This window comes from Mesorhizobium sp. WSM3879, assembly GCF_002294915.1.
Taxonomy (GTDB): Bacteria; Pseudomonadota; Alphaproteobacteria; order Rhizobiales; family Rhizobiaceae; genus Mesorhizobium.
The window spans coordinates 110,422-166,334 of sequence record NZ_NSFZ01000004.1 but is presented as its reverse complement, the minus strand read 5'-3'; the positions used below and the strand labels follow the sequence as shown (position 1 = coordinate 166,334).

The window sequence follows — 55,913 nt, the reverse complement described above, 5'->3', positions numbered from 1 at the left end:
ATCACGGAGATGGCGAACTGCAGCGCGGTCGAGCCGAGGAACAGGTTGACGAGGCTCGCGATCACCACGCCGATCAGGCCCATGATCAGGAAGGACGAGAACTGCGTCAGGTCGCGCCTGGTCGTGTAGCCGTAGAGGCTGGTGGCGCCGAACATGGTGGCGGCGATGAAGAAGGTGCGCGCGATGCTGGTGCCGGTGAACACCAGGAACACGGAAGCCAGCGACAGGCCCATGACCGCGCAGAAGGCCCAGAACATCGCCTGCGCGCTCGCCGCCGACATCGTCTGCATCTTGAAGGAGAAGAACATGACGAAGGCGAGCGGCGCCAGCATCACCACCCATTTCAGCGGCGTGGAGAAGATCGGGACGTAGAGCGCCGGCGTCGAGGCCACAACAAGGGCGACGAGGCCGGTGACGACGAGCCCGAGGCCCATATAGTTGTAGACGCGCAGCATGTGCCGGCGCAGGCCCTCGTCATAGACGGCACCGGCCCGAACGCCGGTGCCCATTCGGTATCCAAGATTAGGGCTGTTCATTTCGTTTCTCCTTGGTTTGGTCGGTTCGATTGGCTGTTTCAATAGAGAGTGCGGGCGAGCTTTTCGGCGGCCCGGTCGAGATCGCCGGCATCGCCTTGTCCGACGACGGCGTAAGCGACCTCGCCGATCTGGAAATAGGCGGACGAAATATCGCCCAAGGGCGCGACGGTGGGCTTCACGACGTCGAACGTGCCTGGCCTGATCGCAAACAGCGACACCAGCCCGAGGTCCTTCGTTTCGAGTGCCATCTCGACGCTCGGCCCGAACCGCGACGGATAGATCTGAACATCGCGGATCCGCCAGTCGTCGGGCAATGACGGCATGACGATCGCGGTCGCGGCGCGGATCTCGTCGGCATTGTAATTTGGCGCTTCGGCCTGGGACGGCATCGTCTCACGCACCAGCGTCGTCCGGTGCGCGCTCACCGCTTCCTCGACATAGGCGGGCGGCTGCGTCGACGCGACCACCTTGCTGACAGCGATCGGCCCGAAGACGCCGTTCGCAAGCCACCCCGCCGCCACCAGCACGGCGGCGGCCGCGGCGCGCCGCAGCACGGAAAAGGCACGGTCCCTGACAAGCACCCTCTCCAGCCGACGCGCCGCGTCGGTCGTCGCCGGGCGCGCCATTGCGCCTGGCCCGGCCAGCGCCACGCGCAACTCGTCGCGCGTTCTGAGATCCGACATCACACGCGCAGCCACTTCGGGACGAGCGGACAGGAACGCCTCGACCTCGATGCGGCGGGCGACGTCGAGCTGATCGTCGACATAGGCGTCGAGATCGGCATCGGTCACCGGATCGACGATGGCGGTCATGATTCACCTCCCACGATCCTCAGGTGATTTTTGCCGCGCGCCGGAGCGCCCTCCTCCATCTCGCGCAGCGCCGCACGAGCGCGGCCGATGCGCGACACCAGGGTTCCGAGCGGGACGCCACTGACGTCGGCGGCCTCCGCGTAGCTCAACCCTTCGATGGCGACGAGATGCAGCGCGGCGCGCTGCTCTTCCGGCAGCGACAGGAAGGCTTCGCGCACCTGCGAAAGGCGCACCGAATGGTCCTGGGACGCCGGCATGTTTTGCTCGGCGAGACGGCCTGCCTGCTCGATGCGCGCTGCCTCGGACCGCCGCGAGCGCATGCGGTCGATGAAGATGTTGTGCAGGATCGCCAGCAGCCAGGCGCGCGGGTTGCCGCCCGAACGAAAGGTGCCGCGCCGCTCATAGGCGCGCACCAGCGCGTCGTGGACCAGATCCTCGGCATCGGCGCTGTCGCGCGTCAGCGAGCGTGCGTAGCGCCGCAGCGAGCCCAACTGCCCGACGATATCGAAGCGTGCCATCGACCGTTTCATGCCCTGTTTACGGAGCATGTGGGGATTTTAATCCCTGGCTGCCGTTTCTTTCTGCGATTCCCGCGAGGAGTTGCGCCGGCTTCGGGTGAGCGAACACCCAAGCGGCATATGGAGGAAACCGCTGGCGAAGCGCGGCCGATTTGCGTATCACTCCGCCGCCACTGGAGCCCGATCGATGTTCGAGACCCTGCAGCCCGCGCCCGCCGACAAGATCCTTGCGTTGATCGGCCTTTACCGCGCCGACACGCGCCCCGGCAAAGTCGACTTGGGTGTCGGCGTCTACAAGGATCGCGACGGCAGGACGCCGGTGATGCGGGCCGTGCGCGAGGCCGAAAAGCGGCTGCTTGCGGGCCAGGACACCAAGACCTATCTCGGCCTCGCCGGCGACACCGGCTTCAACGCCGCCATGATCAAGCTTGCCTTCGGCGAGAGGGCCGATCATTCGCGCATCCGCGCAGCGCAGGCGCCGGGCGGATCGGGCGCCCTCAGGCTGGTGGCCGAGCTTCTGCAGCGCACGCGCCCAGGCGCGACGGTGTGGCTCACCGATCCGACCTGGCCGAACCACCTGCCGGTGATGCGCGCCGCCGGCCTACAGGTGCGCGACTATCCTTATTTCGACGCTGTTTCCGGCGCTGTTCGTTTCGACGACATGCTGGCGGTGCTCAAGACCGCCAATAGCGGGGATATCGTGCTGCTGCATGGCTGCTGCCATAACCCGACCGGTGCCAACCTGGATGCTGCGCAATGGGCGAACGTTGCCGACGTTCTGCTTGAGCGCGGCCTGCTGCCTTTCGTCGACATCGCCTATCAGGGCTTTGGCGAAGGGCTCGACGCCGATGCCGCCGGCCTGCGGCTGCTCGCCGGCAAGGTGCCCGAGATGGTCGTCGCCTCGAGCTGCTCGAAAAATTTCGCCGTCTATCGCGACCGCGTCGGTGCCGCCATGATCATGGCCAAGGACGGCGCACAGGCCGACGTGGCGATGAGCCAGATGCTGGCAGCGGCGCGAGCGCTCTATTCGATGCCGCCGGACCATGGCGCTGCGGCCGTACGCATGGTGCTGGAAGACGCCGATCTGAAGAAGGTCTGGGAGACGGAACTCGAGGAGATGCGGCTGCGCATGCTCAGGCTGCGTGTCGCCTTCGCCGAGGCGTTGCGTCGGCAATCCAACTCCGATCGCTTCGATTTCGTCGCCAGCCATCGCGGCATGTTCTCCCGCCTGGGGCTCACCGAAGCGCAGGTTGAGCGGCTGCGCACCGAGCACGCCGTCTATATGGTGGGTGACAGCCGCATCAATGTGGCAGGTCTGCCTGAGGACGGCATGGACGAGCTCGCCAAGGCGATCGTTTCGGTACTCGACTGAGCGCCGGCGCAACTGTGGACAATCGGCTTTTGCCAGCCGGCGGGATTGGTCGCCCGCCGCGGCGCGAGCTAGGGTTTGTTGCATGAAACCCTCCAAAGACATCTCCCGTCTGATCGAGATCATGGCGGCACTGAGAGCGCCGAAGACCGGCTGCCCCTGGGACATCGAGCAGAACTTTTCCACCATCGCCCCCTACACGATCGAGGAAGCCTATGAAGTGGCGGATGCGATCGCGCGCGCCGACTTCGACGATCTGCGCGAGGAACTGGGCGACCTTCTGCTGCAGGTCGTCTACCACGCGCAGATGGCGCAGGAGATTGGCGAGTTCGCGTTCGGCGACGTTGTGGAGGCGATCACCACCAAGATGATCCGCCGTCACCCGCATGTCTTCGGCGACGAGAAGGCGCGCAGCGCCGGCATGGCCAAGGGCATGTGGGAGAAGATCAAGGCGGTGGAGAAGGCCGACAAGCGCAACGCCCGCATCGCGCGCGGCCTCGACCCGGAAGATCACGGCAAGGGCTATCTCGACAGCGTGCCGGTTGCGCTCCCTGCGCTGACCCGCGCGTTGAAGCTGCAGGAGAAGGCTGCGCGCGTCGGCTTCGACTGGAGCGAGGCAGCACCCATCCTCGACAAGATAGAGGAAGAGATCGGCGAGCTGCGCGAGGCGCTGGCCACGGGTGACGCGGCCCCCATCAAGGATGAGTTCGGCGACATGCTGTTTGCCGTCGTCAATCTCGGCCGCCATCTGAAACTTGATGCCGAAGCTGCGCTGAGCGGCACCAACGAGAAGTTCCGCTCGCGCTTCCATTATGTCGAGCGGGAGTTGGAGGCTTCCGGGAGGTCGTTGGAACAGGCGACTTTGGACGAGATGGAAACCCTCTGGCAGCAGGCCAAAAACGCAAGATAAGCCGCAGTCTAGCCGTGGTTCCTGCGGTTCAGCCGGGTCTCGATCTCCTGGCGGGCGCTGTGCGTGGCCGTCAGTGAGATGGTGACGCTGCCGTCCTCATTGTCGCTCCGCGAGACGACATCGCCATTGCGATAGAGCCAGTCGACCTGGCCGAGCTCAGCGGGGCTCAACGTCACCGTCATCGTTTCCAACTCGCCCGACACTCTGGCCTCGATGAGCGCCTTGAGCGCATCGATCCCCTCGCCGGTCGCTGCCGATATCGCGATCGGCGGCGCCTTGCCGCCGGCGCTCTCGGCAAGCAGGCGCTCGCGATTGCCTTCGTCGAGCAGGTCGATCTTGTTCCACACCTCGATCACGCGGCTGGTGTCCGCGGCATCGACGCCGAGATCGCCAAGGATGCGCTCGACATCCTCGGCCTGCGCTGCCGTGTCCGGATCGGAGATATCGCGCAGATGCAGCACGAGATCGGCCTCGACGACCTCTTCCAGCGTCGCCCGGAAGGCCGCGACCAGATGAGTCGGCAAGTCCGAGATGAAGCCGACCGTGTCCGACAGAATGATCGGCGTGCCGTGCGGCAGGCGCACGCGGCGCAGCGTCGGATCGAGCGTGGCGAACAGCATGTCCTCCGCCAGCACCCCTGCCCCGGTCAGCCGGTTGAACAGCGTCGACTTTCCGGCATTGGTGTAGCCGACGATCGCAATTACCGGAAATGGCACCTTCTTGCGTTTTGCGCGGTGCAGGTCGCGGGTGCGGCGAACCGTTTCCAGCTCATGCTTGAGCTTGGTGATCTTGTCCTGCAGGATCCGCCGGTCGGATTCGATCTGCGTTTCGCCGGGACCGCCCAGGAAACCCGCGCCGCCGCGCTGCCGTTCGAGGTGGGTCCAACTGCGCACCAGCCGACCCTTCTGATAGTTGAGATGCGCCAGCTCGACCTGCAGGGTGCCTTCCTTGGTCCTGGCGCGCTCGCCGAAGATCTCGAGGATAAGCCCGGTGCGGTCGAGCACCTTGGCGTTCAGTTCCTTCTCGAGATTGCGCTGCTGCACCGGCGTGAGCGGATGGTCGACGATGACCAATTCCGCCTTGCGTTCCTTCACGATGTCGGCGAATTCCGCCACCTTGCCGCTGCCGAGCAGCGTTGCCGGGCGGGGATCGGTGACCGTCACCACCGCGGTGTGGACCGGGTCCAGGTCGATGGCGCTGGCAAGCCCGACCGCCTCGTCGTGGCGGGCATCCGCCGAGCGGCTCAGGCGCGGGCGGCTCGAATCCTCATCGCCGCGCGGCTGGCGCGCAAGCACCGGCACAATGACAACGGCCCGGGTCGGATCCTTGGCTTCCGGCCCGAGTTGATGTCCTTGTTTCCCGCGAACTCTGCCGTCCGCGTCCTGCTCACGTGCCAATCAGGCGCCCTGGCCTTCCTCGCCATCAAACATCTGAACCGGCTGGCTCGGCATGATCGTGGAAATGGCGTGCTTGTAGACGAGCTGGGAATGCCCGTCGCGCCGCAACAACACACAGAAATTGTCGAACGAAGTGACCACGCCGGTCAGCTTCACACCGTTGATGAGAAAGATGGTAAGTGGATTTTTGCTCTTGCGAACTGAATTCAGGAACAGGTCCTGAAGGTTTTGCGATCGTTCCGCCATTGTTTTTGTCTTTCGCCGATCCCCTTCGGTCTGCAGGCCAATGCGCCAAATTACGCGGCGCCTGTCAAGCGCGCAAACCCCCTCTTGCCGCCTAAACGACAAGCAGAACGAGATAGTTGAGGTTCATTCCACCTTTGCGGTTATCAGGCTGGACTTTTTTCCGCAATGTCAAAAAATGCCTGCCGCAACGAAAGTGTCATGGAACCGGGGTGGCCGTTTGCGATCGGCGCGCCGTCGATTTGGACTACCGGCATGGCGATCGTGGTCGCGGAACTGATGAAAGCCTCGCGCGCTGCCTTGGCTTCGGCGATCGAAAACCCACGCTCCTCGATCTTCAGACCGAGCTTTTCGGCGACGTCGAACAGTGTCGTGCGGGTGATGCCGCGCAGGATGCCGTGTTCGGCCGGCCGCGTCACCAGAACGCCGTCGCGGGTGACGATCCAGGCATTGGACGAGCCGCCCTCCTTGACCGTGCCGTCGGAGTCGACGAACCAGGCCTCCTGGGCGCCGGCTTCCTTGGCCTTCTGCTTGGCGAGCACATTGGCAAGCAGGCCGGTGCTCTTGATGTCGACGCGGTCCCAGCGATTCTCCGGGACGGTGATGACCTTGATGCCGGTCTCAACCCGCTTGGCGGCAGCAGAGGGGTCGGCCTTCCGGGCGGTTATAACCAAGGACGGGCGGGTGCCGACTGCGGGAAAGACGAATTCACGGCTGGCGACGCCGCGCGTCACCTGGAGATAGACGAGACCGTTGACGACGTTGTTGCGGCGCACCACCTCGCGCAGCAGCATCGGCAGGACGCCTTCCGAGACGGGCCATGCGATCGACAATTCCTTGAGCGAGCGCTTGAGCCGGGCCAGATGGCGCGGCATGTCGACGATAAAGCCGCGCGCCACCTCGCAGACCTCATAGACGCCGTCAGCAAACTGGTAGCCGCGATCCTCGATATGGACGCGGGCTTCGGCATGGGCGACGTAGCGCCCGTTGACATAGGCAATGCGCGGCATGGGCTACCTCAGGGAAATGTCCGGCTCTCTTAAGCGATTCCGCCGCTGCCGTAATGAACAATCGCGTGGGCCAGCCGGCTTTAGGAATTCCAGACGGAAGGCCACGGCGAAGCCGCCGAGCCAAACCGCCGCTGCGCACTTTTCCTGGAATTGCTTTTACACGCCCAGCGACTTCAGCTTGCGGTGCAAGGCTGATCGCTCCATGCCGATGAACTCGGCCGTCTTCGAGATGTTGCCGCCGAAGCGATTGATCTGGGCGATCAGATAGTCCTTCTCGAATTGCTCGCGCGCCTCGCGCAGCGGCAGCGCCATGATGTGCTGGTCCGACTGGTTGGGGGTGCGCGGCATGACGTCGCCGATCTCGGAGGGAAGAAGGTCAGCGGTGATCGGCGCGTCGACGTCGCCGCCTCGCGCCAGGATCATCAGCCGCTCGACATTGTTGCGCAGCTGGCGCACGTTCCCCGGCCAGTTGTGCGCCTGCAGCACGGCCAGCGCGTCGTCACCGATGCGGCGCGGCTTGATACCGGCCTGACGCGCGATCTGCTTCATGAAATTGTCGACGAGATACGGAATATCCTCTCGCCGTTCGGCGAGACCCGGCACCGTGACGGGGACCACCGCCAAGCGATGATAGAGGTCCTCGCGGAAGCGGCCATCGGCAATCATGGCCTCCAGGTTTTGCGCTGTGGAGGAGATGATGCGGACGTCGACCTTGACCCGCTTTGTGCCCCCTACCCGCTCGAACTGCTGCTCGACCAGCACGCGCAGAATCTTGTTCTGCGTCTCGCGCGGCATGTCGGCGACCTCGTCGATGTAGAGGATGCCGCGATGCGCCTCCTCCAGCGCGCCGACCTTGCGTTCGGTGCCGTTCGATTCGGTGCCGAACAGCTCGATCTCCATGCGTTCCGGCGTGATGGTGGCGGCGCTCAGCGTCACGAACGGCCCGTTCTTGCGCGCCGACAGCGCGTGGATGGCGCGGGCCGTCAGTTCCTTGCCGGAACCGGAAGGACCGATGATCATGATGCGGCTGTTGGTGGGCGCGACACGCTCGATGGTCTGCCGCAGTTGGCTCATCGCTGACGACATGCCGATCAGGTCGAAGGTCTCGCCGCTGCGCAGCTTGAGGTCGGAGACCTCGCGCCGCAGTTTCGAAGTTTCCAGCGCGCGCTCGGCGATCAGGATGAGACGGTCGGCCTTGAACGGCTTCTCGATGAAATCATAGGCGCCACGCCGGATGGCCGACACCGCCGTTTCGATGTTGCCGTGGCCGGAGATCATCACCACCGGCATGTTCGGATGCATCGTCTTGATCTCGTCGAGCAGCGCCAGACCGTCGAGGCGCGAGCCCTGCAGCCAGATATCGAGGAAAATCAGCCGTGGCGCGCGATCGGCAATCGCCGCCAGCGCGCTGTCGGCATCGTGTGCCGTGCGGGTTTCGTGACCTTCGTCGCTCAGGATGCCAGCGACCAGTTCGCGGATGTCTTCCTCGTCATCGACGATGAGAATGTCAGACGCCATTACCGACCTTTTCAGTTTCTCGTTCGTGTTCGTCGCGGCCTTCGCCGCGTGGCGGCGCGGGGACGACCGCCGCCGGTGGCAAGATGATCGAGATCATCGCGCCCCGGCCGCCGTGGAAATCGGGCGGCGCGTCGTGCAATTCGAGCCGGCCGCCATGGTCCTCCACGATCTTCTTGACGATAGCGAGGCCAAGGCCGGTGCCTTTTTCGCGCGTCGTCATGTAGGGCTCGAGCAGTCTCTGCCGATTCTCGCGCGGCAGCCCTTTGCCGTTGTCGATAACATCGATTCTTATGGCGCCATCTTGGCGCCCGGCTTGAATCCGGATTGTGCCGTCGGAACGGTCTTGCGCATCAAGTCCGTCGATGGCCTCGGCGGCGTTTTTGATGACGTTGCCGAAGGCCTGCGCCATCAGGCGGCTGTCGAACGTTCCCTTGAGCGGCTCGTTGCCGAAATCACGCTGGAAAGCAATGTCGGAGCGGCTGACTTCCACCAGGAACGAAGCTTCGCGCAGCGACTCGCGCAGGTCTATCACCTTCATCTCCGGCTTCGGCATGCGGGCGAAGGCCGAGAATTCGTCGACCATGCGGCCGATGTCCTCAACCTGACGGATGATGGTGTCGGTGCACTGATCGAAGACTTCGCGGTCCTCGGTAATGACCTTGCCGTAACGGCGCCTGATGCGCTCGGCCGAGAGCTGGATGGGCGTCAGGGGATTCTTGATCTCATGGGCAATGCGCCGCGCCACATCGGCCCAGGCCGAAGACCGCTGCGCCTGCACGAGATCGGTAATGTCGTCGATGGTGACGACATAGGATTTTTCTTCCGAGCCGTCGTCTCCGGCCTCGACGGTGACCTGGACATTGAAAGTCCGTTCCATGCCGGCGCGGAAGAAGGTCACCTGCTCGCGATAGACCGGCTTGCCGGATTGGCGCCCGATCTCGAAGACGCGACCGACATGCGGCAGGATGGCGGACAGGTTCTGTCCGAGCGCGGCACTCGCCGAGATCGCCAGCATCGTTTCGGCCGAGCGATTGGCGATGGTGATGACGCCGTAGGGATCGACGCCGATGACGCCTGCGGTCACGCCGGCCAGCACCGCCTCCGAGAACCGCCGCCGCTCGTCGATCAGGTCTTTGGCCGACAGCAGCTCGTTGCGCTGCGATTTGAGCTCGAGGATCATGTTGTTGAAGGTCTCGCCGAGCGAAGCGACGTCGCCGTCCGATTGACGCACGGGGACGGCGACGTCGAGATTGCCGGTCGCCACCTCGTCGGCCGCGCCGATCAGCTGGCGGATCGGCCGGACAATGCGATCGGCCACGGCGATGCCGGTCCAGATCGCCGACAGGATGACGATCAGGGTCAGCGACAGATAGGGCAGCGCGAACGCGACTTGCGAAGTGCGACGGTTCTCTTCCAGTCCGCGATACTCGTCGGTGTTCGACCGAACGATCTGCCGCGCCTTGATAACGTCCGGGTCGACGAGCCGGATCGTGTAGAGATAAAGACCTTCGATCTCGCGCAACTTGACGATGGCGCCCATGATGTTGCGGGTGCGCGGCTCGATCAGCACCGGCTTGCCGTCGGCGGCCGTGTTGACCGCGCCAGGGGGCGGCTCCGGCATGGCGAAGTCGGCGTCGGTCTTGGCGCTCATGACGAAGGAGCCATCGGGCTTGATCAGCGCCGCATGCGCCAGTCCGCGGCCAACGGCCTCCTTGTTCATGAGATCGAGGAAGCCGGTGCGGTCGAGCCCGTAGAGCGTGCGCGAGGCGTCGAGGTCGTAGGCCATCGACAGGGTCGTGCCCTGCAGGTTGCGCGCATTTTCCTGGACATAGGCATCGGCGATCGACAGCGACGAATTGACGATCGTTTTGGTGCGGATCTCGAACCAGCGGTCGAGGCCGATATCGAGCGTGATCGAGGCGATGATCGCGACCATGATCGCCGGGATGGCGGCGACCAGCGCGAACATGGCGACGATGCGCACATGCAGCCGCGATGCTGCACGGCCGTGCCTGCGCGCCATGACGATGCGGTGGATCTCGCGGCTGATCAGGGCGATCAGGAACAGGACGAAGACGGCGTTGAGCGCGATCAGCGCCCAGGTGGCGTTTGCATTCGGCGCAATTGGGGTCGCACCGACAAGGATCGCAAACGAGATCGCTGCGGTGATCATGGCGCCGACGATCGCGACCACGCCGGGCAGCGCCAGCAGCCGGCGACCGTCGCGAACGCCGGCCCGGCTGAAAAGCGGTTGGTTCAGTGTCGGAGCCTCAGCAGCCATATCGCCGTCTAGAGTCGGTCATTGCGTCGGATGTATGCAACGCATTGTGGCGATTATGCAACAAGTGTGGCCGGGACGGAAATCTTTCCCCGACTTAATTCCCAAAAGTGAAGGGCAACTCAGGGCTGCCTGGCGGCCTTGTAGACGTTGACGCCAAGCTCGCGGATCTTCTTGCGCAGCGTGTTGCGGTTCAGGCCCAGAAGCTCGGCCGCCTTGATCTGGTTGCCGCGCGTCGCGGTCATCGAAGCCAGCACCAGCGGATATTCGACCTCGGCGAGGATGCGCTGGTAGAGCCCGGACGGCGGCAGATCGCCGGCGAACGAGGCGAAATAGCGCTGCAGGAAATGCTCGACCGCCTGGCCGATCGACAGATCGTCGGGGATCAGCGCGCCGCCGTCCGGCACGACAGATCGCTCGCCGGTCTTCAGTTCGGCCTCGATGATCTCGGCCGAAATCTCGTCCTGCGAATAGAGCGCGGCGAGCCTGCGCACCAGATTTTCCAGCTCGCGCACATTACCGGGCCAGGGATAGCGCTTCATCAGCTCGATGCCACCGGCGGAAATGCGCTTGGTCTGCAGGCCTTCGCTGGCGCCCTGCTTGAAGAAATGCCGGACAAGGTCAGGCACGTCTTCAGAACGCTCTCGCAACGCCGGGAGTCGCAGCGGCACGACATTCAGGCGGTAGAACAGGTCCTCGCGGAACAGACCCTGGTTGATCAGGGTCCGCAAATCCTTGTTGGTGGCGGCGACGATGCGCACGTCGGTCTTGATCGGCGTGCGGCCGCCGACGGTGGTGTATTCGCCCTGCTGGAGCACGCGCAGCAGGCGCGTCTGCGCCTCCATCGGCATGTCGCCGATCTCGTCGAGGAACAGCGTGCCGCTTTCGGCCTGCTCGAAGCGGCCGGTGGAGCGGTTCTGCGCGCCGGTGAAGGCGCCCTTCTCATGGCCGAACAGTTCCGATTCGATCAGGTCGCGCGGGATCGCGGCCATGTTGATGGCCACGAAAGGCCCGCCGCGGCGGCGGCCGTATTCGTGCAGCGCGCGCGCTACCAGCTCCTTGCCGGTGCCGGATTCGCCGCTGATCATCACCGTCAGGTCGGTCTGCATCATGCGGGCCAGCATGCGGTAGATGTCCTGCATGGCCGCCGAGCGGCCGACCAGCGGCATCGTCTCCGGCTGGTCGTCGGCGCGGGAATCCAGCTTCGGCCGCTTCGGCTCGGCAAGCGCGCGATTGACGATGTTGAGCAGCTCGGTCAAATCGAACGGCTTCGGCAGATACTCGTAGGCGCCGGTCTCGGAGGCGCGGATGGCGGTCATAAAAGTGTTCTGCGCGCTCATGACGATAACCGGCAGCTCGGGCCGCGCCTTCTTGATGCGGGGCAGCATGTCGAAGGCGTTCTCGTCCGGCATCACCACATCGGTGATGACGAGGTCGCCCTCGCCGGCAGCCACCCAGCGCCACAGCGTCGAGGCGTTCGAGGTCACGCGCACCTCATGGCCGACGCGCGACAGCGCCTGGTTGAGCACGGTGCGGATCGCCGCATCGTCGTCGGCGACGAGGATATTGCCGCGAACGGTCATTTGCGGTCTCCTTCAGCTTCGTCGCCGGCGTTGGGCAAAGTGTCCTTCCAGGCCGGCATCAAGACGCGGAAAGTGGTTCCACGCTGCGTCGAATCGCATTCGATGATGCCGCCATGCTCGCCGACAATCTTGGCGACCAGGGCCAGCCCGAGGCCCGAGCCGTTCGGTTTGGTGGTGATGAACGGATCGAAGAGGATCGGCAGGATGTCCTCTGAAACACCGGGGCCGTTGTCGTGCACGCAGAATTCCAGCGGCAGCGAGACGCGGTCTTGCGTTCCCGGCACGGAAACGCGGATGCCGGGCCGGAAAGCCGTCGACAGCACGATCTCGCCCTGCGGGTCGGCGCCGATCGCCTCCGCGGCGTTCTTGACCAAGTTGAGGAACACCTGGATCAGCTGGTCACGGTTGGCATAGACTGGAGGAAGCGATGGATCATATTCCTCCAAGATCTTGATTTTTTTTGCGAAGCCGTTCTTGGCGATCGCTTTCACATGATCCAGAACGACATGGATGTTGACGGGAAAGCGCTCGATCGGCCGCTCGTCGGAAAACACCTCCATGCGGTCGACCAGCGACACGATGCGGTCGGTCTCGTCGGTGATCAAGCGGGTGAGCGCACGGTCCTCGTCGGAGGCTGAGAGCTCGAGCAGTTGCGCCGCGCCGCGGATGCCGGAGAGCGGGTTCTTGATCTCATGCGCCAGCATGGCCGCCAGGCCGGTGACAGAACGGGCGGCGCCCCGATGTGTCATCTGCCGGTCGATCTTGTCGGCCATCGACCGCTCCTGGAACATCACCACGACCGAGCCGGGAAACTCCGGCACCGGGGCGACATAGAGGTCGACCATCTTCTCGATGCCGAGGCGCGGCGAAGAGACGTCGACGCGGTATTCGTTGACCGGCGCGCGGCGCTCGCGCACCTGGTCGACTAAGGTCAGCAGCGGACTGCCGAACGGGACCAGCTTGGACAACGTGTTGCGCGCCAGCATGGTCGCGCTGGAGCGGAAGAAATCCTCTGCATCCGCGTTGGCGAAGGTGATGAAGCCGTCGGCATCGACCATGATCACCGGGCGGCGAATGGTGTTCAGCACGATATCGGCGGCATCCGCGGTGTCGGCCGGCTGTGGGAGGTTCGTATTCATGCCGCGCTCCGCAATTCTGGCGATGCCGCGCTTTCGGTAAAAGCTTGACGCAGCCCGGCGATCACTTCAGCCGGCTCGAAGGAAGTGAGGATATGCTTGCGCCGTTCCGCCGAAACACCAGTCGCGTGGCTGTCCAGATACCAGCCGAGATGCTTGCGCGCCTGGCGAAGCCCGCTTTCGACGCCGTAGAGCGAGAGCATGTCCTCGTAATGCGCAACCACGTAGTCGGCGAGCGTCTGGGGCGTTTGGGGAATATCGGTTGCAGACATGCCAGCGGCGGCTGCCGCGATGCTACCGGCGGTCCACGGCGCGCCGTAATGGGCACGGCCGATCATCACCGCGTCGGCGCCTGATTGATCCAGGATCGTCGCAGCCTCTTCCGGCGAGCCGACATCGCCATTGGCCACCACCGGGATCGAGACCGCTTCCTTGACGCGCGCAATGGCGCGCCAATCGGCCTTACCCTGATAGAACTGGCAGCGCGTGCGGCCGTGGACGGTCACCATGCGCACGCCGGCCAGCTCGGCGCGGCGCGCCAACATGGGCGCGTTGAGCGCGCTTTCCTCCCAGCCGAGCCGCATCTTGACCGTCACCGGCACCGAGACCGCACCGACCACCGCCTCGATCAGCGAGAGCGCGTGATCGAGATCGCGCATCAGCGCCGAGCCGGCATAGCCGCCCGTCACCTTCTTTGCCGGGCAGCCCATGTTGATGTCGAGGATGTCGGCGCCCTCGCCCGCCGCGATTCGCGCGCCCTCGGCCATGTGCGCTGCCTCGCGGCCAGCAAGCTGCACCATATGGACGGGCAGCCCGGAATGGCGGATGCGCAGATCGCAGCCGGCCCTGCCCTTGGCCAGTTCGCCGCTCGCCACCATTTCCGACACGACCAGCCCGGCACCATGCGCATGCGCACGCTGACGGAACGGCTCGTCGGTTATGCCGGACATCGGCGCCAGGAACACGCGGTTGCGTATCCTTACGCCGCCGACGTCGAGCGGCGAAGCCAATGTGGTCAATTCAGGCATGCACAAAAACCAAGCATATTCGATTGCTGCACATTGTGTAGCCAGATGCAAGCCATTGTGCAACGCGCAATGACGTCACATTAAGGCGCATTTTGGAAAATGCTGGCCTTCCCTGCGAGCCGCGACTAAGCCTCTCGCCATGACTGACACAAGTGAAAAACCGGACGGCAAGGTCGGCGTGGTCATTGTCGCCGCCGGCCGCGGCGCCCGTGCCGGACAGGCCGAGGGGCCGAAGCAGTATCAGCGCATCGGCGGACGCGCCGTCATTGCGCATACGCTGGAAAGATTCCTGTCACATCCAGCCGTCGGGCCAGTGGTGGTGGCGATCCACGCCGACGACCGCGAGCTGTTCGAGCGCGCGGCGGGAGCTAATGCTACGCGCACGCTCATCGTCATGGGCGGTCCGTCCCGCCAGGCTTCCGTCCGGCTGGGACTTTTGGCGCTGAGGGAGCAGGCGCCGGCAAAGGTGCTGGTGCATGATGCGGTGCGCCCGTTTGTCGATCATGGGCTCATCGACCGAACCATCGAGGCCATCGGCAAGCGCCAGGGCGCCCTGCCGGCGCTGCCCGTCGCCGACACGCTCAAGCGGGAATCGGCCGAGGGCATGATCGAGGAGACGGTGTCGAGGGCCGGCCTGCACGCGGCGCAGACACCGCAAGGCTTCCCGTTCTGGCCGTTGCTGGCGGCGCACGAGAAGGCGCATCATCTCGGCAAAAGCGAGTTCACCGACGACGCGGCGATCGCCGAATGGGCGCATATTCCGGTCAAGATCGTCCAGGGCTCGCCGGACAACATCAAGCTCACCTGGGCAAGGGATATCGCGATGGCCGACCAGCGGCTCTCAAATGCGCTGCCGCGCTTTCCGGACATCCGCACCGGCAATGGCTACGATGTGCACGCGTTCGAAGCGGGCGACCACGTCACTCTGTGCGGGGTCACTATCCCCTATGACCGGAAACTCTCCGGTCATTCGGACGCCGATGTCGGGCTTCATGCGCTCACCGATGCGTTGCTCGCCACCTGCGGCGCCGGCGACATCGGCACGCATTTTCCGCCATCGGACCGGCAATGGAAGGGCGCTGCCTCGAAGATCTTCGTCGAGCATGCCGCGAAGCTGGTGCGCGAGCACGGCGGGCGCATCGCCAATGCCGATATCACGCTGATTTGCGAGGCGCCGCGGGTGGGGCCGCATCGCGAGGCGATGACGGCGGCGCTGGCGGCGATGCTCGGCATTGCGCCGGAACGCATTTCGATCAAAGCGACGACCAACGAGAAGCTCGGCTTTGTCGGGCGCGGCGAAGGCATTGCGGCGATCGCGACGGCCAGCGTCGTCTATCCGGGAGACGTGCCGGCATGAGCAACGCGGAATTAGCCAACGCCCTGCTCCAGGCTTGTCAGCAGCGCGGCATCATGCTGGCTACGGCCGAGAGCTGCACCGGCGGTCTGATCATTGCAGCATTGACCGACATTGCCGGCTCTTCCGCCGTGGTCGATCGCGGCTTCATCACCTATTCCAACGAAGCCAAGATGGAGATGCTCGGCGTCTCCGCGGCAACGCTTGAGGCGCATGGCGCGGTCTCGGGTGAGACGGTCAGGGAGATGGCGGCGGGCGCGCTGACGCATTCGCGCGCGAGCCTCTCCCTTGCGGTCACCGGAATTGCCGGCCCGAGCGGCGGCTCGTCGGAAAAGCCGGTGGGTCTCGTCTGGTTCGGGATAGCATTTGCCGGCCAGCCGGTCGTCGTCGAGTGCCAGCTGTTTGGTCATAAGGGGCGGGAATTCATCCGCCACGAGACGGTCCGGCACGCGCTGCAGCTCGGCCTGCGAGCGCTGGCCTAGGCTATCCGCGGATCAGGCGTGCCTTGCGCTGCGCCGTAGATCACGTTCGCTCGCTTCTCGAATGCTTCGGAAAACATGCGGAAGGCGCGATCGAACATCGTGCCCATCAGCGCGCCGAGAATGCGGCTCTTGAATTCGTAGTCGATGAAGAAATGCACTTCGCAGCCGCCATCGGCCGGATCGAAGCGCCAGATGTTGCTGAGATATTTGAACGGGCCGTCGATGTATTTGACGTCGATGGCGTTCTCGTCGGGCTTGAGCAGCACCTGGGTCGTAAAGGTTTCGCGGATCGCCTTGTAGCCGATGCTCATGTCGGCGACGAGGATGGTGCGGCCGTCGCGCTCCTTGCGCGAGCGCACCGTCAGCGCCTCGCAGAGCGGCAGAAATTGCGGATAGGTCTCGATATCCGCCACCAGCGCAAACATCTGTTCCGGCGTGTAGGCGACGCGGCGGGTGGCTTCGAATTTCGGCATGAAAGCGTCAGCTGGCTTTCTTGAGCTGCGCCTCGCGCGCCGCGCGCAGCCTGGCGAAATCCTCGCCGGCATGATGCGAGGAGCGCGTCAGCGGGCTCGAAGCGACCAGCAGGAAGCCCTTCGTCTTGCCGATCGTCTCAAAGGACTTGAACTCGTCCGGCGTGATGAAGCGGATCACCGGATGGTGCTTCTTCGAAGGCTGCAGGTATTGGCCGATGGTCATGAAGTCGACATTTGCCGAACGCAGGTCATCCATGAGCTGCAGCACTTCGTTCCGCTCCTCGCCGAGGCCGACCATGATGCCGGACTTGGTGAAGATCGACGGATCGAGTTCTTTCACGCGCTGCAGCAGCCGGATCGAGTGGAAGTAGCGGGCGCCCGGCCGCACCGTCAGGTAATTCGACGGCACGGTTTCCAGATTGTGGTTGAAGACGTCGGGCTTGGCCGCAACGACGATCTCAAGTGCGCCGTCCTTGCGCAGGAAGTCGGGCGTCAGGATCTCGATCGTCGTTGAAGGCGCGGCGGCGCGGATGGCGTGGATGACGTCGGCGAAATGCTGCGCGCCGCCGTCGACGAGGTCGTCGCGGTCGACAGAGGTGATGACGACGTGGCTGAGGCCCATCTGCTTGACCGCATGGGCGACACGCGCCGGCTCATCCGCGTCGAGGGCGGTCGGGATGCCGGTGGCGACATTGCAGAAGGCGCAGGCGCGCGTGCAAATCTCGCCCATGATCATGAAGGTGGCGTGCTTCTTGTCCCAGCATTCACCGATGTTCGGGCATCCGGCCTCCTCGCACACCGTCACCAGCTTGTGCGACTTCACGATCTCGCGCGTCTCGGCGTAACCCTTCGAAACCGGCGCCTTGACGCGGATCCAGTCCGGCTTGCGCAGCACTTCCTGGTCCGGCCTGTGCGCCTTTTCGGGATGCCGCGGGCGCGGCGCATTGGCGATCGTGTCGAGAACAGTGACCATTTCGAACCCTTCGCGGCCGCCCGCATCGCGGCCGCCTGTCTGCGTCATCTAGGACTTTTCGGAATAAAGAAAAAGGCCACGCCGGCGCATGCCGCCACGGCCATTTTCGCATAACGGACTTCGCTGGGGCTCAGCGCCGTACCAGCCGGCCGACAAAGATCAGCAGGCAGGCGCCGATGAAACCGGTGATCAAATACGCGAACCAGCCGGCGCCGAAGGACTGGATGTTGAGAGCCTGTAAGATCGCATTGAGAACGATCGCGCCGACGATACCCAAAATGATGTTCATGAGGATGCCGGTGTTGCTCTTCATGACCATTTCGGCGAGCCATCCGGCCAAGCCTCCAATGATGATGGCTGCTATCCAGCCCACGCCATTCACGTCCATATGCCAATTCCTCCTTGATCAGGTGAAAATGCATCCGGATACGAACTGCTTTGCCCTCAGAATCCTCCGGCTGCCGCGTCTGAGTCTCGCGCAAGCAGTCTATCATGCGTTCAAAGCGCGGCCATAGGCGTCGAGCACGCTTTCCTTCATCATCTCCGACAGGGTCGGGTGCGGGAAGATCGTGTGCATCAGCTCTTCCTCTGTGGTCTCCAAGTTCATCGCCACGACGAAACCCTGGATGAGTTCAGTCACCTCGGCGCCGATCATATGCGCGCCCAGCAGCTGCCCGGTCTTCTTGTCGAAGATGGTCTTGATGAAGCCCTGGTCCTCGCCGAGCGCGATGGCTTTGCCGTTGGCGCCGAACTGGAAGCGACCGACGCGGATGTCCTTGCCCTCGGCCTTGGCCTTGGCTTCGGTCAGGCCGACCGAGGCGACCTGCGGGCTGCAATAGGTGCAGCCCGGGATCTTCAGCTTGTCGATGGCGTGCACGCCCGGGATATTGGCGATCTTCTCGACGCAGATCACGCCCTCGTGCTCGGCCTTGTGGGCGAGCATCGGCGGCCCGGCCACATCGCCGATGGCATAGATGCCGGGCACGTTCGTCCTGCCGTAGCCGTCGACCGCGACACAGCCGCGATCCGTCTTGACGCCAAGCGCCTCGAGGCCGAGGCCCTCGATATTGCCTTGCACGCCGACGGCCGAGATCATGCGGTCGGCGGTGATCTTCTCGACTTTGCCGTCCTTCATCTCGACATGCGCGGTGACCGAGTTGGCAGATTTCTCGACCTTGGTCACCTTGGCCTCGAGCAGGATCTTCATGCCTTGCTTCTCGAACTGTTTCTGCGCGAATTTCGAGACCTCGGCATCCTCGACCGGCATCACCGCCGGCAGCAGCTCTACAACCGTCACCTCGGCGCCCATGGTGCGGTAGAAGGAAGCGAACTCGATGCCGATGGCGCCCGAGCCCATCACCAGCAGCGACTTCGGCATCTCCTTCGGCACCATTGCCTCGAAATAGGTCCAGATCAGCTTGCCGTCCGGCTCGATGCCCGGCAGCGCACGCGGCCTGGCGCCGGTCGCCAGGATAATGTGTTTGGCGGTATAGGTTCCCTCGACCTTGACGCCTTTCGGCACCGGCGGCTGCGGCTCCATCGGCTTCTTGGCGGTCTTGGAGACGACGATCTCACCCGGCTTTGAGAGTTTCGCCTCACCCCAAATGACGTCGACCTTGTTCTTCTTCATCAGGAAGGCGACGCCGCCATTCAGCCTGAGCGAAACCTTTCGCGAGCGGTCGACGACGGCAGCGGTGTCGGGGCTGACCTTGCCGTCGAGCTTCAGGCCGTAATCCTTGAGATGGTCCGAATAATGCATGATCTCCGCCGAGCGCAGAAGCGCCTTGGTCGGGATGCAACCCCAGTTGAGGCAGATACCGCCGAGATGCTCGCGCTCGACGATCGCCGTCTTGAAGCCGAGCTGGGCGGAACGCACCGCGGTGACATAGCCGCCGGGGCCTGAGCCGATGATGATGACGTCGTAGTTCTCAGCCACGGGTTTCTCCCTGATTTTTCTTGGGGTTAGAATGAAAGCATCACACGCACGAGGGGGGCCAGTGCCTGACCGATCCGCCGCGTGTTTTCCTCATCGAGATGGACACCGTCGAGCGGCGTGGTCGTCGCCACGGTGCCGGCGTCGAAGAAGCCGCAGCCGGCCTCGTCGGCAAGCGAAGAATACTGCGGCGCCAGCCGCTTCGAGGCGTCATCGCCGCCGGCGAACATTTCCTTGAATTCGGCATTCTCGGTGCGCGTCACCGCGGGCGGCGCGACAATGAGAATCTGCGGAGCCGGCCAGTCGAACGGATAGTCGTGGCCGCGCACGATATCGATCAGGCGCTGCATGCCCTGCTTTGCGGCTACGGGATTGCCGTGGATCCACGGCTTCATGTCGTTGGCGCCCAGCATGATGATGATCAGGTCGAGCGGCGCGTGCGTCGTAAGGATCGTCGGCAGCGTTCTCGCGCCGTTGCGGTCGGCACCGGCGAGGTGATCGTCAAAGGCGGTGGTGCGGCCGTTCAGCCCTTCGGCGATGACCTCGATGCCGTCGCCCAGCGCCGTCTTGAGCACGCTGGGCCAGCGGTCCCCCAGCGCATGGCGCCCGAGGTTGGCAGCGTCGTAGCCCCAGGTCAGCGAGTCGCCGTAACAGAGAATAGTCTTCATGCGCTTGCCCCACCCCTGCCGAACCCCGCCGCCGAGCGCTTGAGCCGCCAGCGCACGAACAGCCATTGCACGATGATCGCCGCTACGCCCGGCAGGATCACCCCGGCAACGATCGAAAGGTCATCTGCGGTCGCCCGGCTCTCGGCCGGCACCGAAAACGTCCAGCCCACCAGCGCCAGCAGCCCGAGACAGAAAAGCGCAAGCAGCAGCCACAGCATCCCATCGAGCGCCCGCACCGGCTTGCCTCGGAATTGAACGAGGACGAAGGCGACCGTGACCACAACGACGATCATCACCGTGGCCGCGAAGACCAGAATGCATTCCTCTGTCGCGCCGGTGATGACCGCCAGCTCTTGAACGACAAGTACGCCGGCCAGACCGGAAAGAATGAAGGCGAAAAGGCTGGTGAAGAAATTCCGCACCGCCTTTTTCCCTTCCTTACACCAGCATGCCCATCGGGTTTTCGATCATGCGCTTGAAGGCGCCGAGCAGCTCCGCACCGAGCGCGCCGTCGACGGCGCGGTGATCGGTCGACAGCGTCACCGACATCATGGTGGCGATCTTGATCTCGCCTTTCTTCACGATGGCGCGCTCCTCGCCGGCGCCGACCGCAAGGATCGTGGCGTGCGGCGGGTTGATAACGGCGGCAAAATCCTTGACGCCGAACATGCCGAGATTGGACACGGCCGTGGTGCCGCCCTGGTACTCCTCGGGCTTCAGTTTGCGGCCGCGTGCGCGGCTTGCCAGATCCTTCATCTCGTTGGAGATGACGGACAGCGTCTTTTCGTCGGCATGGCGGATGATCGGCGTGATCAGGCCGCCGGGTATCGACACGGCGACGCCGACATCGGCGTGCTTGTGCTTGACCATGGCGTTTTCGGTCCAGGAGGCGTTGGCGTCCGGCACCGCCATCAGCGCCATCGCCATCGCCTTGATCACCATGTCGTTGACCGAGAGCTTGTAGGCCGGGACCTCGCCCTTCTCGGTTTTCCGCATTGGGGCCGCGGCGTTGAGTTGCGTGCGCAGCGCGAGCAGCGCATCGAGCTCGCAGTCGAGCGTCAGATAGAAATGCGGAATGGTGCTCTTGGCCTCGACCAGGCGGCGCGCAATGGTCTTGCGCATATTGTCGTGCGGAACGAGTTCGTAAGAGCCTTCCGCGAACAGCTTCAGCACCTGATCGTCCGACATCGGCTTCGGCGCGGGGGCAGGAGCGCCTGCGGGCGCACCGGCAGGAGCCTTGGCGGCAGGCGCAGCCTTGGCGCCGCCGGAAGCGATCGCCGCCTCGACATCGGCCTTCACCACGCGGCCATGCGGACCGGAGCCACTAAGCCCCTTCACGTCGACACCGGCATCCTTGGCGATGCGGCGGGCGAGCGGCGAGGCGAACACGCGCTCGCCGCCGGCGTGGCCGTTGGCGACCGGTGCAGGCTCGGCCTTCGCCGGCGCGGGTGCCGGCTTCGGCGCTTCCTTGGGCGCCTCGGCCTTCGCAGGGTCCGCTTTCGGAGCCTCCGCCTTGGGCGCCGCCCCGCCATCGCTCTTTGCGGCAGCACCGGCGTCCTCGCCTTCGCCGGCCAGGATGGCGATCACCGCATTGACCTTGACGCCTTCGGTGCCTGCCGGAACGACGAGCTTGGCGACTGTGCCCTCATCGACGGCTTCGACCTCCATCGTCGCCTTGTCGGTCTCGATTTCGGCGATCACGTCGCCGGGCGCAACATGATCGCCTTCCTTGACCAGCCACTTGGCGAGATTGCCCTCTTCCATGGTGGGCGAGAGAGCCGGCATGGTGATGTTGATTGGCATGTTGTCCTCCCGACCGGCTCAGCGATAGGTGACGGCTTTGACCGCCTCGACGACCTCGCCGACATTGGGCAGCGCCAGCTTCTCGAGATTCGCCGCGTAAGGCATCGGCACGTCCTTGCCGGCGATGGTGATGACCGGCGCATCGAGGAAGTCGAAGGCGCGCTGCGACACCTGGCTGGCGATGTGATCACCGACCGAGCTCTGCGGGAAGCCTTCCTCCACCACGACCAGCCGGTTGGTCTTCTTGACCGAGGCGATGATGGTATCGAAGTCGAGCGGACGGACGGTTCTCAAATCGATGATTTCGGCATCAATGCCCATGCCGCGCAGTTCGGCCTCGGCCTTCACCGCATAGGTCATGCCGATGCCGAAGGAGACGATGGTGACGTCCTTGCCCTGCTTGTGGATGCGCGCCTTGCCGATCGGCAGCACGAAATCGTCGAGCTTCGGCACGTCGAAGGACTGGCCGTAGAGGATTTCGTTCTCGAGGAAGATGACCGGGTTCGGATCGCGGATCGCGGCTTTGAGCAAGCCCTTGGCGTCGGCTGCCGTGTAGGGCATCACCACCTTCAGCCCGGGGATGTGGCTGTACCAGGCGGCGTAGCACTGCGAGTGCTGGGCGGCGACGCGGGCGGCCGCACCGTTCGGGCCGCGGAAGACGATCGGTGCGCCCATCTGGCCGCCGGACATATAGAGCGTCTTGGCGGCCGAATTGATGATCTGGTCGATCGCCTGCATGGCGAAGTTGAAGGTCATGAACTCGACGATCGGCTTCAGGCCTGCCATGGCTGCGCCGACGCCGACGCCGGCAAAGCCGTGCTCGGTGATCGGGGTGTCGACGACGCGGCGCGGGCCGAATTCCTGCAGCAGGCCTTGTGTGATCTTGTAGGCGCCTTGGTATTCGGCAACTTCCTCGCCAATGACGAAGACGTCGCCGTCGCGGCGCATTTCCTCGGCCATCGCGTCACGCAGCGCCTCGCGCACCGTGGTCGAGACCATTTCGGTGCCGGCAGGGATGTCCGGATCGGCCGCGACTTCCGCCTTCGGCGCGGCGGCGACAGGCGCAGCCGCCTCGCTTTTGGCCGCGGCGGGCGCCCGTGCCGGCGCGGCCGCTTCAGCCTTGGGCTCTTCTTCGCCGATGCCTTCGCCGGCCTTGTCGACGTCTTCACCGTCGACCGCAAGCACGGCGATCAACGCGTTGACCTTGACGCCTTCGGTGCCGGCCGGAACAACGATCTTGGCGAGCGTGCCTTCATCGACGGCTTCGACTTCCATCGTCGCCTTGTCGGTCTCGATCTCGGCGATGACGTCGCCGGCGACGACCTTGTCGCCTTCGTTCTTCAACCACTTGGAAAGATTGCCCTCTTCCATCGTCGGCGAGAGAGCGGGCATGAGAATTTCGATCGGCATGTCCGTGCCCTCCTTAGAGTACGATGTCGGTCCAGAGCTCGGACGGATCCGGCTCGGCGTCGTGCTGGGCAAATTCGGCGGCGTCGGCGACGATGTCGCGGACCTCCTTGTCGACGGCCTTGAGATCGTCTTCGCTCGCCCACCTCTTATCTATCAGGCGCGCCTTGACCTGTTCGATCGGGTCGTGCTCCGAGCGCATCTTCTGCACTTCTTCCTTGGAGCGATACTTCGCCGGGTCGGACATCGAATGCCCGCGATAGCGATAGGTCTGCATCTCGAGGATCAGCGGGCCGTTGCCGCCGCGGCACCATTCGGCGGCGACGTCGCCGGCTGCCTTGACCGCGCGAACGTCCATGCCGTCGACCTGGATGCCGGGAATCTTGAAGGAAGCGCCGCGGTTGGAGAAGTCGGTCTCGGCGGATGAGCGCGACACCGATGTGCCCATGGCGTAGCGATTGTTCTCGATGATGTAGATTACCGGCAGCTTCCACAGCGAGGCCATGTTGAAGCTTTCATAGACCTGGCCCTGGTTGGCGGCGCCGTCCCCGAAATAGGTCAGCGAGACATTCTTGTTGTCGCGGTAGCGGTTGGCGAAGGCCAGGCCTGTGCCCAGCGACACCTGCGCGCCCACGATGCCGTGGCCGCCATAGAAATGCTTCTCCTTGGAGAACATGTGCATGGAGCCGCCCTTGCCTTTCGACAGGCCGCCACGGCGCCCGGTGAGCTCGGCCATCACGCCGCGCGGCGACAGATCCATCGCCAGCATGTGGCCATGGTCGCGATAGGCGGTGATCATCTGGTCGCCCTCGATCAGCGCCATCTTCATGCCGGTAACGACGGCCTCCTGGCCGATATAGAGGTGGCAGAAGCCGCCGATAAAGCCCATGCCGTAAAGCTGGCCCGCCTTCTCCTCGAAGCGGCGAATGAGCAGCATGTGCCGGTAGGCGGAGAGCTCTTCTTCTTTGGTGAAGTCGGCTGGCTTGGGGGTGGAAAGGGCCGACGATTTGCCGTCGGATCTGGATTTGGACTTGGCAGGCGCTTTTCTGGCGGCGGTGGCCATACATCACTCCCTGTTGGCGTCTCTTCGCGGACATTCAAGGGAGAGCGACCCGTCTCCCCACCGATTTGAGCGAGGCTAACACGCAAGAATGCAATGCGCCATGCTGAAAAATGCATGGCTGACATGCATCCTAAGCGATTAGAATCATTGCAAATAAGTTTGATTAACCGAAATTCGGTTATTTTGCCGAAGCCGGAAGCATGATGGTGATTTCGTCCGGATGGGACAGATTGAGCGCCTTTCGGGCCTGCTCGTCAAGCATGTCCTTTTCCAGCGTGCCTTCATGCATGAGCTGGACACGACGTTCGAAGTCGATCCGGCGCGCCTTGACCGCGTCGAGCTGAGTCTGGAGTTCGGCCGCCTGGGCCTGCAGCCGATATTTGGAGTAGATGCCGAACTCACCGTGATAGGCATGGAAGCCGAAATAGGCGAGAAACAGCACGCACAGCGACGGAACGATCAGCTTGCCGGTGTTTCTCTGCTTGTGCTGACGTGTCCACATGACCCGAACCCTTTCGGCCGCGAGCGCAAGCGGCTGTTCGAGTCTTTTTTCGCCCGATTGTGCTTAATGGACGGTTACGGTTGGCTGGACTGAGACTTGCCGAAACAAAAAGAGGCGGGGAAACCCGCCTCTCCGCCTCTTTCAACAACCAAGACAGTTTGTCCGGATCAGCCCTTGACCACCGACTTGCCGGCGTAGCGCGCCTGCCGGCCGAGCTCTTCCTCGATCCGGATGAGCTGGTTGTACTTGGCCATGCGGTCTGAGCGCGACAGCGAGCCGGTCTTGATCTGCCCGCAGTTGGTGGCGACTGCGAGGTCGGCAATGGTCGAATCCTCGGTCTCGCCCGAGCGGTGCGACATGACGGCGGTGTAGCCGGCCTTGTGCGCGGTCTCGACCGCGTCGAGCGTTTCGGTGAGCGAGCCGATCTGGTTGACCTTGACCAGGATCGAGTTGGCGACGCCCATGCGGATACCGTCGCGCAGTCGCGCCGTGTTGGTGACAAACAGATCGTCGCCGACCAATTGGGTCTTCTTGCCGATCAGATCGGTCAGGTATTTCCAGCCCTCCCAATCGTCCTCGGCAAGGCCGTCCTCGATGGTGACGATCGGATAATCGGAAGCGAGCTTGGCGAGGTATTTGGCCTGCGCCTTCGGATCGCGGGTCTTCTTCTCGCCCTCATAGACGTAGTTGCCGTCCTTGAAGAACTCGGTCGCCGCGCAGTCGAGGCCGAGCGCCACGTCCTCGCCCGGCTTGAAGCCGGCCTTCTCGATCGATTCCATGATGAAATCGAGGGCCGACGGCGCGCTCTTCAGGTTGGGGGCGAAACCGCCCTCGTCGCCGACATTGGTGTTGTGGCCGGCATCCTTCAGCTTCTTCCTCAGCGTATGGAAGATTTCAGAGCCCCAACGCACGCCGTCGCGCAGCGTCGGCGCGCCGACCGGCAGGATCATGAATTCCTGAAAGTCGATCGGGTTGTCGGCATGAGCGCCGCCATTGATGATGTTCATCATCGGCACCGGCAGGATGTGCGCCTTGGCGCCGCCGACATAGCGGTAGAGCGGCAGCCCGGCGGCCTCGGCGGCGGCCTTGGCCACCGCCAGCGACACGCCGAGGATGGCGTTGGCGCCGAGCCGGCTCTTGTTCGGAGTGCCGTCGAGCTCGATCATCGTCTGGTCGATATGGATCTGGTTCTCGGCTTCCATGCCGCCGATCGCCTCGAATAACTCGCCGTTCACGGCCTCGACGGCGCCCTGGACTCCCTTGCCGAGATAGCGCGGCCCGCCGTCGCGCAGCTCGACCGCCTCATGCGCGCCGGTCGAGGCGCCCGACGGAACGGCGGCGCGGCCCATCGAGCCGTCTTCCAGCACCACGTCGACCTCGACGGTCGGATTTCCACGGCTGTCCAGGATTTCACGCCCGACAATGTCGATGATGGCGGTCATTGCGATGTCCCCGATTGATCGATTGAAGCGTCGCGCCCCTCTTAGCCAAAGCCCGGCAAAAGGCAATTGGGCGGTCCGCAATAATTGCCGGCGACAAGATTCACGAAGCGCAAATCTTTGTCATCATTAGTCATGCGCACGACTCACCCTTCTGATTTATGGTCGTGTTTGCGCGGGGCGAAACACGAGGAGTTTCGCCATGTCCCAGTTGAGCGGTATCGTGAGTTTGTTCCTGATCGCGGCGGCATTCCTAACGTCCTGCGACACCCAGAAGCCTCAGCAGAACTCCACGGAGCTATCCACCCTTCGGACCGCTGAATAGGTTCCTCAACGCTCGAAGGCCCCCGGACCCGGGGGCCTTCTCGATTCTGGAAGCAGCCGCTCAGGCCGATCAGTGCCAGTAAGGCTTCACGTGGTAGTATTCGAAGGATGCATCGCGGGCCGCTTCACCATCGGCGCCGGTCAATTCCTCGATCGAGTAGGCCGGTGCCGCCTTGAGCTGTTCCTTCGTGAAAGGCACGACGTAGCCGCCCATGTTTTCATCATAGTCGAGGCTTGCCCACGGAATGGCGTGATACTTCTCGCCCATGCCGAGGAAGCCGCCGAAGCCGATGACCGCGAACATGATCCCGTTCGACATCTTGTCGAGCATCACGTCCTCGATGCTGCCGATGCTGTCGCCGGCGGTGTTGTAGACCGAGGTGCCGATGACGCGCGAGGCGGCAATGGCTTCGGTGTGGCCAGACGGAGTGGTCATTGTTGTGCTCCTCTCATTTGCTTGTCCGTTGTGGACAATGAGGGGAGCGGGCGAAGGTTCCAGATTTTCGGCTGCCCTGCTACGGCCTCTTGGCGATCCGATCGAACGCCATCAGCCTTTCCAGCAATGTGGGAAGATTCTTCAAGGGCACCATGTTGGGGCCGTCGGAGGGGGCGTTGTCCGGATCCTGGTGGGTTTCGATGAACACGCCGGCAACGCCGATCGCCACGGCGGCGCGCGCGAGGGTCTCGACGAAGCGTCGTTCGCCACCGGTCGAGCCGCCCTGCCCGCCCGGCTGCTGCACGGAATGGGTGGCGTCGAAGATCACCGGCGCGCCGATCTCGGCCATGATCGGCAGCGCTCGCATGTCCGACACCAGTGTGTTGTAGCCGAAGGAGGCGCCGCGCTCGGTGACCAGCACATTGGCGTTGCCGGAACCGGTGACCTTGGCGACGACATTCCTCATGTCCCATGGCGCCAGGAACTGACCCTTCTTGACGTTCACCACCTTGCCGGTGCGCGCCGCCGCAATCAGCAGATCCGTCTGCCGGCTGAGAAAGGCCGGTATCTGCAGCACATCCACATGCGGCGCGACCGATGCGCATTGCTCCTCGGTGTGGACGTCGGTCAGCACCGGCAGTCCGAACTCCTTGCGCAGATCTTCGAAGATCGGCATCGCCGCCTCGAGCCCAGCGCCGCGCGCGCCGCCGAGCGAGGTTCGGTTGGCCTTGTCGTAGCTCGTCTTGTACACAAGCCCGATACCAAGCCTTGTGGTCAGTTCCTTCAGCGCGCCGGCCATGTCGAAGGCATGCTGGCGCGACTCGAGTTGACAGGGGCCTGCGATCAGCGACAAGGGCGCATTGTTGGCGAAAACGACCTTGCCGACGCTTACCGCGGCACTGGGCGCAAGGGGCTCGCTCATGGGATCTCCCGAAAGATGAAGGCCGCGCCCTGACCGGGTGCCGGCGGGACGACGACATCGTCGCCGCTCATGTTGTGCTCTATGGCGTTTGCCGCAAGTAGCTGAGTGGCTGCGGCGACGCTGCGAACCGCAAAGATGACAGCCGCAAATCGCATGTCCGAAGGCTGCCCTGCCGAAGCACCGCACCGTGCGGCAAAAGCGTCGGGCGTCAGAACGGTCAGGGTCGCGTTTGGCAGGTCAGTCCTGTCGCCGTCGCTCGCGTCCTGGCCGGCAGCGATCGATATCAGTCCCCTGTGGCTCGAAGGCGCGTCACTCACCGCCACGATCTCAACGATGCCGGTCACGCCATTGGCATGTGCCTGCAGTGCGGTGCGGTCGATCTGCGGCGCGTTGATCCGCTGGCAGGCGAACAGGAATGCGTCCGGTGCTTTTCTATCGGCCGCGAATGCCAGTTTGAACGATGCCGTGTCGCTTTTGCCCGTGGTGTCGGTGAAGGCGCGCGAAAAGCTCAACATGCTGCCTGCCGACAGCCCCGCTTCGACATAGCGCGCGTGGTCGGCATCTGCATCGGCGGTCCCGAAGACGACCGCGGAGAAGCCCTCGTCGCCAAGCCTGCTGCGGTAAAGGCGGTCGCGCGCGACGAAGACGTTGCCTTCGCCCATCGCCCGATCGGCCGTTCTGTCATCGCCGACGGCCAGCGGTTCCAGATAGGTGCCGTCGGCGAAGAAGACACAAGCGTTCACGGTCCCGAAAGGATGGACGCCGGTCGGTGCGACGACGAAGCCGAGCGACGAGAGGCGCTGCCCTGCAATGTCGAGGCTCTGCGTGGGCAGAACGAGATGGTCGAGCGGATGGGGCGAAGTTTTCGTCATGCCGGCGCGGTGTGCCCCATTGCGGAAATCGGTTCAAGGCCTGGCGTCCAAGGCGAGCGGACGGCGCGGCTCAGGCGGCGGCCACGACGTCGGCCGAATAACGCAGCTCGCGCAACGGTTTAACCCTGCCGGTCGTCTCCGCATAGATCGGATGCGCCCGGTAGGCCGCGAGCGCTGCCTCGTCCTCGAATTCGGCATAGACGACCACGTCGATCGCGTTTGAGAACAGATCGACCTTGGTATTGAGCGTCACCTCGAAGTGTTTCGAATGTGGAATCTTGCCCAGTTCCTGAAGACCTGACCGGACGGCCTCCACATCCTCCTTGCGCCGCACGCTGAAGAAAACGATGTGCCGGATCAACCCAGCCTCCTTGATCGACGGATGAACGCGTTTTGTGGGAGCAAGGCCGTCGCGTCAACCGGCAACGATGTCGCGCCCGCTGTTCGAGCGGCAGCGTCGGGGCCTCAGGCAGCGCCGGTGACGTAACGCACGATGCGCGACATCTCCCTGACGGTCGCGTCGAGATATTGGCCCTGGTTGTAGAGGCCGTCCCAGATCAGGAAGAACGTGATGGCGACGATAACGATCACATAACGCATGGCTAAAGCTAGCGTATGTCCTCAAACCGAACCAGAGCGCCTTCACGGCAATCGTTCCAATTCACCGCTTTGTAATCGACGCACCTTTCCGGCGTCATGGGACCCATCCAGGCCTACCTGGAGAGCTGCGGTGCGAGCACAAATGTCTCATGCGAACGTGATGCAACCGCGATCGGACATCCGGCATTTTTCCGGCTGTCCGGCGCCGTCACTGCATCCTCGGGCGAGCGCCGAGCGTCGTTCGCAACAGGAGGCTTCCTTGAACCGCACCGTAACCGTCGCCGTGCTGCTGCTTGCCGTGATCTCGGCAAGTGCGGCTGACGCAAAAGTATCCTTGCCCACGGTCACCAATGACCCGCTGGGCGCGCTGACTGCCCCGACGCTGACACCGGGGGCCAGCGACCTTGTCAACAACACGCCGACATCGACCATCCAGGAGATTCGCCACCCGAGAGGAATGGCGCCGCTGACCGTGCCCAGCGATCCGCTCGGCACGTCGATCCAGCCGGCCTTCCCCGGGCCGCTCACCACGCCCGCGACCACCCCTTCGCCTTAGCCAAATCAGGCCGGCCCGGCCGCGCAACATCAAAGGGCAATGCGGTATTTGGCAAACCCCGCCTCACCCTCGCCCGCCGGCTCGATCTTCAGCGACTTCACCTGACCGATGAAATCCTTGGCCCTGGGTCCGGTCTCGAAGACAACGCTGGTTCCAGGCAGCGGCGCGAACGACCAGTTGTCGTCCGCCGACGGATTGATCGTGCCCTCGCTGATGACGTAGCGCACGATCACGTCGCGGTTGGTGTCCGGCGCCTCGTAGATGATCTTTGAAGCATTGATATCGGGGAAATTGCCGCCGCCGCCAGCGCGGTAGTTGTTGGTGGCAACCACGAATTTCGCTGCCGGATCGAGCGGCTTGCCGGCGAATTTAAGATCGACGATGCGGCTGGAGCCGGCATTGGCGACGGCGCCCTTGGTATCGTATTTCGGCGGCTGCGACAGGTCGATCTTGTAGGTGATGCCATCGATGACGTCGAAATTGTAGGAGGGGAAATCGGTGTTGATCAGCGGCTGATCCGCCTTCCCGGGCTCGATCCTGTTGAAGATGCCGGCCGACATCTCCAGCCATTCCTTGACTTGCGAGCCGGTGATTTCGACCGCGCGCACGGTGTTCGGATAAAGATAGAGATCGGCGACGTTCTTGATGGCGATATCGCCGACAGGGACGTCGGTATAGTAGTCGGCGCCGTTGCGGCCGCCTGCCTTGAACGGTGCCGCCGCAGAGAGGAGCGGCACGTCCTTCCACTCTGTGCTCTTCAAAATATCCTTGAGATACCAGCTCTGCGCCTGATTGACGATCTGCACCGATGGATCGTCGGCGACCAAAGCGAAATAGGAATAGAGCGGCGCGGACGTCTTGCCGACGGGGCGGCGGACATAGGCGAGCGTCGCCTCGTGATCCTGCTCGAGCGCCGCGATGATGCGCTTGTCGTCGCCGACCGTAGCCTTGTCCTTGCTGTCGACCCGCTCATAGATCGGCCGCGCCTCGGAGGTGGCCGAGACGACGCGCCATTTCGAGCCGTCGCGCTCAAGAAGCAGGTCGATCAGGCCCATATGCGAGCCCCAGAAGCCGCCCATCACCGCCGGCTTGCCCTGCAGAGTGCCTTTTTCGGTGTCGACGCCTTCCAGCGCCTGGAAATCCTTCTTGCCGGGGAAGACGAGATGCTGGTGCCCGGTGAAGACCGCGTCGATGCCTTCGACGCCGGCGACGAAGAAGGAGGCGTTCTCCATCATTTCGCCCTGCTTGATATCGATGCCGGAATGCGAAAGCGCAATGACGATGTCGGCGCCCTCCTCGCGGATTTGCGGTACCCAGGCCTTGGCCGCCTGGACAATGTCGCGGGTCTGGACGTTGCCTTCCAGGTTTTTCAGGTCCCAGACCATGATCTGCGGCGGCACGAAACCGATGACCCCGATCTTGATCGGTTGCTCAGCGCCGGAACCGTCCTTGATCTTCTTGTCGAGGATGACATAGGGCTTGAGGTAGAGCTTGTCGTCGCGCGGGTTCGTGGCGAGCGTCGTGCCCCGGATCAGGTTGGCGCACACGAAGGGGAAATTGGCGCCGGCCAACACCTTGTCCATGAAGGACAGGCCGTAGTTGAATTCGTGGTTGCCGAGCGTCGAGCATTCATAGCCGAGCAGGTTCATGCCCTTCATGATCGGATGCAGGTCGCCGTCCTTCATGCCCTTTTCATAGGCGATGTAGTCGCCCATCGGATTGCCCTGCAACAGGTCGCCATTGTCGATCAGCATCGCATTGGTGGCTTGCTTGCGCACCCCGTCGATCAGCGAGGCCGTGCGCGACAGGCCCATCGTGTCGTTCGCTTTGTCGGCGTAATAATCATAAGGCAGCAAATTCACATGGATGTCGGTCGTCTCCATGATCCTCAGATGCGCCTGATTGGCTGCGGCACGGGCGGAGAACGGATGCAGCATGATCAGCGCTCCGCTGGCGGCGGCTCCGGCCAGGAATTCGCGGCGGGAGACGGGCAAAAGTGACATTGTTTCCTCCTCTTAGACAACGCGACATGCCCTGCCCCCCAATCGGAACATGCCGTCGAAGGCATTTCGAGTCCATGTCTGTTGGATGCCTGTTGATCACGACACGGTGACGCGTCGATGAAAAGCAATCAGCTCTTGTCGTCGTCACCCTGAGTGATCAGGCGCGCGCTGCGCTGCCCGGTAAAATATATCCACAGCCAACTGAGCGACACCGCGAGCCGATTGCGAAAATCGATCAGGAAATAAATGTGCGCTATCCCCCAGAGCCACCATGCGAGCCAGCCGGTGAGCTTGATCCAGCCGAAATCGATGGCGGCCGCGCGTTTGCCGATCGTCGCCAGGTCGCCGGCATGCTTGTAGCGGAAAGGGCGTGGCGTTGCGTCGCCATCGAGTCTCGCTTTGATCGTCGCCGCAACATGCCTGCCCTCCTGCTTGGCGGACGGCGCCACGCCCGGTACCGGCTTGCCGTCCGGTCGCAGCAGATGCGCCGTATCGCCGATAACGAATATGTCGGGGCTGCCCGGCACGGTGAGATCGGGCTCGACCAGCACCCTGCCCGCCCGGTCGGCGGGCGCTCCCAGCCATTCCGCCGCAGGCGAAGCGGCGACGCCGGCTGCCCATAAAATCGTCTTTGCCGGCAGGTAGGTATCGCCAAAGACGACGCCCTCGGCATCCAACTGCGTGACGGCACGACCAAGCTCGACCGTCACGCCAAGCCGCTCCAGCGCTTTTTGAGCATAGGCCGAGAGCTCCGGTGCGAAATTGGCGAGCACAAGGTCACCGGCTTCGATCAGCACAACGCGCGCCTGCCGCGTGTCGATATTGCGGAATTCGCCGCGCAGCGTGTCCTGCGCAAGCTCTGCAATGGTGCCGGCAAGCTCCACGCCGGTCGGTCCGCCGCCAACGATGACCAGCGTCAGCAATGCCTGGCGCCTGGCGGGATCGGTCTCGCGCTCGGCCTGCTCGAAGGCGAGCAGGATGCGGCGCCGGATGGTGGTGGCATCTTCCAGCGTCTTCAGCCCGGGCGCGAATGGCTCCCATTCGTCATGGCCGAAATAGGCGTGGCGCGCGCCGGTGGCGAGCACCAGCGTGTCGTAGCTGACTGCGCTCCCGTCATCGAGCAGCACGCGTTTGCCTGCGCGGTCAACACCGATGACCGTACCCAGAAGCGTCGTGACATCCTTGCGCTTGCGTAAAAGATGACGGATCGGCCAGGCGATCTCGGAAGTCGCCAGCGCGGTGGTCGCCACCTGGTAGAGCAGCGGCTGGAACAAGTGGTGATTGCGCTTATCGATCATGGTGATGCGCACCGGTGCGCCAGCCAGCGCGCGGGTAAGTTCGAGACCGCCGAACCCGGCGCCGACGATCACGACATGATGCTTGGCTTCGTCCATTTTCAGCCACCTCGCCCAAAGCAACCCGATTGCTTAGATGTAAGCATTTTTGTGCACCGCAACAACGCCACCGCTGGCCATGTCACTGCCCGGGAGTCGTCGCCCGGTGTCGTGTACGCGCATGTCAGCCTCGGAACGCCGGGTATAGCGTGGAGCAGAACGATAGGAGTGGAGCATGTCTGACAAGCGCGATGACGACGGCCCGGCCCAATACGCCTCGCCGCCTTGTTTCATGCATGAGCTCGACCCGGGCTATCAGATGCCGCTGTCCGACTGGACTGATGTCCGGCGCTGGCGCAAGGCGGAGCGTGAGCGGCTGATCGGGGCGCGGCTTGCGGTTTCCGCCGATGCACGCGCGGCAATGTCACAGCGGATTGGCGAGGGCCTCGATACGCTGGTCGGCAACGTTGCCGGCCTTATGGTCAGCCTCTACTGGCCGTTCCGCGGCGAGCCGGACCTGCGCGGCTTTATGGCGTCGATCAATGCGCGCGGCGGCCGCACCGCGCTGCCCGTCGTCATCGAGAAGGGCCAGCCTTTGGTGTTCCGCGCCTACGCGCCGGGCGACCGGCTGGAGAAAGGCGTCTGGAACATCCCGATCCCGGCCGAGGGTGATCCTGTCCTGCCCGATATCGTGATCTCGCCTGTGGTCGGCATCGATCCCAGCAACTACCGGCTGGGCTATGGCGGCGGTTTCTACGATCGTACGCTCGCCGCCATGCCGTTCAGGCCGCTGGTGATCGGCGTCGGCTACGAATTGCAGCGCATTCCCACCATCTATCCGCAGCGGCACGACATCCCGATGACCAAGGTGGTAACCGAGGCGACCGGAGCCTAAGGCAGTTCCACGAAAAGTGTGTAGCGGTTTCCGTCCGCAATTGCGCAAAGCAAAGAGATTGAGCGGTTCGGGTTCCGGTGGAACGCTGAAACGCTCTGACCTCAGCTAAGCCATTTCCGGCCTCAACCCCACCGCTGTCCTGTCGACGATCTCGCGCAGGGCGAAGGATGAGTTGATCTTCGTCACATGCGGCATCGCCGACAGCCATTCCTTGTGGATGCGCTCATAGTCGGCAAGGTCCTTGGCCGCTATACGCAGGATATAGTCGTATTCGCCCGACATCAGATGGCAGGAAAGCACGTTCGGGCAGCGTTTGATCGCCGCTTCGAAATCGGACAGCGTCTTCTCGAACTGCCCCGACAGCGATATATGCACGATCGCCGTCATCTGATGGCCGAGCGCGGCATTCGACAGCCGCGCGTGATAGCCGCGGATGGTTCCGGATTTCTCCAGATTGTCCAGGCGCCTGGAGCAGGCCGACTGTGACAGCCCAACCTTTTCGGCAAGCGCTGCATTGGGGATCCGGCCATCCTTCTGCAAGGTCTCCAGAATGGCGATATCAATCCTATCGAGCGGCATTTTTCGGGATTCCTGCGAATAATCCGGCATTTTGCGCAACGATTATCGAAGACCGGACGCTGCCGCAAGTGCATTCGCAAACACATACGGAACGATTCATGCTTCACTGCGTCTCATGCATGTCGCCCAACTGCGCGGCGGTTTTGGGATTGGCGGCATGCCCGGAAATGTCAGGGAGAGCGCCCTTTCAAGGGCCGGACAGGAGAAGAAGATGCGCGTCGGCTGCCCCAAGGAAATCAAGAACCATGAATACCGTGTCGGTCTGACGCCCGGCTCGGTTCGCGAATATGTCGCGCACGGCCACGAAGTGCTTGTCGAGGCCGGCGCCGGCGCCGGCATAGGCGCCGACGACAACGCCTATCGCGCCGCCGGCGCCACGATCGCCAAGACGGCCGCCGACGTGTTCGCCAAGTCGGACATGATCGTCAAGGTCAAGGAACCGCAGCCCAACGAATGGGTGCAGCTGCGCGACGGCCAGATCCTCTACACCTACCTCCACCTCGCCCCGGATCCGGAGCAGACCAAGGGCCTGCTCGCTTCGGGCGTCACGGCGATCGCCTATGAGACGGTCACCGACGACCGTGGCGGTCTTCCCCTGCTCGCACCGATGTCGGAAGTCGCCGGCCGCCTGTCGATCCAGGCCGGCGCGACCGCGCTGCAGAAGGCCAATGGCGGCCGCGGCGTGCTGCTCGGCGGCGTTCCCGGCGTTTTGCCAGGCAAGGTCACCGTGCTCGGCGGCGGCGTCGTCGGCCTGCACGCTGCCAAGATGGCTGCCGGCCTCGGCGCCGACGTCACCATCATCGACCGCTCGATCCCGCGCCTGCGCCAGCTCGACGACATTTTTGGCGGCCGTGTCCATACCCGCTACTCGACCGTCGAGGCGCTCGAAGACGAGTGCTTCTCGGCTGACATCGTCGTCGGCGCCGTGCTGATCCCGGGCGCTGCCGCACCCAAGCTGGTCACCCGCGAAATGCTCTCCGGCATGAAGAAGGGCTCGGTGCTCGTCGACGTCGCCATCGACCAGGGCGGCTGCTTCGAGACCTCGCACGCCACGACCCATGCCGACCCGACCTATGAGGTCGACGGCGTGATCCACTACTGCGTCGCCAACATGCCGGGCGCGGTTCCGGTCACCTCGGCACACGCGCTGAACAACGCCACCCTGCATCACGGCCTGCAGCTCGCCGACAAGGGCCTGAAGGCGCTGGTCGACGACCATCACCTGCGCAACGGCCTCAATGTCCACAAGGGCAAGATCACCAATCGTGCCGTCGCCGAAGCGCTGGGTTACGAGATGGTCGAACCGAAGGCGGTGCTGGCCGCCTGAAATTATTTGTCACGTAATTCCGGACGGTACCGCTGCTACAGACCTTTCCTGGAATTGCCCTCGATAAAAGCTTCCTTCTGTCGCCCGCCGGTTCTTCCGGCGGGCGTTTTTTATCGTGTTTCCAACCGGTCCTTTGCGCGAAGAGTCCGGGCAACAAAAAAGCGGAGCCAGAGCCCCGCTTCCTCGATGTTGCGATGTGCCGCCGGTCCATCCGCGGTCGGCCATCGATCAACGACTGCCCTTCTAGAGCGGCGGATTTTCATGTGAGTCCATAGCCTGCGGCAGTGAAGTAGTTTCTGCATTCTGTTAGGGAGAACAGATTGCAGATATCGCCGATGGCCTGCCACAGAGCGTCGATGGTTCTGATGGCCTTTGCGCGCAGATGCGCCTTGAGCTTGGCGAAGGCCATTTCGATCGGGTTGAGATCCGGACTGTAGGGCGGCAGGAAGAGCAGCCATGCGCCTCTTGCCCTGATGGCTGCCTCGGCGGCTGGACTCTTGTGGGCGGCGAGGTTGTCAAGGATGACGACATCGCCCCTTGCCAACGTCGGAGCGAGCTGCGTTTCGACGTAGGTCTCGAAGATGCGCCGGTTCATCGGCGCGTCGACGACGAAAGGGGCGGTAAGCCCATGGCAGCGCAGCCCGGCGATGAAGGTCTGCGTCTTCCAATGTCCAAACGGTGCCTTTGAGCGCAACCGCCGACCCTTCAGGCAGCGACCGCGCAAGCGCGTCATCTTCGTCGTGGTTCCGGTCTCGTCGATAAACACCAGCCGATGTGGCTCAAGCCGCATCCGCGGCTGGCGTTTGGCCCGCCACTCCTGGCGCGCCTTGCTGATGTCGGGTCGATCTTGCTCGCTGGCCCGCAGCGTTTTTTTTGAAGCGGTAGCCGTTCCTGATGAGCCAACGTGAGATCGAGGCGGGAGCGACTTGGACGCCTGCAGCAATAACCAGTTGGGCGGCAAGCTCCGGCATGGTGATGTCGTCCTTCTCGGCCACACAACCAAGCAGGAACGCACGATGCGGATCGAGCTTGGAATGGCGGCGGCCACCACTGGCTTTGGGCGCCAGGCTCTCGGTCTCTCGATAGTTCCTCATCAGGATAACGACGAACGAAACCGACACCTCAAAATGTGCCGCCGCCGCACGCCGAGAATGGCCCGCCTCGACAAACCGCACAACACGTTCACGCAAATCGAGCGAATAGGGCTTGGGCATGGCAAATCACCTCCACAAGGAAGTGAATCACAAACCTTACATCAGCGGAATCCTTCGCGATTCAATCTGATGGTCCGACGCTCTAGACCGCCGGCTCGGACCTGGAGGGCACGCGCCTCTGACCTCCTGGGAATCGGCCAAGATGCGCATTGCGCTCGTCCGTTTAACTCGTCGCATCCCCACGAAGGAGTTGGAGAACATAGCGCTTGGCGTGCTGTACCGCCGCCTCCAACGGCAGACCTTGAGCTAACGATGCGGCGATGGCGCTGGACAGCACGCAGCCGGTGCCACGCATCCCCCGATGGACGCGAGGCGCTTCGACCCGAACGGCGCGACGGTCCGGCTGCATGAGAACGTCATTCGCTTGATGTCCGTGCGCGTGCCCGCCCTTGACGAGCACGGCGGTCCGCACCGTCGCCAACAGGTCCTCGCCTTGAACGCACGCGCCTTCTTCGTCCTTCGCAGGTTCTGATCCCACAAACCTTGCGAGCTCAATCAGGTTGGGGGTCACGAGCCGGCAGAGCGGCATCAGATCACGGCGCAACACGTCGACGGCATCGTCCTGCAGCAACACGCGTCCCGAGGTCGAGCCAAGCACAGGGTCGAGGACCACCGGCACCTTCGGATGGGCCGCCAGGACAGAGCCGACCGCCTCAATGGCTGCCGCCGTCCCCAGCATGCCGATCTTGACGGCTGCGACCGGATTGGCAGCAAAGGCAGCGCGCATTTGGGCGGCGATAAGCTGCGGCGGCATCTGCTCGATGTGTTCGACGGCCGAGTGCGTCTGGACGGTCACGGCCGTGACGGCGAGGCAACTGCGCAGCCCAAAGGCGGATACGGTCTCGACGTCTCGGGCTGTTCCGGCGCCGCCACTTGAATCGCAGCCGGCGACGATCAGCACATGCGGCGTCAACGCCATTGGGCTGTCGCCGCCAGCCATTCAGCCGTCCGCGCCTCGGGGTGCGTGTTGCGGGTGATGTCGGTGACGACCGCCGCACTTTGGGCGCCGTGCGCGAAGACAGCGGCAACGCGCTCGACGGTGAGCCCGCCGATGGCCACAAGCGGAATATCGCCGACGCGCTGCTTCCAGGCGGCGATGCGGTCCAGCCCCTGCGGATCCCATTTCATCGCCTTGAGAATGGTCGGGTAGATCGGTCCGAGCGCGACATAGTCCGGCTCGGCTTGGAGCGCGGTTTCGAGTTCGGCGCCGTCGTGAGTGCTGAGGCCCAGCCTCACGCCCGCCCTGCGGATCGCCTTCACATCAGCCTCCGCCAGATCTTCCTGGCCGAGGTGAACGAAATCGCAATCTTCCTCGATCGCAAGACGCCAGTAGTCGTTGACGATCAACCGGCAGCCGTGGCGGTCACAGACTGCCTTCGAGGCGCGAATTTCTCGGCGCAGCGAAGCTTCGCCCTGGTCCTTGATGCGCAGCTGCACCAGCCTCACGCCGAGCGGCACCAGACGTTCGATCCAAGCGGCGGAATCGACGATCAGGTAAAACGGATCGAGCTTCATGAGAATGCTGCCATGCCGATGACGGGGGTGGAGGGAACGGCCATGTCGCGCGGCTCGAGCAGGCCGGCGCAATAGGCCTCGCGGCCGGCCTCGACCGCCTTGCCGAAGGCCGCGGCCATGGCAACGGGATCGCCGGCCCTGGCGACCGCGGTGTTGAGCAGCACTGCGTCGTAGCCGAGCTCCATCACGGCCGCGGCATGCGAGGGCCGGCCGATGCCGGCATCGACAATCAGCGGAATGCCGGGGAAATGGCCGCGCAGGCTTCGCAGCGCATCGGGGTTCTGCGGCCCGCGGGCGGAGCCGATCGGCGCGCACCAGGGCATCAGGAGCCTGCAGCCGGCGTCGAGCAGGCGCTCGGCAACGACGAGGTCGTCGGTGGTGTAGGGAAACACCTCGAAGCCTTCGGAGGCAAGGATCCTTGCGGCTTCGACCAATCCGAAGACGTCGGGCTGCAGCGTGTCGTGGTTGCCGATCACTTCCAGCTTGATCCAGTCAGTGCCGAACACCTCGCGCGCCATCCGCGCCGTCGTGACCGCTTCGCTCACCGAGTGGCAGCCGGCGGTGTTGGGCAGCACGCGAACGCCGAGCGACTGGACCAGCGACCAGAACTGGCCGCCGGCTTTGCCGCCCGATGTTTCGCGGCGGAGCGACACCGTGACGATCTCCGTGCCGGACGCTTTCACCGCCTCCGCCATGACGGCAGGCGAGGGGTAAAGCGCGGTGCCCAGCAGAAGGCGGGACGCGAGTTTCTGTCCATAGAACTCGAGCATGGGATCAGCCTCCCTTCATCGGCGAGAGGATTTCGATGCGGTCGCCATCGCTGAGCCGGCAGCGGTCGCGCTCCCCGGCCGGTACGACGTCACCGTTCAGCGCGGTGGCGAGCCAGCCGCCTTGGAAATCGAGTTCGCGGAGCAGCGCGGCAAGCGTTTCTGCTGCGACTTCATGAGCTTGGCCGTTAACGGTGAGCTTCAAGGGCAAACTCCTTTGCTCCAGGATCCCAGGATGAGGTCGGCTGCTCGCCGCGCCATGGCCGGCGCGAGCAGGAAGCCGTGGCGGTAGAGGCCGTTGATGCGAATATTCCCCCCGTCGCGCTCGACGCGAGGCAAGTTGTCGGTGAATGCGGGACGCACGCCAACACCGGTTTCGACCAGCTCGGCTTCGCCGAAGGCCGGATGCAACGCATAGGCAGCGCCGAGCAGTTCCATGGTCGAGCGCGCGGTGATCGGGCCTTCGGCATCGCACTCGATCATCGTCGCGCCGACCATGAACAGGTTGTCCGCGCGGGGCACGACATAGACGGAGACGCGCGGATGCAGCAGCCGCACCGGGCGGGCCAGCGAGATCTCGTGCGTTCGCAGGATCAGCATCTCGCCGCGTACGCCGCGCAGTTCCGGTCGCTTGTCACCGCTGCCGGTGCAGTCCACCTCAATATCCTGAGATGCGGGCGCCGAGCTGCGGCCGAACTCGACGCGCGCGCTCATCCCGCGCAGCTTGTCGCGCAGGGAAAGCAGCGCCTTGCGTGGGTCGAGATGCGCTTCCTCAGCGAAATACAACCCACGTCGAAACCGGCCGTCGAGGGCCGGCTCGAGTGCCGCGATTTGGCTGGCGTCCAACTGCCTGAAGCCGGACGTTCGGCGGCCGAACCGGTCGAGTTCGCCGGCATCGCGCGCAGACGCCAGCACCAGCGTGCCGCGGCGCGAGACATGGCCGGGCAAGGCCGCGTCCCACCAATCAACTGCGTCGCGTCCGAGCGTCAGCACGGTCTCTTCGGCGCTCTCGCGCTCGCACCAGGGCGCGAGCATGCCGCCGGCCTGCCAGGAGGCATTGCCGGCGATATCGAGGCGTTTCTCGACAAGGGTCACCTCGGCGCCGCGCGTTGCCAGCTCGTGCGCGAGCGTCAATCCGGCAACGCCAGCGCCGCGAACGAGCACCTTCATGGCGTGTCCGTGCGCTCGGAGGTGCTGTCGACCGGCATATAGAGATCGCCGCCGTCGCGGTACTTCGCTGCCATGGCCGCGAGCCCTTCCTTCTGCGCTTCCGCGCGGATGTCATGCGAGATCCGCATCGAGCAGAATTTGGGACCGCACATGGAGCAGAAATGCGCCACCTTGTGCGCCTCCTTCGGTAGGGTTTCGTCGTGGAAGGCGCGCGCCGTCTCCGGATCGAGCGACAGGTTGAACTGGTCCTCCCACCGGAACTCGAAGCGCGCCCTCGACAGCGCGTCGTCCCTGACCTGGGCGGCCGGATGGCCCTTGGCGAGGTCGGCGGCATGCGCGGCGATCTTGTAGGTGATGACGCCAGTCTTGACGTCGTCGCGGTCGGGCAGGCCGAGATGCTCCTTCGGCGTGACGTAGCAGAGCATCGACGTTCCGAACCAGCCGATCATCGCCGCGCCGATGCCCGATGTGATGTGGTCATAGCCCGGCGCGATGTCGGTGGTGAGCGGCCCGAGCGTGTAGAACGGCGCTTCGCCACAGACCGCGAGCTGCTTGTCCATGTTCTGCTTGATCTTGTGCATCGGCACGTGGCCGGGGCCCTCGATCATCACCTGGCAGTCCTTGGACCAGGCGATCTTGGTGAGCTCTCCGAGCGTTTCCAGCTCGGCGAACTGGGCCGCGTCATTGGCATCGGCGATCGAGCCGGGGCGAAGGCCGTCGCCGAGCGAGAACGCCACGTCAAAGGCCCGGGCGATGTCGCAGATCTCCTCGAAATGCTCGTAGAGAAAACTCTCCTTGTGGTGATGTAGGCACCACTTGGCCATGATCGAGCCGCCGCGCGACACGATGCCGGTGACGCGATCGACGGTGAGCGGGATATAGGGCAGGCGCACGCCGGCATGGATCGTGAAATAGTCCACGCCCTGCTCGGCCTGCTCGATGAGGGTGTCGCGGAACACCTCCCAGGTCAGTTCCTCGGCGACGCCGCCGACCTTCTCCAGCGCCTGGTAGATCGGCACCGTGCCGATCGGCACCGGCGAATTGCGCACGATCCATTCGCGGATGTTGTGGATGTTGCGTCCGGTCGAGAGGTCCATCACCGTGTCGGCGCCCCAGCGGATCGCCCACACCATCTTCTCGACCTCCTCGGCCATCGACGAGGTGACGGCGGAGTTGCCGATATTGGCGTTGATCTTGACCAGGAAATTGCGGCCGATGATCATCGGCTCGCTTTCCGGGTGGTTAATGTTGGACGGGATGATGGCGCGGCCGCGCGCCACCTCGTCGCGCACGAATTCCGGCGTGACGAAGTCAGGGATCGCGGCGCCGAAGCTTTGGCCATCGCGTTGAAGTTTCGAACGCAACTGCTCACGGCCGAGGTTCTCGCGGATGGCGACGAACTCCATCTCAGGCGTGATGATGCCGGCGCGCGCATAGGCGAGCTGTGTGACAGCGCGGCCGCCGGCCGCGCGCAACGGTCTGTTGCGAACCGGGAATTCCGGCGTCAGGCGATCGGCTGAGACGAAGCCGTTGTCTTCCGGCTTGATCGTGCGGCCCTCGTAGCGCCCCACGTCTCCGCGCGCCTCGATCCATGCCTCGCGCAGCCGTGGCAAGCCACGCTCGATGTCGGTTTTCACCGTGGCGTCCGTGTAGGGACCGGACGAGTCGTAGACAGTGACCGGCGGCTCGCCGGCGCTCGGGTGGACCGAGATCTCGCGCATCGGCACCCGCAGCTCCGGGTGAAGCTGACCGGGTTTGTGGACCTTCTTCGAAGCTGGGAGTTCGCCGACGGTGACGGTCGGGGTGTGGGCATTCATGAGTGAGCCTCCTTGCTCGAGTGCAACGGAGACCCAGTCCACGCGATGAGGAGGAAGTGACGCTTCGCTTAGAATGCGGGCACTGCCCGAATGCCGAAGCCGGATTGCCGACCCGCGAAGCCTCGCACCGTCCCTACGCCAGTATGAACTGGATCAGGTTCAACGGGTCACTGCGCGCGATAGCAGTATCTCAGCCCCTTGCCGGGACTCCCCTGGTGAGGCGCCTAGGTTGGACGATGCGACGCTATCCTGTCAACTCGACTTCATGACTTCTCCAGCCTGGAACAAGCGACGAGAAGCGGCGCAGCCACGCAGCTTTGATCGAGCATCTCTTACATCGACGCCCATTGAGCCACGACCTTGCGCGCGTCGAGCTGGCAGTCGGGGCCCACTTGTCATCCGCCAAGGAAACGCTTTTGCGATCCCTTGTGGCGGCGGATTGAAGAACGCATTTTTCGCCTCGAAGAGCATCTGTTCGGCGTCTATGGACGCTGGTTCGATTTGTTCAGGACCGAATTATTGCGCAGCCGTAAGGGTCGACTTGCAGCGTTCCTTCAACGGCCTTGCCCGTCAGCAGGTCGAGGCCCTTTGGGACCTTGGGTAAGATCACGGCGACTTCCGTGGTGTTCAGCACGAACATCAGCCGGCGGTCGTCGGCTTCCCTGACAGAGACCTCCACCCCGGCAGGCAGGTCGGGCAGCAAAGGCGCTATACCGGCTTTGGCCAGCACGACATCGACAAGCTTCTCCGTCAGTTGCGGCGTGAGATACGTGCCGACATAGACAACCCGACCTTGCCCGACCTTGCGGGCGGTGATTGCCGGAGAGCCGGCGGCGAAGCGGTTCGACCAGACGCCGAGCACCTCGGTGTCAGGCGCTACGTCAAGCACCTCGTACAAATGCGCAGCCTGGAATTCTTCATTGCCAAGGGTGAACAGGTATTTGCGTTCCGCGGACGAGGCCGGGAGGGGCGGCGGTGCATAGGTGCCCATCGGAGCCGGACGAAACAGCGGAAACAGGCCGCTGGCGCCTTCGGGAACGACGCGGCCGAACTCCGTCACCCTGACGCCGCTCAGGGCTGCAAGGGCCTTGCCGGGAGCCTGCTCGCGAATGATGTGGTTGTTCTCGTCCCTCGTCGCGCTCAATGCCGATAGGATCAGCGTACCGCCGTTGCGGACGAATGTTTCGACAGCCTCGTTCCATTCATTCTTCCACATCACCCAATGCGGGACGTAGAGCGCCTTGAGCCGCGAAAGATCGTCTTCGGGATGAATGAACCCGCATGCAATGCCGTTCTGATAGCAGTGGCGATGAAGCAGCGTCGCGTCTTCGAGCGGACTGGGGAGGCCGATCGGATAGGTCTTGTGAGCCTCCTGGTTGTCGAAGTCCGCGCCGGCGATGCCGAGGTCCATGCGCACTGCGGTGCCAAGAATCTGCTCCTTCGCGGCGGCGATCTCATGGAAGAAGCGGCTTGCCTCGTCATAGCGGCGGCGCGGCACGTCGTCGTGATCGATGACGCCCATCCAGTAGATCTCGGCGCCGAAATGCGCGGGACGCCAACGAAAGAACATGACACCGTCGGCGCCGCGGGCCACCGAGGTCATGGCCATGCGACGCATCTCGCCGGGCTCCGGCGTCATCGTCGAGAAGCCGGGCTGGCTGCCGAAGCCTGAGGCCTGCTCCGGAACGATGAAGTTGCCGGAATAGGCGCGGCATATGTCGAGATGGAGGGCCTGGGTCGCCGCATGCCCGCCGGTTCGGCGCATCTCGTCATAGAGCATCGGATAGATGTCGAAGCCGATGAAATCGAGGTCCTGTCCGAACTGACCGCGGAAGTCGATGTCGGCAAGCTGGCCAAGATTATGGAAGATGAACCAGTCCGGATTGGCGGCACGCAGGATCTCGACCTGGTCATGTTGGAAGGCGGCGGTCGCTGCGGCCAGAAAGCGATGGTAGTCCTGCACATGGCCGGGGCTGGGGTAGGACGGCATGAGCGGTCTCGGCAGGTCGATCTGCGAGAAATCGTCGTAGGCCGTCGCCCAGAAGTGGCCGCCCCAGGCGAAGTTCAACGCCTCGATGGTGCCGTAGGCCTTCTGCAGGTATTTCTGGAACTCCAGCCTTGTCGAAGGCGCGAACGATTCCGACACCGTGGTGTTGAGCTCGTTGTCCGTCTGCCAGCCGATCACACGCGGGTTGTGCCGATAATGCTCGGCCATGGCGCGGGTGATGCGGCGGCTGTGGGCGCGGAATACCGGGCTTGTGGTGTCGGCATGCTGGCGCGATCCGTGGCTCGAGGCCCGCCCGTTCATGTCGACGCGCAGCACTTCGGGATAGTTGACGGTGAGCCAGCGGGGAGGGGTGGCTGTCGGCGTGCACATGATCGTGTCGATCCCCGCGCGGCCGAGAAGTTCGATCGCGCGATCGAACAGGCCGAACTCGAACTTGCCTTCGCGGGGCTCGAAAATGTGCCAGGCGAACTCTCCCATACGCACTGTGTTGACGCCGGCGGCGGCCATGCGCTCGGCGTCACGCTGCCAGCAGCCTTCGTCGACATGTTCGGGGTAATGAGGTGCTCCAAGCAGAAAGCGGTCAAGATTGAGGGGCCGCCATACGGATAGCGGAGCGGGCTCTTTGCGGTTCATGCGTATGGGACTTTCGAAATTTCGAGGTTCAGACTGAGGCGAGGGGTTTTCTTGGCGTGAGCGTGCGGCCATCGGGGCCGAAGAGGTAGGCGTCGCCGGCTTCGAAGCCGACCTGCAACGCGGCGCCGACGCCGAGGGTAGAAACCTTGTTGAGCTGAAGCGTGAAATTGCCGGTGCCGCTGTCGGAATTGGTCGTCTGAAGCGGAGAGCCGTCGACGTAGAGGACAGTTTCGCGCCCCAACTGCTCGACCAGACGGACCTGGCTGGAGAAGGCCGGCATTACGTCGTCGCTTGGCTCGACGACACGCAGGGCCTCCGGACGGATGCCGATGGTCACGGCGTCACCAGCCGAAAGGCCGCCGGCGTCGATGCCATCCAAGGTGATGGCAGGGAGGCCGGCTGCCGCTACCGAGACGCTGGATGCCTCGACGCTCACTGCTTTCGCTTCGATGAAATTCATGCGTGGCGCGCCGAGGAAGCCCGCGACGAAAATGTTGGCAGGGTTGGCGTAGAGCTCCAGTGGCGAGCCGACCTGCTCGATCCGGCCCTTGTTGAGGACCACGATCCGGTCGGCCATGGTCATCGCCTCGACCTGGTCGTGGGTGACATAGATCATCGTCGATCCAAGCTGCGCGTGCAGGCTCGAAAGTTCCACTCGCATCTGAGTGCGCAGCGCGGCATCGAGGTTCGACAGCGGCTCGTCGAACAGGAACACCTCGGGCGAGCGGGTGATCGCGCGGCCGATCGCGACGCGCTGGCGCTGCCCGCCCGATAGTTGCTTCGGGCGCTTGTCGAGCTGCTCCTCCAGACGCAGGATCCGTGCTGCGCGTTTGACGGCGGCGTCGATCTCGGTCCTGGGCCGGTGGGCCATCCGCAGGCCGAAGCCCATGTTCTCGGCGACGGTCATGTGTGGGTAGAGTGCATAGGACTGGAAGACCATTGCGATGCCGCGGTCGCCGGGTTCTTCCCTGGTGACGTCTCGCCCGTTGATCACGATGTGGCCGGAGTTGATGGTTTCCAACCCGGCGATCGTCTTCAGCAATGTCGACTTTCCGCAGCCGGAGGGGCCGACCATGACGACGAACTCGCCCTTTTCGATCGTCAGGTCGACCGTCTTCAGGGCATGGTAGCCGGCATAGTGCTTGTCGACTTTTCGCAATTCCACGCTGCTCATATCGAGGCGCCTTTCCGTGCGTGTCGGGTGCGGCAGGGTTCGCGGCGGATCATCCCTTGACGGCTCCCATGGTGAGGCCGGCGACAAAGTGCTTCTGCATCATGAAGAACATCACGACCGGGGGCAGGGCGACGAAGATCGTGGCCGCCGAGACGATGTTCCAGGCCGATGTCCATTCGCCGCGCAGATTGTTCAGGCCTGCGGTAACGGGTTTGACCGCATCACTCTGGGTAAGGACGATCGCCCAGAAATAGTCGTTCCAGACGAAGGTGAAGGTGAGGATCGCGAGTGCCGCCAGTGCAGGCCGGACCAGCGGAACAACCACGTGGCGCAATGTCTGGAACGGCGAGGCGCCTTCGGCGCGCGCCGCCTGGAACAGTTCGCCCGGGAGAGCGGCGATGAAGTTGCGCATGAAAAGCGTGGCGAAGCCGGTCTGGAAGGCAATGTGGAAAACGATCAGCGCATAGACGGTGTCGTAGAGACCCAGCCTCACCATCAGGTCGCGGACCGGGATCATCATGATCTGCGCCGGCAGGAAATTGCCGCCGACGAAGAGGGCGAAGATGAGGTTGGAGCCACGGAACGGGTAGCGCGACAAGACGAAGCCGGTCAGTGTCGACAGGATGAGAACGCCGATGACGGACGGGATGGTGATCAGCAGGCTGTTGAGGAAAAAGCGCAGCATGGCGGTCTGGTCGAAAACCGCCTTGTAGTTGTCGATCAGGCTGAATTTCTGCGGCCAGCCCCAATAGTTGCCGGCCATCAGCTCCTCGTTGGAACGGATCGAGGTCAGCATCACGGCGAGCAGAGGCAGCAGCCACAGGATCACGACCAGGGTTACACCACCTAGATAGAGGGCTCGCTGGATCCTGGCGTTTTCGGGAATGGGGCGCGGGTACATCAGGCGTTGCTCTGCTCGGCCTTGATGAGGCCACTGAGATACCAGGCGATGAAGACGATCATGATCACGAACAGCACGGTGGCGATCGCGGCGCCGTAGCCAAAGCGGTAGGAAAAGATCGACTCCTGATACATCTGGTAGGCGAGCACGGTGGACGAGCCATAGGGGCCGCCACTGGTCATGACCGCGATCATGTCGAAGGAGCGCAGCGCACCGATCACCGTCACCGCGATGGCGATGAAGCCGACCTGCGACAGTTGCGGCAGGACGACATGGCGCAACATGCGCCAGCCGCGCGCACCGTCGACGCGTCCGGCGGCGATCAGATCGTCGTTGAGGCTGTTCAGTCCCGCCAGGAACAGGATCATGCAGAACGCGATCTGTGGCCATAGACCGGCGGCGGCTACCGCGAAGGTGACGAAGGTCTCGTCTGAAAGCAACGCCGGGGCGGTACCGCCAAAGGCGCCGAAGAGAAGCTGCAGCAGCCCGAAGTTTGGATCATAGACCCATCCGAACACGACACCGACGGTGACGGTCGCCAGCACAAGCGGCACGAAGAACAGCGACTTGAGGATGCGCATGCCGCGGATCTGCTGATTCACGATCAGCGCAAGCGCCAGGCCGATCGGCGGCGCCAGCATGAAGATCAGCAGCCAGATTACGTTGTTCTTGAGCGAGACGTAGAACTGCGGATCGTCGGCCAGTTCGACATAGTTGGCGAGCCCGACCCAGGTCTTGGCGCCAATCCCATCCCAGTCGTGCAGCGAAATCCAGACCGTCTCGATGGAGGCGGCAAGGATCACCGAGCCGAACAGGATGAGGCCCGGCAGCAGGAAAAGTACCGGCGTCAACCAATGACGATTTCTGCGCCAGACAGGAGGCATGGCGTTCCATCCGAAAAAAGAGAGACGGGAGCCGCCGAAAGGCGGCGCCCGTCAGCCAGGGAGGATCAACCGGAGATTCTCTTGCGGGTTTTTTCGAGGCGCTTGAGGATCTGCTCACGTCGCTCAGGCTTGACCATGAATTCCTGCAGCCCCGCCATCCCTTCCTGGGCCATGTCCGGATCGGTATCGCGATCGTAATATTGCGACGTGCCAACCACTTTCTTCAGCTCCTCGACCGCAGCATTGACCAGCGGGTCCTTGCTTGGCGGGCAGTCGTTGCGAGGCGGGATGGCGCCTTCGGCGGCGAGGAATGCGCCCAGATTTTCCGGTTTGTAGAAATAGGCGAGGAAGTCGCGCGCACCCTGCTTGTTCTTCGCATTCGCCGGAACGTGGATGGAGTTGACCGAAAAATCCTCGTAGCGGGCGACCCCGGGAACGATCTCGGGAAATGGCGCGTAGGCAAGCTGAGGCAAGTCCGCTTCCGGAAAGGCGGATCGAACGAAGCCGCCCAGGTCCATCATTGCCGCCTTCTTTTGCGCTAGGGCAGCACCCGCCTGCTCCCAACCGAACGAACTGTGGTTCGGCGAGAAGAAACCCGCCTTGATCAGATCGTTCCATTTGTCGAAGACTGGCGTCAGCATCGGATCGGTGTAAGGAATTTTGCCGTCCATCAGCGCGATGTGTTTGTCGAGCCCGTTGACGCGCAGGTTCATATGGTCGAACCAGCCGCCCGCCGGCCAAAGCTCCTTCGTGCCCATGCTGATCGGGATCATCTTCGCGGACTTGGCCGCCTCGCCAATGGCGAGGAAGTCGTTCCAGGTCTTGGGCGGCGTCCAGTTGTGTTCGGCGAAGACGTCCTTGCGATAGAAGAGGCCCCAGAGAAGACCTCCCATCGGCAGGCCATACTGCTTGCCGTCGACGGTGACCGCGCTTGTGGTGGCGCCGAGAACGCTCTTGTAGTTCTCCTCGGCGAACAGATCGGAGATGTCGTCAAAAAGGCCCTTGTTGACGAAGGCCTTCATGCGGTTGCCGGAAAACCAGAAGCAGATATCCGGAGCGCCGACGACAAGATAGCTGCGGATTGCAGTCTTATGGGCCTCGTGGTCCATGTTGTTGATGACAATCTTGGTGCCTGATTTTGCCTCATACTCGCTCGCCAGCCGCTGCAGGATCTGTCGCTGCTCGACATTGCTGAGGTTGGAAATGATGGTGATTTCCTGCGCCTGGGCCAAGGCCGGGAGGCAAAGACCAGTCGCCGAAGCTGCGAGTGCCGCGCCAGTGCCCTTGAGGAAACGGCGCCTTGTTGTGGTTAACGCGGAAAAGTCGCTGGTCATGGCTTCTATCTCCTCCCTGAGAACAGCCGGATTCCAATTGAACCATGCGAATTCGTAGCGTATGGATGTCGGCATGGTCAATACTTAATTTACAAAATTAATTATGAGGCAGGAATGAAGCTCAAAGGCGATCAGCAAACGGCCCGCGCGATCAACCGGCGGCTGATCTTGAACCTGCTGCGAAGGCAAGGTGCTATAAGCCGCGCCGAAATCGCCTCTGTTACGGGCCTCAGCCCCGCGGCCGTGACGTTCGTCGTGTCTGAATTGCTCGAGGAAAATATTCTGGTGGAAGGGGAGGCGAGTCTTGGCGCGCCGGGACGTCGACCTATCCCGATCAATATAAACTACGCCGGCAGGCTTGTGGCCGGGCTCAAGCTGAAGGCAGGCGGCATCGATTGCGTGCTGACCGATCTTGCCACGACTCCACTTGTTACGAAGCAGGTCGTTGTCCCCGATCCGTCGCCACAAAGTACGGTGGAGGCCTGCGCCTCGGCAGTCGAGGAACTGGTTTCCGACCGCAGGGCACCGACAGGCGCCCAGCTCAGCGGGATCGGCATCGCTGTACCAGGCGTCATCGATAACGGTGTCTGCCGGTTGAGCCACCGGTTCAATTGGGCCGATGTGCCGATCGCTGCGATGCTTGCCGAACGCGTGCGCGTACCCGTCTGGGCGGATGATGACACCAACGCATTTGCGCTCGCGCAACAATTGTTCGGACTTGGCCGGCATCATCGCACCGTCGGGGCCCTGGCCATCGGGGCCGGCATCAGCTGCGCGGTGGTCATCGATGGCTCCGTCCACCACGGCGCGAATGGCGCCGCGGGCAAGATGGGTCACTCGATATACGATCCGAACGGGCCGCCATGCGAGTGTGGCAGGCGCGGTTGCCTGCAGACCTTCTTCTCGGAACCGGCCCTGGTGCGGCGATGGAAGGAGGCCAGGCGACTCGCTGGTGAAGTGACGCGCCACGACATGCTGAACGCGGCCAATACTGGAGACCGGGCAGCCATAGACCTGCTGCAGGAGGCAGGCGAGGGGATTGGACGATACCTGGGCGGCTTCTGCAATATCATCGATCCGGAAGTGATTGTCGGCGGGGGCGAAGCCGTCACCTTTGGCGACTATCTGTTCGGGCCAATGCGCGATGCATTGAAGCGTTATGCCATGTGGGACCCGCCGCCGATTGCACCCGATTGGGCAGACGATTCCTGGGCGCGTGGCGCCGCGGCGCTTGCGACCCAAAGGCTCTTCGACTTCGAAAGCAGCCCCGGAGAAATCGCCGGCACCGGGCTGCAACGATCAACGGTCAAGTAGCTGCAGGACCAAAGCGGCGTCCTCGTCCCGATTTCGGGCCTTCGTCTCCGTCTCTGCGCGCCTTTCCGTAGCCAACTGTTTGGAAAAGCGATGCTTGGCCGATGGATGAGGTTCGTGCAAACGACGCCGGCCGAATGGAAGAAGACCGGCGCGAAGGTGCCGGTCTTGATGTCGTAACGAGCAGAGGAGGTCGGCGACCTCCGGTCTCGGATTGCCTGAGCAGTCAAGCGGCCTTGAGGTTCTTCAAGGCCTTTTCGAAGGCATCCTTGATCGGCATGGATACGTCTTCGGTGGCTCTCAACATCACCGCGTGCAGGGTCTTGGCCTGCTCGACGGAAGTGTCGATCTGTTTGTTCACGAAAGCGGCCTGCAGCTCGAAGAACTCGGATGGCGACTTGACGGCAACCAGTGCTTCGAGGTGAGCGAAGCCGGCTTCGGCATTGGCTCGCAGAGCTGCGATCGTCTTCAGCGACACCTCGTTGCGGGTGGTCTTGGCCACCTCAAGGGTCGACTCAAGAGCCTTTTGAGTCGTCTCGGCGTTCGATTCCAATTTGGAAAATGCTTCCTTCGCCTGCTCAACGCCCTGTTCGGCGACAGCGCGAACCTGCTCGGTAACCTTGTACGGCTCGTAAGTAGCGGATTCCGCGTTTTCGATCGTTTCGGTCTTGCCGGGGATCTTGGACATTTTCCATCCTTTTCCAGAGAGTGGCATTACACAAAGCCCCCCTGTTTCATCTACGAAATCGACACTACGGATTTATGAAGGGGCGACTTGTCGCTCGAGGGCACCACTGCGCCGGCCGGCGCGCTGCTACAAACTTGGAGAGGCAAAGGCCTGAACTGCCCGTTCGCGTGCGGGCCGGAGGCAGCCTTCAGGCCGAGCGCGATCGGCAGGTCGTATTGGCTGTCGTCATTCGGCAGGTCCGCCGGCCGAAATTGAGCATCACCTTCTTAGGAACGGCCTCTTCGGAATCCATCGCTGCCATTCGACCCTGGCGCGACCTTCTCAGTTATCCTTGGACAGCCAAGACCCCGTCACTCCTCATGCCAAAACGGCCAAGGCGTCGGCGAAGAAACGGTCGCCGCCGAAATTGCCTGACTTCAGAGCAAGCAGCAGCTCGCCGTGCGGGCTGCCGAGTGCACGCAGCGCGGGGACACCCGCGGCGATTTCGGGGCCCAACTCGAAGGCGGGAATGGCAAGCTGGTCCACGACGGCGCCGGACGTCTCGCCGCCTGCCACGACCAACCTGCGCACGCCGAGTTCGACCAGACCTTCGGCGATCGTCGCCAGCGACTGCTCGATCGCATGACCGGCAGCCTCACGTCCATGCCCCGCCTGCAGCGCCGAAACCACCTCGGGCGATCCACTGCTGGCGATGAGCACGGGGCCATGGGCCAAGCGGGCGGCCGCCCATGCGAGCGCACGGTGCGTCTCCGCCGCTCCGCTCATCAGCCTTTCCGGATCGAGCCTCAGCACCGGCATCGTCTCTTCGGCGCGGGCAATCTGCGTCAGGGTCGCCCGCGAACAGCTGCCGGCCAAGCACGCCGCGGGCCCCTTGGCCGGCCGATCCCGCAGCACCGTCCGTTGATGGCGCTGCGCGGTGCCGGCGGCGACCAGGCCGCGGGCGAGACCCAATCCCAGGCCGGACGCTCCGACCGACAGGCGTTGTGCCAAGGCTGCGGCGCCGATCGCTTCAAGATCGCTCTCGAAGACGGCGTCGGCGATTGCCGCTCCGGCCCCATCCTGGGAAATCGCCGCGTTGCGCGCGAGGATCGCATCCGCGCCGCGCGCGACCGTCGCGAGGTCGATCGACCCGACCGCTGCCATGCTCTGCCGGGCGAGTACGCGCACCAGATTGGCATCGCGCATGGGATTGAGCGGGTGATCCTTGAGCGGACTCTCGTTGAGCGGCACCGCGCCGACGAAAAGATTCCCCTGGTAGACGGTTCGGCCGGTTTCCGGAAAGGCCGGCGTCACCAAAACCGATTTCTCGTTCACGTCGTGACGCAAGGCGTCCAGCACCGGGCCGATATTGCCAGCATCGGTGGAATCGAAGGTCGAGCAGATCTTGTACATCACATGCGCTGCCCCGCGGGCGCGCAGCCATTGGTCGGCCGCGCGGGCGCGCTCCACCGCCTGCGCTGCCGCAACCGAACGGATCTTGAGCGAGACGACAACCGCGTCGACCTCGGGAAGATCGAGACCTGCGGCCGGAACGCCGATGGTTTGAACCGTGCGCAGGCCTTCCTTCGCGAGCGTGTTGGCCAGGTCGGACGCGCCTGTGTAGTCGTCCGCAATTGCGCCGAGGGCGAGGCTCATGGCGAAACTCCGATGCCAGCCTGGGGGAGGGGCTCGCCGGCAAAGGGGGCGAACCAGCCGAGCCCCTCAAGTGTCGTGCCGCTGGGCCGATATTCGCAACCGACGAAACCATCATAGCCCAGCCCGTCCAGTTCCGCGAAGATGAACCGGTCGTTGAGCTCTTCCGAAGTCGGCTCGTGGCGGGAGGGCACGCTTGCGATCTGGACATGGCCAATGATCGGCAGCAGCCGGCGCAACGCCATGACGACATCGCCATGCAGGATCTGGCGGTGGTAGACATCGAACTGCAGCTTGAGATTGGGCAGGGCCAGTTCGCCGATGAGCTGCTCGGCAAAGTCGAAGTCATTGAGGAAATAGCCCGGCATGTCGCGGCCATTGATTGGTTCGATCACCAGGTCGATGCCGCGATCGGCAAGCTTGCCGGCGGTCCAGATGATCGCTTTGCGATAGGTATCCACGGCCGCCCTGTCCTCGCGAGCGGCGAGCCCCGACATCAAATGCAGACGCTTCACGCCCGTGGCCTCCGCGTAGGGAAGGGCAAATGCCACGGCGGCCTGGAGCTCGGCAAATCGATCGGGCAAGGCGGCCAATCCTCGCTCGCCGGCGGCCCAATCGCCAGGCGGCAAATTGAACAGAGCCTGGGTCAAACCGTATCTGCGAAGGCGCTCGCCGATCGCCTCGGGCGTGTGCTCGTAAGGAAACAGGAATTCGACCGCACGGAAGCCGGCATCGGCGGCCGCCTGGAACCGATCCAGGAACGGCCACTCGCTGAACATCATTGTCAGGTTGGCGGCAAAGTGGGGCATGGGCGATCCAGTCTTCCTCAGGCCGATGTCAGGCCGGTTGGCCAGGTTTGCGGGTGGTAGGCAGTTCGGTGCCGGTGATCTTTGCGTAGAGCCGGGCCACGGATGCGTCGTCGTCGCGGCCCATTCCAGCCGCCGAGGTCGCCAGGAACATCTGTAGCGCGGCCGCGGCCACGGGCACCGGGAATTTGGCGCTGCGAGCCATATCCTGAATGATGCCGAGGTCCTTGACGAAGATGTCGACCGCGCTGCGCGGCGTGTAGTCGCCGTCCAGCACGTGCGGCACCCGGTTCTCGAACATCCACGAATTGCCTGCGGAGGCAGTTATCACCTCGTAGACCTTGCGGATGTCCAGCCCTTGCCGGGCGGCAAATGCGATGGCTTCGCTGGCCGCCGCGATATGCACGCCAGCAAGCAACTGGTTGATCATCTTGAAGGCTGCACCAACGCCCGGCTCGTCACCGAGTTCATAGACGTTGGCGGCTATTGCATCCAGTGCCGGCCGCGCTCTGGCGAAGGCGGCAGGGCTGCCGGAGGCCAGAATGGTGAGCGCACCCTCGGCGGCGCGCACCGACCCGCCGCTGATCGGCGCGTCGAGATAGAGCCGTCCCGTCGCTTCGAGCGGCTTGGCAAGGCGGCGCACCGCATCGGGATCGATCGTGGCCGAGGAGACGAAAACCGCGCCCTCGTCCATGGTTTCGGCGACGCCGTTCGTACCGAACAGGATGGCCTCCGTTTGCGCGGCGTTGACGACCACCGACACGACGACGTCGGCACCTTCAGCGGCCTCGGCGGGGCTTGCCGCGCCTCGGCCGCCCGCGTCGACGAGCCGGGCGACGGCCGCGGCGTCCACGTCGAAGCCAGCCACTTCAAACCCGGCCCGCCTGAGCGACATGGCCATGCCAAGTCCCATGGAACCGATGCCGATCAGGGCGGCCCGGTTCGTCCTTGCCCCGGCGGGGTTTTCCTTGCTTCGATCATAAACGGTCATCACGGAGATCCTTATTCGAAACGCAAGCCGGTTTAGCGATTGACCAGCTTGGGTGGCGTCGTCAGCACCAGGACCGCGCCGAGCACCAGGATTGCGGCGAGCGCATACATGCCGACCTGCGTTGCGCCGGTCAAATCCTTCAGGTAGCCGACGAGATACGGGCTAACAAAGCCGGCCAGATTGCCGACCGAGTTGATGAGCGCAATGCCTGCCGCGGCACCCGTCCCGGCGAGAAATGACGTCGGCAGCGACCAGAACAGCGGCGCGCAGGTGATCGCTCCGGCCGCTGCAACGGACAGGAAGGCGATGGCGATCGTCAGATTCGAGCTGGCGGCCGCGACGACGAAACCGACGGCCCCGAGCAGTGCCGGAACGACCAGGTGCCAACGGCGCTCGCGATGCCTGTCAGCGCTGCGTCCGAACAGATTGATGACCACGACGGCACAGATGAAGGGGATCGCGCTGATCAGTCCGATATTGAAGTTTCCGGTGATGCCGGTCGCCTTGACCAGCGTCGGCATCCAGAAAGTCAGCCCGTACTGGCCCATCACGAAGGTGAAGTAGATCAGGCACATCAGCCAAACTCGGCGATCGCGGAAGATACTGGCTACCGAGTGCCCACTCTCCTTGTGACGCTCCTCGCGTGCGATCTCCTGCTCGAGGGCCTGCTTTTCCGTTTCGCTCAGCCACTTGGCCTGACGAATGCCGTTGTCGAGGAAGAACAAGACAGCGATGCCGAGCAGGACGGCTGGAACCGCCTCGATAAGAAACATCCATTGCCATCC

Annotated in this window: 55 protein-coding genes and 1 riboswitch (2 of these 56 only partly in view); of the genes, 8 read left to right on the top strand and 47 right to left on the bottom strand. The window is 63.6% G+C overall.

The window, feature by feature from the left end; all coding sequences use genetic code 11:
- The 3 genes in view from CK218_RS10680 to CK218_RS10670 are tightly spaced (at most 38 nt apart) and all read right to left on the bottom strand, a layout consistent with a single transcriptional unit that may run on beyond the window.
- Positions 1–536, bottom strand: the 5' portion of a protein-coding gene (locus tag CK218_RS10680; protein WP_066989741.1) for a Bax inhibitor-1/YccA family protein. 181 nt of this gene lie to the left of the window's left edge; the window shows 536 of its 717 coding nt (coding positions 1–536); the start codon lies at positions 534–536; the stop codon falls past the left edge of the window.
- A gap of 38 nt (positions 537–574) precedes the next feature.
- Entirely contained in the window at positions 575–1,348 is a 774-nt protein-coding gene (locus tag CK218_RS10675) for an anti-sigma factor (protein ID WP_095825423.1), read from the bottom strand.
- Complete coding sequence (locus CK218_RS10670) at positions 1,345–1,866, bottom strand: sigma-70 family RNA polymerase sigma factor (protein ID WP_245434976.1); 522 nt, start codon at positions 1,864–1,866, stop codon at positions 1,345–1,347. The genes CK218_RS10675 and CK218_RS10670 overlap by 4 nt, the downstream gene beginning before the upstream one ends.
- 187 nt (positions 1,867–2,053) lie before the next feature.
- Between CK218_RS10670 and CK218_RS10665 the strand changes: the two genes are divergently transcribed.
- Both CK218_RS10665 and mazG read left to right on the top strand, forming a co-directional pair.
- On the top strand, positions 2,054–3,238 hold the full coding sequence (locus CK218_RS10665; protein WP_095827671.1) for an amino acid aminotransferase: 1,185 nt from the start codon (positions 2,054–2,056) through the stop codon (positions 3,236–3,238).
- 82 nt (positions 3,239–3,320) lie between these two features.
- A complete protein-coding gene (mazG, locus tag CK218_RS10660) occupies positions 3,321–4,145 on the top strand; it encodes a nucleoside triphosphate pyrophosphohydrolase (protein WP_095827670.1) in 825 nt (274 codons plus the stop codon).
- 8 nt (positions 4,146–4,153) lie between these two features.
- Here the strand turns inward: mazG and hflX are convergent, their stop codons facing one another.
- The 8 genes from hflX to dusB all read right to left on the bottom strand — a co-directional run bounded on the left by hflX (position 4,154) and on the right by dusB (position 14,338).
- Positions 4,154–5,542, bottom strand: coding sequence for a GTPase HflX (hflX, locus tag CK218_RS10655; protein ID WP_095827669.1), 1,389 nt, complete (start codon positions 5,540–5,542; stop codon positions 4,154–4,156).
- Complete coding sequence (hfq, locus tag CK218_RS10650; protein WP_066989720.1) at positions 5,543–5,788, bottom strand: RNA chaperone Hfq; 246 nt, start codon at positions 5,786–5,788, stop codon at positions 5,543–5,545.
- A 143-nt stretch (positions 5,789–5,931) separates the two neighbouring features.
- Positions 5,932–6,795, bottom strand: coding sequence for a D-amino-acid transaminase (locus tag CK218_RS10645; RefSeq protein WP_095827668.1), 864 nt, complete (start codon positions 6,793–6,795; stop codon positions 5,932–5,934).
- A gap of 156 nt (positions 6,796–6,951) precedes the next feature.
- Complete coding sequence (locus tag CK218_RS10640; protein WP_066989715.1) at positions 6,952–8,313, bottom strand: sigma-54 dependent transcriptional regulator; 1,362 nt, start codon at positions 8,311–8,313, stop codon at positions 6,952–6,954.
- Positions 8,303–10,594: a PAS domain-containing sensor histidine kinase gene (locus tag CK218_RS10635; RefSeq protein ID WP_095827667.1), complete on the bottom strand. Its 2,292-nt coding sequence runs from the start codon at positions 10,592–10,594 to the stop codon at positions 8,303–8,305. Before CK218_RS10635 ends, CK218_RS10640 begins: the two co-directional genes overlap by 11 nt.
- Before the next feature lie 119 nt (positions 10,595–10,713).
- On the bottom strand, positions 10,714–12,174 hold the full coding sequence (ntrC, locus tag CK218_RS10630; RefSeq protein WP_095827666.1) for a nitrogen regulation protein NR(I): 1,461 nt from the start codon (positions 12,172–12,174) through the stop codon (positions 10,714–10,716).
- Positions 12,171–13,313 (bottom strand): nitrogen regulation protein NR(II), encoded by a 1,143-nt coding sequence (locus CK218_RS10625; protein ID WP_095827665.1) that lies wholly within the window; start codon positions 13,311–13,313, stop codon positions 12,171–12,173. The genes ntrC and CK218_RS10625 overlap by 4 nt, the downstream gene beginning before the upstream one ends.
- Positions 13,310–14,338, bottom strand: a complete 1,029-nt coding sequence (dusB, locus tag CK218_RS10620) for a tRNA dihydrouridine synthase DusB (protein WP_095777648.1) — start codon at positions 14,336–14,338, stop codon at positions 13,310–13,312. The genes CK218_RS10625 and dusB overlap by 4 nt, the downstream gene beginning before the upstream one ends.
- Before the next feature lie 139 nt (positions 14,339–14,477).
- On the opposite strand from dusB, the gene CK218_RS10615 reads away from it, so the two are divergent.
- Positions 14,478–15,695: a bifunctional 2-C-methyl-D-erythritol 4-phosphate cytidylyltransferase/2-C-methyl-D-erythritol 2,4-cyclodiphosphate synthase gene (locus CK218_RS10615; RefSeq protein ID WP_066989699.1), complete on the top strand. Its 1,218-nt coding sequence runs from the start codon at positions 14,478–14,480 to the stop codon at positions 15,693–15,695.
- Positions 15,692–16,174, top strand: a complete 483-nt coding sequence (locus tag CK218_RS10610) for a CinA family protein (RefSeq protein ID WP_066989696.1) — start codon at positions 15,692–15,694, stop codon at positions 16,172–16,174. Before CK218_RS10615 ends, CK218_RS10610 begins: the two co-directional genes overlap by 4 nt.
- Here CK218_RS10610 and CK218_RS10605 read toward each other — a convergent pair.
- The 16 genes from CK218_RS10605 to CK218_RS31380 form a co-directional block, all read right to left on the bottom strand.
- Positions 16,171–16,647: a type II toxin-antitoxin system RatA family toxin gene (locus tag CK218_RS10605; protein WP_066989693.1), complete on the bottom strand. Its 477-nt coding sequence runs from the start codon at positions 16,645–16,647 to the stop codon at positions 16,171–16,173. The two genes, CK218_RS10610 and CK218_RS10605, sit on opposite strands and share 4 nt — an antisense overlap.
- 7 nt (positions 16,648–16,654) lie before the next feature.
- On the bottom strand, positions 16,655–17,620 hold the full coding sequence (lipA, locus tag CK218_RS10600; RefSeq protein WP_095827970.1) for a lipoyl synthase: 966 nt from the start codon (positions 17,618–17,620) through the stop codon (positions 16,655–16,657).
- Positions 17,621–17,750: 130 nt separating this feature from the next.
- Positions 17,751–18,008 (bottom strand): GlsB/YeaQ/YmgE family stress response membrane protein, encoded by a 258-nt coding sequence (locus tag CK218_RS10595; RefSeq protein WP_066989685.1) that lies wholly within the window; start codon positions 18,006–18,008, stop codon positions 17,751–17,753.
- Between the two features lie 102 nt (positions 18,009–18,110).
- Entirely contained in the window at positions 18,111–19,556 is a 1,446-nt protein-coding gene (gene lpdA / locus CK218_RS10590; RefSeq protein ID WP_066989683.1) for a dihydrolipoyl dehydrogenase, read from the bottom strand.
- A 26-nt stretch (positions 19,557–19,582) separates the two neighbouring features.
- Positions 19,583–20,221: an SGNH/GDSL hydrolase family protein gene (locus tag CK218_RS10585; protein WP_066989681.1), complete on the bottom strand. Its 639-nt coding sequence runs from the start codon at positions 20,219–20,221 to the stop codon at positions 19,583–19,585.
- Entirely contained in the window at positions 20,218–20,643 is a 426-nt protein-coding gene (locus CK218_RS10580; protein WP_095827664.1) for a hypothetical protein, read from the bottom strand. The genes CK218_RS10585 and CK218_RS10580 overlap by 4 nt, the downstream gene beginning before the upstream one ends.
- A 16-nt stretch (positions 20,644–20,659) precedes the next feature.
- Positions 20,660–22,024, bottom strand: coding sequence for a pyruvate dehydrogenase complex dihydrolipoamide acetyltransferase (locus tag CK218_RS10575; protein ID WP_066989676.1), 1,365 nt, complete (start codon positions 22,022–22,024; stop codon positions 20,660–20,662).
- An 18-nt stretch (positions 22,025–22,042) separates the two neighbouring features.
- The gene (locus CK218_RS10570; RefSeq protein ID WP_095827663.1) at positions 22,043–23,434 is read right to left on the bottom strand and encodes a pyruvate dehydrogenase complex E1 component subunit beta; all 1,392 of its coding nucleotides are present in this window, start codon (positions 23,432–23,434) and stop codon (positions 22,043–22,045) included.
- Between the two features lie 13 nt (positions 23,435–23,447).
- The gene (pdhA, locus tag CK218_RS10565; RefSeq protein ID WP_095777644.1) at positions 23,448–24,494 is read right to left on the bottom strand and encodes a pyruvate dehydrogenase (acetyl-transferring) E1 component subunit alpha; all 1,047 of its coding nucleotides are present in this window, start codon (positions 24,492–24,494) and stop codon (positions 23,448–23,450) included.
- Between the two features lie 178 nt (positions 24,495–24,672).
- Positions 24,673–24,996, bottom strand: coding sequence for a septum formation initiator family protein (locus tag CK218_RS10560; RefSeq protein ID WP_066989670.1), 324 nt, complete (start codon positions 24,994–24,996; stop codon positions 24,673–24,675).
- A gap of 167 nt (positions 24,997–25,163) precedes the next feature.
- Entirely contained in the window at positions 25,164–26,438 is a 1,275-nt protein-coding gene (eno, locus tag CK218_RS10555; RefSeq protein WP_066989668.1) for a phosphopyruvate hydratase, read from the bottom strand.
- A gap of 391 nt (positions 26,439–26,829) precedes the next feature.
- The gene (locus CK218_RS10550; RefSeq protein ID WP_066989666.1) at positions 26,830–27,195 is read right to left on the bottom strand and encodes a PRC-barrel domain-containing protein; all 366 of its coding nucleotides are present in this window, start codon (positions 27,193–27,195) and stop codon (positions 26,830–26,832) included.
- A 79-nt stretch (positions 27,196–27,274) separates the two neighbouring features.
- Positions 27,275–28,117 (bottom strand): 3-deoxy-8-phosphooctulonate synthase, encoded by an 843-nt coding sequence (gene kdsA / locus CK218_RS10545; RefSeq protein WP_095827662.1) that lies wholly within the window; start codon positions 28,115–28,117, stop codon positions 27,275–27,277.
- Positions 28,114–28,989 (bottom strand): VOC family protein, encoded by an 876-nt coding sequence (locus CK218_RS10540; RefSeq protein ID WP_095827661.1) that lies wholly within the window; start codon positions 28,987–28,989, stop codon positions 28,114–28,116. Before CK218_RS10540 ends, kdsA begins: the two co-directional genes overlap by 4 nt.
- 70 nt (positions 28,990–29,059) lie before the next feature.
- Positions 29,060–29,350 carry a Dabb family protein gene (locus CK218_RS10535; protein ID WP_066989660.1) on the bottom strand — a complete coding sequence of 97 codons (291 nt, stop codon included), beginning with the start codon at positions 29,348–29,350 and terminating at the stop codon, positions 29,060–29,062.
- A gap of 104 nt (positions 29,351–29,454) precedes the next feature.
- Positions 29,455–29,589 carry a hypothetical protein gene (locus CK218_RS31380; protein WP_259979787.1) on the bottom strand — a complete coding sequence of 45 codons (135 nt, stop codon included), beginning with the start codon at positions 29,587–29,589 and terminating at the stop codon, positions 29,455–29,457.
- Positions 29,590–29,848: 259 nt separating this feature from the next.
- Here CK218_RS31380 and CK218_RS10530 point away from each other — a divergent pair, with 259 nt between their 5' ends.
- Positions 29,849–30,145, top strand: coding sequence for a hypothetical protein (locus CK218_RS10530; RefSeq protein ID WP_095827660.1), 297 nt, complete (start codon positions 29,849–29,851; stop codon positions 30,143–30,145).
- 29 nt (positions 30,146–30,174) lie between these two features.
- Here CK218_RS10530 and CK218_RS10525 read toward each other — a convergent pair whose 3' ends face one another.
- Entirely contained in the window at positions 30,175–32,148 is a 1,974-nt protein-coding gene (locus tag CK218_RS10525) for a bifunctional 2',3'-cyclic-nucleotide 2'-phosphodiesterase/3'-nucleotidase (protein WP_095827659.1), read from the bottom strand.
- Between the two features lie 128 nt (positions 32,149–32,276).
- The gene (locus CK218_RS10520; protein WP_095827658.1) at positions 32,277–33,542 is read right to left on the bottom strand and encodes an NAD(P)/FAD-dependent oxidoreductase; all 1,266 of its coding nucleotides are present in this window, start codon (positions 33,540–33,542) and stop codon (positions 32,277–32,279) included.
- Positions 33,543–33,717: 175 nt separating this feature from the next.
- On the opposite strand from CK218_RS10520, the gene CK218_RS10515 reads away from it, so the two are divergent.
- A complete protein-coding gene (locus tag CK218_RS10515; protein WP_095827657.1) occupies positions 33,718–34,377 on the top strand; it encodes a 5-formyltetrahydrofolate cyclo-ligase in 660 nt (219 codons plus the stop codon).
- A 105-nt stretch (positions 34,378–34,482) separates the two neighbouring features.
- Here the strand turns inward: CK218_RS10515 and CK218_RS10510 are convergent, their stop codons facing one another.
- Positions 34,483–34,956: an Lrp/AsnC family transcriptional regulator gene (locus tag CK218_RS10510; protein WP_059188527.1), complete on the bottom strand. Its 474-nt coding sequence runs from the start codon at positions 34,954–34,956 to the stop codon at positions 34,483–34,485.
- Positions 34,957–35,167: 211 nt separating this feature from the next.
- Between CK218_RS10510 and ald the strand changes: the two genes are divergently transcribed.
- Positions 35,168–36,283, top strand: coding sequence for an alanine dehydrogenase (gene ald, locus CK218_RS10505; protein WP_067321621.1), 1,116 nt, complete (start codon positions 35,168–35,170; stop codon positions 36,281–36,283).
- 259 nt (positions 36,284–36,542) lie between these two features.
- On the opposite strand, the gene CK218_RS10500 is transcribed toward ald, so the two are convergent.
- From CK218_RS10500 to CK218_RS10445, 12 genes are all read right to left on the bottom strand, one after another.
- Positions 36,543–37,497, bottom strand: a protein-coding gene (locus CK218_RS10500; RefSeq protein ID WP_095827656.1) for an IS630 family transposase whose coding sequence is annotated in 2 segments (ribosomal slippage) — positions 36,543–37,157 and positions 37,159–37,497 — 954 coding nt in all. Because the reading frame shifts where the segments join, the coding sequence is not laid out codon by codon here.
- 163 nt (positions 37,498–37,660) lie between these two features.
- Positions 37,661–38,416, bottom strand: coding sequence for a hydroxymethylpyrimidine/phosphomethylpyrimidine kinase (locus CK218_RS10495; protein WP_095827655.1), 756 nt, complete (start codon positions 38,414–38,416; stop codon positions 37,661–37,663).
- A complete protein-coding gene (locus tag CK218_RS10490) occupies positions 38,407–39,012 on the bottom strand; it encodes a thiamine phosphate synthase (protein ID WP_095827654.1) in 606 nt (201 codons plus the stop codon). Before CK218_RS10490 ends, CK218_RS10495 begins: the two co-directional genes overlap by 10 nt.
- Positions 39,009–39,782: a thiazole synthase gene (locus CK218_RS10485; protein ID WP_095827653.1), complete on the bottom strand. Its 774-nt coding sequence runs from the start codon at positions 39,780–39,782 to the stop codon at positions 39,009–39,011. Before CK218_RS10485 ends, CK218_RS10490 begins: the two co-directional genes overlap by 4 nt.
- A 4-nt stretch (positions 39,783–39,786) precedes the next feature.
- A complete protein-coding gene (gene thiS / locus CK218_RS10480; RefSeq protein WP_095827652.1) occupies positions 39,787–39,984 on the bottom strand; it encodes a sulfur carrier protein ThiS in 198 nt (65 codons plus the stop codon).
- Positions 39,981–40,949, bottom strand: a complete 969-nt coding sequence (thiO, locus tag CK218_RS10475; protein ID WP_095827651.1) for a glycine oxidase ThiO — start codon at positions 40,947–40,949, stop codon at positions 39,981–39,983. The genes thiS and thiO overlap by 4 nt, the downstream gene beginning before the upstream one ends.
- Positions 40,946–42,766, bottom strand: coding sequence for a phosphomethylpyrimidine synthase ThiC (gene thiC / locus CK218_RS10470; protein ID WP_095827650.1), 1,821 nt, complete (start codon positions 42,764–42,766; stop codon positions 40,946–40,948). The genes thiO and thiC overlap by 4 nt, the downstream gene beginning before the upstream one ends.
- Before the next feature lie 112 nt (positions 42,767–42,878).
- A riboswitch (TPP riboswitch) is annotated at positions 42,879–42,990 on the bottom strand.
- 281 nt (positions 42,991–43,271) lie between these two features.
- Positions 43,272–45,407, bottom strand: a complete 2,136-nt coding sequence (locus tag CK218_RS10465) for a beta-galactosidase (protein WP_095827649.1) — start codon at positions 45,405–45,407, stop codon at positions 43,272–43,274.
- Positions 45,408–45,435: 28 nt separating this feature from the next.
- Entirely contained in the window at positions 45,436–46,581 is a 1,146-nt protein-coding gene (locus tag CK218_RS10460) for an ABC transporter ATP-binding protein (protein ID WP_095827648.1), read from the bottom strand.
- Positions 46,582–46,630: 49 nt separating this feature from the next.
- Positions 46,631–47,482: a carbohydrate ABC transporter permease gene (locus CK218_RS10455; protein ID WP_095827647.1), complete on the bottom strand. Its 852-nt coding sequence runs from the start codon at positions 47,480–47,482 to the stop codon at positions 46,631–46,633.
- A complete protein-coding gene (locus CK218_RS10450) occupies positions 47,482–48,366 on the bottom strand; it encodes a sugar ABC transporter permease (protein ID WP_095827646.1) in 885 nt (294 codons plus the stop codon). The genes CK218_RS10455 and CK218_RS10450 overlap by 1 nt, the downstream gene beginning before the upstream one ends.
- 65 nt (positions 48,367–48,431) lie before the next feature.
- A complete protein-coding gene (locus CK218_RS10445) occupies positions 48,432–49,700 on the bottom strand; it encodes an ABC transporter substrate-binding protein (RefSeq protein WP_095827969.1) in 1,269 nt (422 codons plus the stop codon).
- Between the two features lie 114 nt (positions 49,701–49,814).
- On the opposite strand from CK218_RS10445, the gene CK218_RS10440 reads away from it, so the two are divergent.
- Positions 49,815–51,014, top strand: a complete 1,200-nt coding sequence (locus CK218_RS10440; RefSeq protein WP_095827645.1) for an ROK family protein — start codon at positions 49,815–49,817, stop codon at positions 51,012–51,014.
- Between the two features lie 223 nt (positions 51,015–51,237).
- Here CK218_RS10440 and CK218_RS10435 read toward each other — a convergent pair whose 3' ends face one another.
- The 5 genes from CK218_RS10435 to CK218_RS10415 all read right to left on the bottom strand — a co-directional run.
- A complete protein-coding gene (locus tag CK218_RS10435; protein WP_095827644.1) occupies positions 51,238–51,699 on the bottom strand; it encodes a phasin in 462 nt (153 codons plus the stop codon).
- 357 nt (positions 51,700–52,056) lie between these two features.
- On the bottom strand, positions 52,057–53,334 hold the full coding sequence (gene otnK / locus CK218_RS10430; RefSeq protein ID WP_095827643.1) for a 3-oxo-tetronate kinase: 1,278 nt from the start codon (positions 53,332–53,334) through the stop codon (positions 52,057–52,059).
- The gene (otnI, locus tag CK218_RS10425; RefSeq protein ID WP_095827642.1) at positions 53,331–54,140 is read right to left on the bottom strand and encodes a 2-oxo-tetronate isomerase; all 810 of its coding nucleotides are present in this window, start codon (positions 54,138–54,140) and stop codon (positions 53,331–53,333) included. The genes otnK and otnI overlap by 4 nt, the downstream gene beginning before the upstream one ends.
- Positions 54,141–54,168: 28 nt before the next feature.
- Complete coding sequence (gene ltnD / locus CK218_RS10420; RefSeq protein WP_095827641.1) at positions 54,169–55,128, bottom strand: L-threonate dehydrogenase; 960 nt, start codon at positions 55,126–55,128, stop codon at positions 54,169–54,171.
- Between the two features lie 32 nt (positions 55,129–55,160).
- Positions 55,161–55,913 carry the 3' portion of an MFS transporter gene (locus tag CK218_RS10415; RefSeq protein ID WP_095827640.1) on the bottom strand. It continues 561 nt past the right edge of the window, so 753 of the gene's 1,314 nt are visible here — the last part of the coding sequence; its start codon lies beyond the right edge, outside the window — the gene reads right to left on this strand; the stop codon is at positions 55,161–55,163.

What these genes read in the sequence shown, in the direction of transcription:
- CK218_RS10675 (WP_095825423.1), bottom strand. Translation starts at nt 1,348, where the DNA reads ATGACCGCCATCGTCGATCCGGTGACCGATGCCGATCTCGACGCCTAT.
- CK218_RS10670 (WP_245434976.1), bottom strand. Translation starts at nt 1,866, where the DNA reads ATGGCACGCTTCGATATCGTCGGGCAGTTGGGCTCGCTGCGGCGCTAC.
- CK218_RS10665 (WP_095827671.1), top strand. Translation starts at nt 2,054, where the DNA reads ATGTTCGAGACCCTGCAGCCCGCGCCCGCCGACAAGATCCTTGCGTTG.
- mazG (WP_095827670.1), top strand. Translation starts at nt 3,321, where the DNA reads ATGAAACCCTCCAAAGACATCTCCCGTCTGATCGAGATCATGGCGGCA.
- hfq (WP_066989720.1), bottom strand. Translation starts at nt 5,788, where the DNA reads ATGGCGGAACGATCGCAAAACCTTCAGGACCTGTTCCTGAATTCAGTT.
- CK218_RS10645 (WP_095827668.1), bottom strand. Translation starts at nt 6,795, where the DNA reads ATGCCGCGCATTGCCTATGTCAACGGGCGCTACGTCGCCCATGCCGAA.
- CK218_RS10640 (WP_066989715.1), bottom strand. Translation starts at nt 8,313, where the DNA reads ATGGCGTCTGACATTCTCATCGTCGATGACGAGGAAGACATCCGCGAA.
- CK218_RS10635 (WP_095827667.1), bottom strand. Translation starts at nt 10,594, where the DNA reads ATGGCTGCTGAGGCTCCGACACTGAACCAACCGCTTTTCAGCCGGGCC.
- ntrC (WP_095827666.1), bottom strand. Translation starts at nt 12,174, where the DNA reads ATGACCGTTCGCGGCAATATCCTCGTCGCCGACGACGATGCGGCGATC.
- CK218_RS10625 (WP_095827665.1), bottom strand. Translation starts at nt 13,313, where the DNA reads ATGAATACGAACCTCCCACAGCCGGCCGACACCGCGGATGCCGCCGAT.
- dusB (WP_095777648.1), bottom strand. Translation starts at nt 14,338, where the DNA reads ATGCCTGAATTGACCACATTGGCTTCGCCGCTCGACGTCGGCGGCGTA.
- CK218_RS10615 (WP_066989699.1), top strand. Translation starts at nt 14,478, where the DNA reads ATGACTGACACAAGTGAAAAACCGGACGGCAAGGTCGGCGTGGTCATT.
- CK218_RS10610 (WP_066989696.1), top strand. Translation starts at nt 15,692, where the DNA reads ATGAGCAACGCGGAATTAGCCAACGCCCTGCTCCAGGCTTGTCAGCAG.
- CK218_RS10605 (WP_066989693.1), bottom strand. Translation starts at nt 16,647, where the DNA reads ATGCCGAAATTCGAAGCCACCCGCCGCGTCGCCTACACGCCGGAACAG.
- lipA (WP_095827970.1), bottom strand. Translation starts at nt 17,620, where the DNA reads ATGGTCACTGTTCTCGACACGATCGCCAATGCGCCGCGCCCGCGGCAT.
- CK218_RS10595 (WP_066989685.1), bottom strand. Translation starts at nt 18,008, where the DNA reads ATGGACGTGAATGGCGTGGGCTGGATAGCAGCCATCATCATTGGAGGC.
- CK218_RS10585 (WP_066989681.1), bottom strand. Translation starts at nt 20,221, where the DNA reads ATGAAGACTATTCTCTGTTACGGCGACTCGCTGACCTGGGGCTACGAC.
- CK218_RS10575 (WP_066989676.1), bottom strand. Translation starts at nt 22,024, where the DNA reads ATGCCAATCAACATCACCATGCCGGCTCTCTCGCCCACCATGGAAGAG.
- CK218_RS10570 (WP_095827663.1), bottom strand. Translation starts at nt 23,434, where the DNA reads ATGCCGATCGAAATTCTCATGCCCGCTCTCTCGCCGACGATGGAAGAG.
- pdhA (WP_095777644.1), bottom strand. Translation starts at nt 24,494, where the DNA reads ATGGCCACCGCCGCCAGAAAAGCGCCTGCCAAGTCCAAATCCAGATCC.
- CK218_RS10560 (WP_066989670.1), bottom strand. Translation starts at nt 24,996, where the DNA reads ATGTGGACACGTCAGCACAAGCAGAGAAACACCGGCAAGCTGATCGTT.
- eno (WP_066989668.1), bottom strand. Translation starts at nt 26,438, where the DNA reads ATGACCGCCATCATCGACATTGTCGGGCGTGAAATCCTGGACAGCCGT.
- CK218_RS10550 (WP_066989666.1), bottom strand. Translation starts at nt 27,195, where the DNA reads ATGACCACTCCGTCTGGCCACACCGAAGCCATTGCCGCCTCGCGCGTC.
- kdsA (WP_095827662.1), bottom strand. Translation starts at nt 28,117, where the DNA reads ATGAGCGAGCCCCTTGCGCCCAGTGCCGCGGTAAGCGTCGGCAAGGTC.
- CK218_RS10540 (WP_095827661.1), bottom strand. Translation starts at nt 28,989, where the DNA reads ATGACGAAAACTTCGCCCCATCCGCTCGACCATCTCGTTCTGCCCACG.
- CK218_RS31380 (WP_259979787.1), bottom strand. Translation starts at nt 29,589, where the DNA reads ATGCGTTATGTGATCGTTATCGTCGCCATCACGTTCTTCCTGATCTGG.
- CK218_RS10525 (WP_095827659.1), bottom strand. Translation starts at nt 32,148, where the DNA reads ATGTCACTTTTGCCCGTCTCCCGCCGCGAATTCCTGGCCGGAGCCGCC.
- CK218_RS10520 (WP_095827658.1), bottom strand. Translation starts at nt 33,542, where the DNA reads ATGGACGAAGCCAAGCATCATGTCGTGATCGTCGGCGCCGGGTTCGGC.
- CK218_RS10515 (WP_095827657.1), top strand. Translation starts at nt 33,718, where the DNA reads ATGTCTGACAAGCGCGATGACGACGGCCCGGCCCAATACGCCTCGCCG.
- CK218_RS10510 (WP_059188527.1), bottom strand. Translation starts at nt 34,956, where the DNA reads ATGCCGCTCGATAGGATTGATATCGCCATTCTGGAGACCTTGCAGAAG.
- ald (WP_067321621.1), top strand. Translation starts at nt 35,168, where the DNA reads ATGCGCGTCGGCTGCCCCAAGGAAATCAAGAACCATGAATACCGTGTC.
- CK218_RS10495 (WP_095827655.1), bottom strand. Translation starts at nt 38,416, where the DNA reads ATGGCGTTGACGCCGCATGTGCTGATCGTCGCCGGCTGCGATTCAAGT.
- CK218_RS10490 (WP_095827654.1), bottom strand. Translation starts at nt 39,012, where the DNA reads ATGAAGCTCGATCCGTTTTACCTGATCGTCGATTCCGCCGCTTGGATC.
- CK218_RS10485 (WP_095827653.1), bottom strand. Translation starts at nt 39,782, where the DNA reads ATGCTCGAGTTCTATGGACAGAAACTCGCGTCCCGCCTTCTGCTGGGC.
- thiO (WP_095827651.1), bottom strand. Translation starts at nt 40,949, where the DNA reads ATGAAGGTGCTCGTTCGCGGCGCTGGCGTTGCCGGATTGACGCTCGCG.
- thiC (WP_095827650.1), bottom strand. Translation starts at nt 42,766, where the DNA reads ATGAATGCCCACACCCCGACCGTCACCGTCGGCGAACTCCCAGCTTCG.
- CK218_RS10465 (WP_095827649.1), bottom strand. Translation starts at nt 45,407, where the DNA reads ATGAACCGCAAAGAGCCCGCTCCGCTATCCGTATGGCGGCCCCTCAAT.
- CK218_RS10460 (WP_095827648.1), bottom strand. Translation starts at nt 46,581, where the DNA reads ATGAGCAGCGTGGAATTGCGAAAAGTCGACAAGCACTATGCCGGCTAC.
- CK218_RS10455 (WP_095827647.1), bottom strand. Translation starts at nt 47,482, where the DNA reads ATGTACCCGCGCCCCATTCCCGAAAACGCCAGGATCCAGCGAGCCCTC.
- CK218_RS10450 (WP_095827646.1), bottom strand. Translation starts at nt 48,366, where the DNA reads ATGCCTCCTGTCTGGCGCAGAAATCGTCATTGGTTGACGCCGGTACTT.
- CK218_RS10445 (WP_095827969.1), bottom strand. Translation starts at nt 49,700, where the DNA reads ATGACCAGCGACTTTTCCGCGTTAACCACAACAAGGCGCCGTTTCCTC.
- CK218_RS10440 (WP_095827645.1), top strand. Translation starts at nt 49,815, where the DNA reads ATGAAGCTCAAAGGCGATCAGCAAACGGCCCGCGCGATCAACCGGCGG.
- CK218_RS10435 (WP_095827644.1), bottom strand. Translation starts at nt 51,699, where the DNA reads ATGTCCAAGATCCCCGGCAAGACCGAAACGATCGAAAACGCGGAATCC.
- otnK (WP_095827643.1), bottom strand. Translation starts at nt 53,334, where the DNA reads ATGAGCCTCGCCCTCGGCGCAATTGCGGACGACTACACAGGCGCGTCC.
- otnI (WP_095827642.1), bottom strand. Translation starts at nt 54,140, where the DNA reads ATGCCCCACTTTGCCGCCAACCTGACAATGATGTTCAGCGAGTGGCCG.
- ltnD (WP_095827641.1), bottom strand. Translation starts at nt 55,128, where the DNA reads ATGACCGTTTATGATCGAAGCAAGGAAAACCCCGCCGGGGCAAGGACG.